Source organism: Sphingobacterium sp. PCS056, from assembly GCF_023273895.1.
GTDB lineage: Bacteria > Bacteroidota > Bacteroidia > Sphingobacteriales > Sphingobacteriaceae > Sphingobacterium.
Map to the genome: position 1 here is coordinate 4,556,044 of NZ_CP096883.1, position 57,671 is coordinate 4,613,714.

The following is a 57,671-nucleotide window of genomic DNA, read 5'->3' on the forward strand; positions in this document are numbered from 1 at the left end:
TCGTATTTCAGGTAACTCCAGCTGTAATAATTTCTTCGGGCCATTTGTCATAAGTAGTAATAAAATTTCATTTCCCAATCTGGGCACTACCATGCGTGCTTGTATGGGAGAAAATATCGAAGCAGACCTATATCAGGTACTTGAGAGCAAAGATCTGCACTATGATATTGCTGAACAAACTTTTAATCTCTATATTAAAAACAAGCACGTCGCTATTTTTGGACTTTCTGAAAAGTAAGCAAATGCTTTTACTGTTGTTTGACAAACAATTTCATAGGATGATATGTTTTACAATAAAAATAAAACGATATGTCATATTCGAAATTTACAAAACTACATCAACAGAATGATATTCTTATATTAGGAAATGTGTGGGATGCACAGAGCGCAAAAATTGCAGAGTCGTCGGGATTTCAAGCATTAGGAAGCTCTAGTCACGCGATAGCCAACTCACTTGGTTATGCCGATGGAGAGCAGATCCCTGTAGATGACTTACTATTTATGATCGAGAGAATTGTGAAATCAGTCAAATTACCTGTTTCTGTAGATTTTGAATCCGGTTATTCGGATGATCCTGATCAAGTAGCCAAGTATGTCAAGCAATTAACAGATCTGGGTGTTGTGGGAATTAATATTGAAGATGGAAAGGTTGTTAAATCGGTACGTAAACTGGGAAAATCAAACCTGCTCGCCGATAAAATTGCGGCAATTAAAGCAATGACTAAAAATGTATTTATTAATGCTAGAACAGATACCTACACGACCAAACACGAGAGTGCACTTGAAGAAACTATAAAGAGAGCACAAATATATAGTCAAGCGGGTGCAGATGGTCTATTTGTCCCCTTAGCAGAAAGTAAGGAAGATATTGAACAGATAGTCACTGCAACAACATTACCGCTCAATTTATTTTTAACGGACAAGCTTCCAAAAGCCGCAATTTTGGGAGAAATTGGTGTGAAGAGATTGAGCCACGGGGCGAAAATATATGAATATTTAGTTGCTAAAAACACCAAACTATTTCATGATTTTCTGATTAATCCAAATCTTCCAAAATAATATTTGATAACTCCGAAGGTTCTTAAAGGAGCAAGGTTCTTAATTCAACAATTTTTATTTATTAAATATATACTGCCTTCAGAAAGAGATAAACTTACTGAAGGCAGTTTAATATTGAATGATTGTAAAGCCGCAAGTAAGTTGACCAAGTGGTGTATCTTACAACGAAAATGACATCTTACAATTCTTCGCTTAACTGCTGTAAAGCTTCTTTAAACTTGATCGATTTAAAATTCATGGCTCCTACATGCTTATTCACCAAAAATCCTTTTTTATCTAATATAATTGTTGTTGGTATAGAACGGGTAGCTAGATCTTCGGGAATTGGTGAATTAATTTGATAGACTGGAATACTATATTTTCTTTTCTCCATAAAACGTATCGCTTTATTCATACTCCGGTCCATGTCTACTGCCATGAAAACAATATTTTTATTGCTTTTCAGCTCTACATATAATTGATTAAGTGCCTGCATTTCTGCTATGCATGGAGCACACCATCTCGCCCAATAATTGATCACTACTACCTTTCCTTTTAAATCTTGTAGATTGATCTCAATACCTGCATGATTTTGAAATAGTACATCATACATTCCTTTTGATGTGGGCAATGTATCTGCTATACCATCTGAGTCTATAAACGATGAGAAAAACAATCCAGCTGCCATGATAATCCAACTTAAATTTTTCTTATATACTCGCATATTACTTTAGATAATCTCGTACTAAAAATAGGAATTTTTAATCGCATTACCAGCATCAGCTGACGTCCATCGTCCTTGCGCACTAGGATCAAATGCAGCATGTTACAAAGTAGATTTAATTTTTATACCCTTTTCATTAAAGGATCATCTAATTTTATTATATATTCGCTATATTGAAATAAAAAAACTGTCTCAGGTAGCAAGAGTGGTCACTTTCAACTAACATATCAAATTTATATGGTTACAATAAACAATTACGAAGACTATAAATCCTATGAGGGTAAACTCTTGGGATTATCGCAATGGCATAAGATCGATCAGAAACAAATCAATAGTTTTGCTGATGCAACATTGGATCATCAATGGATCCATGTCGATAAAGAAAGGGCAGAATCTGAAGGACCTTTCAAATCGACTATCGCTCATGGATATTTGACACTTTCACTAATACCTTACCTCTGGAAACAGATTGCCGAGGTAAAAAATGTGAAGATGGAAATTAACTATGGTATCGAAAATTTAAAATTTGGTCAAGCCGTATTAGTTGATAGTGAAGTTCAGTTACAAGCAAAAGTAAAATCGGTTAACAACCTAAGAGGTGTCATCAAAGTTATTATAGAAGCAACATTATTGATCAAAGATCATGCGAAACCTGCCTATGTCGGTGATGTCGTGTTCCTTTATCATTTTATGTAATATTTAAAAACGCATTCATACTTTAGCATAGGTATGAATGCATTTTTATTATGCTGGTGAAACTATATTTTGTTTAAGTTTTTTATACATGTTTTTTAACGTTGGAGATAAAAAAATGATAATTAATATACAGATACTTATGAAGGACATCAATTCATAATAATCCATAGCATAACGAACGAAAGATTGATTCTTGACACGCTCCGTTACTAGCTTTACCGCAGTAGCCTGTTCACGAAATTGAAGACCATTTTCCAGTAGTTTAGTGGCTTCTTTATCAAAATAAGTTTGTAAAATAACATTGTTTCGTTGCAAATAATCTTGAAATATCTGTTGATGCTGATTACTTTCAAATAATTTGAAGAAATTTTGCAAGCCGATGCTACAGGTGTACCCGAAATACCGCGCTGCCAGACATATCGCTGCTGCCGAAACGGCAAAATGAGGCTTAACGCTTGCAATCGTAAATAATATAGTCGGTACCATGATTAGTCCTACGCCTATCCCATGTAGACAAAGGGGAATCCAGAAATAATAATCATTGCCTTTACTTTCAAATGAAAAGAACATGATCTGATGAAATGTTAGCAAAAAGCAATAACCAAGGATCCATATCCATTTCACAGATCGATGTGCAAGGATCCAGTACATAGCACATAAAACTCCTATAATAATTCCCAACATATTAAACCACTGCATATACGAAAGATGGATCGGATCCACCTTGAGTACCTGTAGAAAATATTGATTGGATACTGATAGGGAAAATCGTTCTATGTACATCATATAGAGAATCAGTAATCCTAGAAGAAATCGACGATTCGAAAAAATAGAAATTTTGATATAGACTCGTTTTAATGTCATTTGACGCAGAACAAAACATACTAAAAATGCGATTCCTATACCTAGTGCTAGTTGCATGTGCGCATCCCAGAACCAATATACTTCTTGACCATACACCATCATGTAACCAAAAGCAATAATGAGACCGCTGAAAAAGATACAACTTGGCCAATCCAATGAAAATAAAGGATAAGGTTTTACGTGGCGTATGGAGGTCATTGAGATGAATACCAACAGCAGACCTGGTAAAAAAGCCAAAGCGGCATAGAGGTATAATTCATCAAAATTAAATGAATCTATAAATTCTGCAGTTACAAAACTGTTAAAAGGGGAACTACAGAGTAGCATTCCAAAAAAAATGGAATAACTGACTTCTTTAGCCCGCTCGCTGTTTAAGCATGAAAATATCATCGATATGGAGAGATTAACAGCACTTGCAAACAGCATGCCTTGGATAAAACGTAAGCCATAGACCCACGTAATATCGGTAATACGATACATCAAATAACAATTCAAAATCTGCAATAGATTGAATATAATACAATACTGCTTAACAGGAAAAAAGAGAAAAAACCGACGTTCTAAGATGTAAAATCCAACAAATCCGGCATAAAACAGAATAATCAAAAATTGTACATCACTGGGTTGGGAACCATAGTACCCCGCTGTAACCTCCACATTGGCTCCTGGTAAAAAGAATAAAACCATACTCGGCATTAAACAGCTGAATAAAATTAATTTAATAAGCCATTCTGGAACCCATTGCTTAAATATTGATTTCACTATTTCTTATGTTTAGCAATAGATACATTGACATTCATTCCCGATCGTAAGACTTGTTCACCTTGTTTTTTATCTAATTCAATTCGTACAGGAATGCGCTGTACGATCTTTACAAAATTGCCGGTAGCATTATCTGGTGGTAGTAAAGAGAATGACGATCCAGTTGCAGGAGATATTGAAATAATTTTACCCTTAAACACTCGGTCTGGGTAAGCATCGGCGATGACTTCTACTTGATCATGAATATGTAGAAAACGCAACTGTGTTTCCTTAAAATTTGCTGTTACCCATGTCGGTGTTTCTGCGTTTACTATAAAACCCAATACTTCGCCTGAGCTAATCATTTGTCCTTCTTCAATACTTCGCTTACCGATCATACCGTCATATGGAGCACGGACTATTGTATATCCGACATCCAAATGTTTGCGTCCAGCAGCAGCTGATAATCTATTTTTCTCGGCATTCACTACTGTTTTCTGAACTTCGACATCATGCACCCGCTCTTGTGATGCTTGCAGTTTATGTTGCAAAGCTGCCAATTCACTTTTATAAACGTCCAAAGTCGCTTTTACGGCCTCCAGTTGCTGTGCAGTAGCAGATTTCTCTTCATAAAGAAATTCATACCGATCAAACTCCAACTGCTGCTTAGTGACACGGGCTTCGTTGGCTGCAATAGATTTTTTCAAAGATTCATGCTCCTCCATCAAAATGTGTTTTTGACTACTCAAAACATTCATTTCTGCATGTTCCTTATAAACCGAAGCATTCGCCTGATCTGCCTCATATTTATATTCGCGGTTATCAATAATTAGTAAAGTATCGCCACGTTTTACAATTTGATGGTCTTGGTAATGTACAGAGACTACATAGCCCCCTATTCTAGAAATAATGGGATTAATATATTGTGTTACCTGAGCATCATTGGTATAAGCATAATTGAGTCTTATCCATAAAGTACGTACTCCCCAAAATAATAGCGCACACAAAACAAAGACAGCGATCCAATTGGTAGCTGTTGTCAACTTAGCATCGGTCAATAACCAACGAGATTTAGGTTTCATTTAAATAGTACCTTTTAAAAATTCAATAAAATAATAGTGCTTTTGTATGGCGATTTTAGCAGTTTCTAGTTCAAACAGGGTTTTGAGATACTCCATATCTGCATCTAGCAAATCAGTTACCAAAGCAGATGACTTGAAGTACCTATTTTTGATAATACGTGCATTCTCTTTAGCGAGACCCACATTTTTGATACATACATCACGCTGCACACAAGCTAATTTGTAATCTAAATGTGCTTGCAGTAATTGATTTTGGATCTGCTCCTGTTCCAGGTGATGTCTTACCTCCTCGCGTTCCAAAGAAATCTTTGCCTCTTGTACGATATGTTTATTGCGATAAATGGATGAAATTGGAATTTTTAATTTAAGCCCAACAATTCCTAGATTGTACCAGCTATTATTGTAGGGATAAAGCATGATCTGGGGGTTCGCAAATGTAAAATTTCCTATCAAGGACAATTCAGGAAGGTAATTTGCTTGTGACTGTTTAATCGCAAGTTGTTTTAGCCTAATTTCTTGTTCTGACTTTTGAAGGCTAAAAGCGTGGTATTGAGCAAATGACCAGGCATCATCGTAACTTTCGACCGTAAGCTTAAAATCGTGAGGAATCGGAATAATCTCAGCGTCAACATCAATAATGAATTTTAACTTCTGATTTAATGCTTGGATATCGTGAGCAATTTGAACGAGCAAGAGTTCACGCTTAGAAAGTTCTAGCTCCATACGCAATACATCACTATGTAGTACCACACCTGAATGATACAGATTATTAATTTCTTGTAATTGTGCCTTTTGATCCCCGATATCAGATTCAATAAGTTTTTTATCCATATAAGATCTTTCCAGAGCTAAGAATAGGTTACAGACATCTAATTTGATACGTGCTTTATCATTTGCCCATTCAATTGAAGCTAGCAGCTCTTCTAATCTTCGAGATTCAATTTTCATTAAATCTTTATGTCCATTATATAGATTTAAATAAAAATCAACTCCTGTATCGTATAAATAATGGATTACATCGTGTTGACTAGGTTTATTAAAAATGCCTTGATCATATATCGGCATATTGGTTGCATAACTTGCAGACCCTCGTAATGAAATTTCAGGGAGTAACTCCATTCGTTGCTGTTTGACAGCTAAATCGCGTTCTTCAATTTGCAAACGAGATTGCTCTATTTGCTTGGAATTCAGTAATGCTTTACTGATGATGTCATCCAAAGAAGTTCTTAAAGTATCAGATGCCTTTGCACCTGAGATAGCAAATGATAACAACCCAATTGTTAAAATCCGCTTTACCATTCTGGTAATAAATATCACTTTTGTATCTATAAAAATTTTGCGTTGCAAACATAGAGACTATTTCGATAAATAATTTCTTCACAATTGCCAATATATTATGCATAAAAGACAAAATTAAATAAATACAAGTGCTTTAGATCGATTTAAGACAAACGAGAATGTGTAATATATTCTTTTAAAGAAAATATAATTCAATATTAGAAATAAATAAAGTTATATATGTGACTTGTTGATCATTATAATCGATAATAAATAAAATAAGGTTTGTTAAATTCAATAGAATTTTAACAAACCTTATTTTATAATTACTAATTAGGTGTAAATCGTTCAATTTGAACAATACTACTTTTTGGACATCGTTGCGACATTGTGTTTATATTTGACTCTGAAACAGTTGTACCGCAGCGTGCTTAACATTTAAACCTTAATCAAAATCAAAGAAATCAGAAAGAAAGGATTTCTTCTTTTTAGGATATTGTTGGTGTTTGTGCTGTGTATCGTGATGATCTCCACGATAATTTTCTCTATAATCGGATCTTTCGCTATGTTGCTGTGTGCGGAGAGGACGATCTTCATAACCAGTGGCAGAAACTTTATTTTGATCCGCAGCGTATGACATTAACTTATCCAGCTCTCCCTTGTCTAACCACACGCCTCTACAGATTGGGCAGTAATCTATTTCAACTTGATGACGCTCTGTCATCAATAGCGTTTCGTTACAATTTGGACATTTCATATTTTTCTTTTTCTAATTTTCCAATCAATTAAAGAGCAATTTAATCAAATTAATGGTCTACTTATCTACTCCTAACTAGTTTTCACATTATTTAACAAGAACCATGATGCGATCAGATTGTATTCAATTCAAAAACCTACAAAAATATGGTACATGTAGGATAAAAGTTAAAAAAAAGTGTATCAAGTAATGATTTACAACTGTTAGTATGTTAGCTTAAAGCTATATTAAAACAAATAACCCTGTCGCAAAGGATAAAAAATAAAATCCGTACAACAGGGTATATATGGGTAGTCATCGTGTCAACGATCTTTACTTTTGAGGATCCAACGTTATCTCGTAAACTTTAGGGTCATATTTCATCATTGCACCAGTAGCAGCGTCTACACCCCAACCAATTATCCCAATAAAATTTAAAACAGAAACTGGATTAAAAGTAGTTTCTGGCTGAAACATTTTAAATTCATATCCCTCTTTCTTTAAGGTTACTGTTTGGCCACTAAAACCTTTCTTAAGTCTAACCGCTACAGGTGTTATTCCTCTATCAAGTCCATCAACTTCGACTTTAGCCCCCTCTGGAAATGTTTTTATGGTCACTGTCTGTTTGGTACCTGTAAAAAGAGTCGCGCAAGAAGTGAGTGTAACAATTGACAATGATAATAGTAAAATTCTTTTCATAATATGCTTTTTAAAATAAAGCACAAAGATATAAAACGAAATTAATTATTGTTAAAATAATTAATAATTCATTCAAATAAATATCACAATATTTTAGTTATGTTATCCATGATAGGTGAAGACTAATCAACAACATGTTCTGATGAAGATCTTTACCTGAAATTTACAGGCTTATTTATCATGTCATTCATCTCAAATTCAGATGACCTTTACACATCTCAAAAACGAAATACAATATGAACAAAATAGAATAATATGAGTTCATGGATAATGACTTAAAATAGTCAGTTATCAGCCTCATAATAACATAATAGACAAACTCATTACTTTGTAATACCCATAAAAACGTAATAAAAATTATAGAAATAAACCTTATCTTTGCAGCATGATTAATGTATCAAATCTTTCTCTTCGTTATGGTAAACGTATACTATTCGAAGATGTCAATTTAAAATTCACACCTGGTAATTGTTACGGTATTATCGGTGCCAATGGAGCTGGAAAATCAACTTTTTTAAAAATTGTTTCTGGTGATATTGACCCTTCTACGGGTTCAGTTGCTTTCACACCTGGCGATAGAATGTCGGTCTTAAGCCAAGATCACTATGCTTTCGACGAATTTACGGTATTGGAAACGGTTATGATGGGAAACCAAGAACTGTACAAAATCATGAAAGAGAAAGATGCTATCTATATGAAAGAGGATTTCTCGGATGCTGATGGCGAACGTGCAGGTGAATTGGAAAGTTTATTTGCAGAAATGGATGGCTGGAATGCGGAATCCAATGCGGCAACACTATTGAGTAGTTTAGGTATTAAAGAAGAATTTCACTATAAATTAGTTTCAGAAATTGATGGTAATCAAAAGGTACGTGTTTTATTAGCACAAGCTTTATTTGGGAAACCAGATATTTTGATTCTCGATGAGCCTACCAACGACTTGGATATTAACACGATCGCTTGGCTGGAAGATTTCTTAGCTACTTATGAAGCAATTGTATTGGTCGTATCCCACGATCGTCACTTCTTAGATGCAGTCTGTACACATACAGTGGATATTGACTTTGGTAAAATGACGATCTATACAGGTAACTACTCTTTCTGGTACGAATCGTCACAGTTAGCGTTGAAACAGCGTACTGATCAAAATAAGAAAACTGAAGATAAAGTAAAGGAATTACAAGAATTTATCCGTCGATTCTCAGCCAATGCATCGAAATCTAAACAAGCGACTTCTCGTAAGAAAGCTTTAGATAAAATCAATATCGATGAGATCAAACCTTCTAACCGTAAATATCCTGCTATCATGTTCAATACCATGAACAGAGAGCCGGGAGATCAGACCTTACAAGTAGAGGGATTGGGTAAGACCATAAATGGTGAAGTTTTCTTCAAAGATATTACCTTCATGATCAACAAAGGTGATAAAATTGCGGTTTTGGGAGCCAATTCATTAATTACTTCAGCTTTTTACGATATCATATCGGGTCGCGATAAAGATTACGAAGGAGATATTAAATGGGGTATTACCATTACTCCGGCAGATATGCCAATGGACAATTCTCCTTTCTTTGAAGGTAGGACTGAAAACCTTGTCGATTGGTTAAGAGATTATACCACAAATCCTGATGCCGATGAGCAATTCATACGTGGATTCCTAGGTAAGATGTTATTCTCGGGAGAAGAAGTATTGAAAAAATGTTCTGTATTATCAGGTGGTGAGAAAATGCGTTGTATGTTCTCAAGAATGATGCTACAAGGTGCAAATTTCTTAATCTTTGATGAGCCAACCAATCACTTGGATTTAGAATCCATCACAGCTTTGAATAACGGTATGGTAGATTTCAAAGGTTCAATGTTGTTCACTTCTCGTGATCACGAATTAACTGAAACAGTAGCTAATCGTATCATTGAATTGACTCCAAAAGGTATCATCGACAAACTGATGACCTATGATGAATATATCAATAGTGAAGTCGTACAAGCACAACGTGCCGAAATGTATAAATAAGCATTTCATATTATTACAAAAGGGAGAGGTCTTGATCAAATAATCAAGACCTCTCCCTTTTTATGTCGCTCATACTAATTTGAATAAACTCCGAAATCAGCTAAATGAGAGTAAAAGAAATTTCCCCAAGAGCTCGTTGACTCAATCTTTAAATAGCGCGTACTCAATACAGAAGGAAGATCAACATTAATCCAGCTACCCGATACTTGTATCAATTGTGCCGTTTTCACTAATGTCCAAGTTGTACCATTCGTACTCGAATAGATATTGATATCTTTCATTGCGCCGTTGAGATTATCACGATTACGAAAAGCAAGACCTTTTACAGAACGATTTGCTCCCATATTAACAGAAAAATAATGGGGCTGCGGCGTTTGTGCAGAAGACCATGGAGTATGCCATATCGTACTTCTATTTTTATCCAAAACATTACTTGCAGGAGCACCATTTTCTTGACTATCAGCAGCTATGATCGACCAACCTGTAGTAGGCAATAGATCGTGAACCACAACCTTGGACAAATCAGGTATACTATTGACAAAATTATATAGGTAACTGTAAGTCGAACGGCTTCCATTTTCATGCATAAAGCCAATTCTCAATTGATACTCGTTAGTTAAATCGTAAAAATCAGCTAGTGGACATTCGAATCTAAAACTATCAACTCCAATAACCTTTGCTGCCCATTGTACCGCATCGTAGTCTTGATTGCCTCCGTAAGGAGTTCTATCATGCCAGATAACAACATCTTTTACAGGTTTAGTGGCTGTAAATTTACCTGAGACAACGATACTATTGTTGGTGTAAGATGATGACAATGAAGTAATATCGACAGATGCGGCTTGATACCAATCTGTACGTGTCACCGCACTAAATACTTGGCTATTGTTAAAGGTTGCAGCTGTCGCTTTTGTCAATGATGTCGTTGAAAGTCCATAAGTGGAGTTACCACTTCCCATTAAAGCGGTACCCAATGTAGGTGCTAGCGTTTTATTCATACGATTATGACTAGCATTTAGACCATGTCCCAACTCATGAATCATTCCCCCTATCCAAACTGTTGCTTTCCATCCGATATCTCCCCCTATTCCTAAGTTTTTCGCATCTAAATTGACATAGTCCAAAGCATAACAGGTGGTTCCTGTTCCGTAAAAAGGAGGACCCCCAGGATTTGCCGGATCTGTATTATAAGTTGGGATAATAATTAAGTTATGTTCACTCTTTTTTGCCGTAGGATTTAAGGCATAGTATGCGTCTACTTCAGCCTTTACAGCTCCAGATCCACCTTCATAGGGATAAGTAGCTTTACCAGAGTTACCTGCAATGTAAATAACATGAATAAGAGAATCATTGATCAAGTCTAAACCAAAAGATTTTCTTCCAAATCCCTCACGATCCATGTTGTCTGCAAACATGTTTTGGGCATCTAGTAATATTTTACTTAAACGCTTTCTGAAATTTGGAATAGAATCCACATCGTTTGGTACAAAGTAAATGACATTTAATTTGTAAGGATTATTGCGCCACTCATTGGTCAAACCAAGTGTTTGGCTTTTGTTTACAACATAAAGGGATTCATCATTATTAGCTAAATCTTGTGTAATATCCTTACAGGAAAAAACGGTTAGTAGTATCAAACTACATAAAAGGTAAAATGATTTATTCTTCATATTTAATGTTTAAATGGTATAAACCTAATTTAGAAAAGACAAATCATTTTATAAAAAATAATTTAAAAAATATAATATTTTACTTAACGCAAACGATTGTTTTTCATCTCAAATTAAGTATTATGTAACAATATTATTGTAACAATGATTCAGAATCAAAAAATTAATTAGTACTAAACAAAAATTGCAGTAGTGTTGATAAACAAAAAGATTACAAAATTTTACTTCACCCGGTGTGTATAATAATGATTCATCTAAGAAATCTAAATTCTACATTTTTATTTCTGGTCGATGAGAAGTAAAATTTCTGTAGTAACAATCTTTTACAACAGAATTTTACTTTTATAAAATAATAACAATAATATACTCCTATCTGTTCTACTATCTTCTATTTTAGTCCAGTTGAAATCAAAAATTTCAGTTCTAAAAGATAAATTATTTATTATATGAACAGATCAAAAAATCTTGCTTTAAAAGTCATAGAAGTACAATAAAACAAAATTATAAACCCTCTATTTCAGCTCATTAAAAAAATAAAAGGACTATTATTTGAAAATAAATTCTATAATATGAAAACAAAAAAATATATTTGTCTACCAAATCGATAGATTTAATATTAAATATGAAAAGAACTTTACTAACCTTTACCGTTGTAGCCATAATTGGACTTACGAAAACAACCCAATCATTTGCTCAGGGTTCTAACATCATTGAATTGACAGGGCATATCATTGATCAAAATACGAAGGAACCGCTACCTGGCATTACCGTTACGATTCAAGGAACCGTTAATGGTACTTCTACAAATAATCAGGGTGATTTCAAATTGAATACAAAAGCAAAATATCCTTTTACTTTAAAAGTATCAGGTGTTGGTTTTGAAACAAAAACCTATGAAGTCACTGGACCACAATCAAATCTCAATCTGTCCTTACTTACTCAAACTATATTAGGCAAGGAAGTAGTTGTTACGGCTTCGAGAACTCAGGAAAGTATCTTAAAGTCTCCTGTATCAATTGAAAAACTGGATATTAGAGCTATCCGAGAATCGCCAGCTCCTAGTTTTTACGATGCCCTTGAAAATGTTAAAGGGGTTCAAATGACCACATCAAGTATTACCTTCAAAATCCCTAATACCAGAGGTTTCAATATTCCCAACAACTTTAGGTTTGTGCAGCTCGCCGATGGTGTGGATATGCAAGCCGCTACCCTAGGCGTGCCTCTTGGAAATGCTATTGGCCCAACTGAATTGGATATTGCGAGTATTGAAATAACTCCTGGTGCTTCTTCTGCTCTATATGGTATGAATGCCATTAATGGAATGGCTAATCTATTGACAAAAAATCCGTTTTTGTACGAAGGATTAAGTGTATACTCGAAAAATGGACTAAATCATACCGGTGGTACTGGCCGCGAATTGAGTAATCTAACCGAAAATGCCGTACGTTTTGCTAAATCTTTCAATAATAAATTTGCATTTAAGGTCAATCTTAGCTACTTAAGAGGAACTGACTGGCTTTCTAATTCTTATCAGGATCAAAATCCAAACACACTAAACACAGCAAATCCTAGCTTCCCAGAACTTTCAGGAAGTAATAATCCCGCCTACGATGGCTGGAATATTTATGGTGATGAAAATAATAATGCTGTAACCCTTTCTGGTTTGAACATTAATGGTAAAGCAAACCAATCTCTTATTGTAAGACGTACAGGTTATAAAGAGGAAGATCTTTCAAAGCCTACAGTTGAAAATTTAAAATTTGACGCTGCACTACATTACCGTTTAAACGAAAATGCCGAATTATCATACAGTTATCGATTTGGTCAAATGGATGGTGTATTTCAACGGGGAAACAAAATTCAACTCGACAATGTGAAGGTCCAAAATCATAAATTAGAATTGAAAGGAAATGACTACTCCATCAAAACTTATATTTCTACAGAAAATACAGGTGACTCCTATAACATCAAACCATTGGCTGATAATCTCGATGTAACACATCTTTCGAACAATGCATGGCGTGACTTGTTTAAAAACTCATTACAGACACAATTAAATTCGGGTACTTCACTGACCGAGGCACTACAAAATGCGAGAAAAATTGCTGACAACGGCCGTGTAGAACCAGGAACAAAAGATTTTGCGGATTTAAAAAATACCATTACACAAATCAACAATTGGGATCATCTAAACGCTGGAGTTGCCACTGGAACGGCAACTGGTGGCGCTCAACTGAAGCAAATGAGTAGAACTTATCATGCTAATGCTCAGTGGGATTTAAGCAAGCACATCAATATCTTCAATTTGCTTGTCGGTGGAGATGCAACTATTTACGAAGTCATTCCAGATGGAAATAACTTTGTTGATTTTAAAAGACCAATTGCCGAACGTAGCCAACCGTTAGCGAATGGCTCTTTCGGTGATCAGGTTTATTATAAAAAATTTGGCGGCTTTGGTCAGATCACCAAATCATTATTAGATGAAAAATTAAAACTTTTTGGATCACTTCGAGTCGATTATAATCCCGAATTCACAGCTAAAATAAATCCTAGGCTCGCAGCAGTATATACCCTAAAAGAAAAACATAATCTTCGAGCATCATTCCAAAATGGATATCGCTTCCCCGCACTCTTCGAAGCATTATCATTTGTCAATAATGGGAATGTACGTCGCGTAGGAGGACTTTCCTATATTAATGAGGGTCTTGGATATTTAGACAATTCGTACACATTACAGTCTGTCAACGCATTTAATGCAGCAGTCAATAAAGATGTTGCAACTGGATTAACATCCAATGATGCAGCTCTCAAGAACCGAGGCCTACTGACGGTCACAAACCTGAAAGCGACAGAGCCAGAAAGTATTAAATCTTTTGAAATTGGTTATAAAGCAGTCCTTCTTCAAAATAAATTAGCAATAGATTGGGATCTCTATAGCAATGTGTACAATGGATTTTTGGGACAAGTAGAAGTTGCTGTTCCTGCTACCGATAAAATAAACACAGATGCATCTGTATTGGATATGCTAGCCAGCAATAGATCCAAACAAACGCGTTACCGTGTCTATACGAATGCAAAAAATAGTTATAACAATTACGGTAGTTCTTTAGGGATTACGTACAATTTCAGCGGAAATTATACAGTAGCTGGGAATATCAACTATAGTGACATCACAAAAAATAAAGATTCTGATCTTTTTGTTACCGGATTTAATACGCCAAAGTGGGCGACAAACCTTTCGTTTGGAAATAGACAGATACTGCCAAACTTTGGATTTAATGTCGTCTGGAAATGGCAAGATGCTTTTAATTGGGAAAGTCCACTTGTCAATGCACGTGTGTCTGCATATCATAATATTGATGCTCAGGTGAGTTACAAAATGTCAAAATCAACGATAAAACTTGGCGGAAGTAATATACTGAATAATCATTACATTCAATATGCAGGAGGCCCCACTCTTGGGGCTCTGTACTACATGGCTATTACTTTTGATAATATCTTAACAAAATAATATTCCCTCCCCTTCTATTATATTTGGTTTAATCCTCCTCATCTCTCGATGAAGGAGGATTTTTATTGTCGGATGGTTATTTTAAATAAAGTCCGAAATACCAAGTCCATGCAATTAAAATAAGTTGCATCGGAAGCCTTTGAGCATACAGGTAATTCATACCTGGCCCTGTGTAGTCGGCTTTAAAAATATTGATCATTTTTTTTGAAGAGTTCACATTAGCTATAAAAACTACAATAAAAAAGATGATTAACAATATTGCTGTTGTAGCTCTTAATGACGGTATCATCAAACCTACACCTGCAGCAATTTCGAGTACACCAGTTAGATATACAAAAAAAAGTTTTGCTGGAATAAATTCAGGGATCATCATCACCATACCCTTTTGGAATCTGAAATGTGAAAGGCCTGTAAAAATGATGAAAACAGCCATACCCAGGTTTCCGGCAAACAAAAAATCCCAAACACCATATACTAATTTTGTGCCTAGTAGAGCAATGAAAAAAGCGGTAAAAAGAATAAGTAATAATTTCATAAATCTTCCATTAGTTTGTTCTGATAGCAACTGCTGATAAACCTGGCAAAGTTGATAACAAGTTTTACAATAACAACAAATAACATCAGGAATTGTTACATCCGTTTTTTTAAATACAACTGTGAAATATTTTCGAAACAAGGTTTTCCGATGACGTTTATTCGTATTTCGCTCTGTAAGCGATCACCATTAATCTTCATTAACAAGCATAAAAAAGCAGCAGTAATCTACATTACTGCTGCTTATATGAAAAGTTTGCAATGACTTTAGTGTAAACTTGAAGTATCGACCTTATTTTTACCTTGTTTGATCATCAATACAAAGGGCACACAGACTATAAATAATAATCCGATATACAAAAATACATCCATATAAGATAAGACTGTTGCTTGTTTCATCACCGACCCCTCTAGTAATTGGTATGCCTTTGCCAAAGCTTCATTAGGAGTGAATCCTTTTGCCACAAAACTGGCCTGTAGCTGATTGATTCTTTGTTGCACTTCAAAATTAGTTGGATCAAGATGTGCAATTAGATTGACGCGGTGACTTTGTGTAAACCTGGAGATAAAAGTAGTAATCAATGCAATACCAAATGAACCACCCAACTGGCGCATCATACCTGTAAAAGCAGCACCTTCACCAATACTTTTCCCTGATAGGGTCGATAGTGATAAAGTCATCACGGGCACGAATAATAAACCGAGCCCCACTCCTCTAAAGATCAAAGGCCAAAACATATGTTCAGCACCTGTATCATTGGTCAAGCGACTGTACATTACGAATGAAAAACCAAAGAAAACACAAAGTCCTAGGGCCACCATGTATTTCTGGGGAACACCATTTTGAATCATCTTCCCTATGAAAGGCATCATAAACCCCGTCATGAGGGAGCTTGGGATCAGGAGTAATCCTGCATCCGTAGCCGTCCAACCTAAAATCGATTGGGTGTAAATGGGAATGACAAACGTCGATCCAAATAAGCCAAAGCCCAAAATGAAACTCATTACGACACCCACTTGCAAGTTTTTATCCTTTAAAACCCGGAGATTAACAATAGGCCTGTCATAAGTCAACTCCCGCCACACGAAAAAGAGCAATCCCAAAACAGAAGTAATGGATAAGACAACGATAGTCCTATTAGAAAACCAATCATCCTGCTGTCCATGTTCAAGTACATATTGTAGCGAACCGATAAACATGATAAGGAAAATCATACCCCACCAATCAACATCTTTAGCTGCCTGTTTTTCTCCATATTTTGGACTCTTAACAAATGAAAGCGTTAAAAGAACAGCAATAATACCTAAAGGTACATTGATGTAGAAAATATAAGGCCAAGAAAAATGATCTACGATGTAACCACCTAGCGGTGGACCTAAAGTGGGTCCCACGATAACTCCCATCCCGTAAATAGCTTGTGCCATACTCCTTTTAGCCGGCGGATAACTTTCTGTAATAATAGTCTGAGCGGTGACTAACAAAGCTCCTCCACCCATACCTTGTATAAATCTAAAAAATACAAGTTCCCAAATATTAGTCGAGTTACCACATAAAAAAGAAGCAACCGTAAAAATGATAATGGAAGCAGCAAAATAATTTTTGCGACCAAACTGTTGCGATAGCCAACTTGTCATGGGAATCACGATAACATTTGCGATCGCATATGCCGTTATCACCCAAGCGATATCCGTCAATGTGGCACCTAATGTTCCTTTCATATCATTGAGAGCAACATTGACAATCGTAGTATCTACAATCTCCAATAAAGCACATAAAACGGCTATAATGGTAATGATTACACGTCGATACCCATATTCAATGAGGCTATCTTGATCAAGTGTAGCTGTCATAATTTTATTTTAAATGAACGTCAACATCTGCATTCATCCCTGGACGCAATAAAGCAATATGATCTGCGGTGTTAGCTTTTGTAAGTAATATTTTCACAGGTAAACGTTGTACTGTTTTTACGAAATTGCCCGTTGCATTATCTGGAGGTAACAACGAAAACCGAGAACCTGTTGCTGGTGAAAATGAATTGACTTCACCCTCAAATTCAATATTGGGATAGGCATCAACGATGACTGATACTTTTTGCCCAATTCGAATATCATTCATTTGTGTTTCCTTAAAATTAGCAACGACCCAAGTTTCATGATTATCGACGATGTAAAATAAAGCAGCACCCGGATTAACCATTTGTCCTGGTCTAATTTTAACATTGGAAATCTGACCATCTGCAGAAGCAGTTACGACCGTATAAGAAAGATTCAACTTAGCGGCATCAACAGCAGCCCTCGCACGATCTATATTTGCTTGTGCTACGGCAGTTTGTTTACTTGCAACATTTGTTTTACTAAGTACCGCTTCACGCTGCGAATTAGAAGCATTACGTTGCTGCTTCAAAATCTCCACCTGCTTCTCCGCTTCCAACTTAGTTGTTAGCGCTTGTTCATATTGCTGTTTTGTGATCGAGTGATTGTTGTACAAGTTTGAATATCGGTTGAAATCATTTCGAGCTTGTTCTGCACGAATTTGAGCAACATCAATACTACCGATATTAGAGCGAACTGTGGCATCAGAGATTGCAACATTTGCAGAAGTAGCGTTTACATCTGCTTTTGATACCTCAAGCGAACCTTCTGCACCTAACAAAGCTGCTTCAGCCTCCTTTACTTTAATTAAATAATCTTGGGTATCTATTGTAAATAAAGTATCACCTTTTTTCACAATATCATTATCTTTCACATAGACCTGAGCAATATATCCCCCTACTTTTGGGATAATCGGATTCATATTCTTATCCACCTGTGCATCATCAGTAGTCTCATGCGATTGACTATGTATGTATTTATAACCTCCATACCCTCCTCCAACTAAGATAAGAGCAATAAGAATGAAGACAAATTTCTTATTTGATGGTTTCTTTTCTTCTTGATTTTCCATTGATATTTATAATTATTTTGTTGTTAATTGACCATTTACTAAAAGCAAATCATAATACTTTTCAACCGTATTAGCCTTTGAAATGGCTAAATTGATTTTTGATTGTAATTGCTGTACATCGGCTTCCAACAAATCATCGGTATCCGCTACCCCATTATCGTATTTATCTTTTACGATCCGATAGTTTTCATTTGCTTGATTGACGGCTTCTGTATATAACTGATTTTGAGAGATTGTTAAGTGATAATTTTCATTTGCTTGCTGTACTTGGACTCTAATTTTATCGTTCATCATCACAACATTTTCATCCACTTGATTTACTTGATTGCGCGCAATGTTGACATTTTTCTTATTTTTATAAAGTGATCCGATATCATAAGATATTCCAACCCCAACATTCACAGCATTTTTAACAGTAATCAAATTATGCACATCCAATGCAGCATACCCGCCTGTCAAAGCAATTTTTGGTAAAGCATTCGATTTTTCAATATTTACTCTATTCAAAGCAATATCATGTTGTGCTTGAAGCGCTTTCAATTCATTTCTATTGGTTAATGCGGTAGTGGCGTCTGAAATATCTGCTATTATTGGTGCTTCATCCAAATTGATAGCAGGGACTTTAGTTGCTTCATCCAATTTCAAGAAATTAACCAACTGATAATTTAAAACAGTAGCGTTCTTTTGCGCTTCCTGCAAAGCAACTTTGTAATTCGACAATTGCAATTCCGCTTTTAAAAGATCATTGCGCGGAATAATACCATTTGCTTCCATTGCCTTAAAATCGGCAACACGCTGTTCAGATCTTTTGATATTTTCTTCCATCAAAAGTGCTGTTTGCTGCGCCTTATATAAGTTGATATACAAATTGATGCCCTGCTCAGCCAATTGATCCTTCAAGGCTAGTGCAGAAAACTCCTCGGCTTTGACAGCATTGCTAGCCGCTGCAATACTATTTTTGATCTTACCCCCTGTATAGATCGGCATACTGACCGAAGCTTGACCAAGTAACAGTTGATTTGCCTTAATACTCATGGGATCTGAAGACGACGACATCGGAATCTGGAATTTGACATCCGGAGAAGTCATCGCTAAGTATTGTCCACTTAACTTAGCGTCTGGAAGTAAGGTATTCTTTGAAGCCTCCAATTCCAATTTTTTACCTGTGATTTTTGTTTCTGAAGCTTTTGCTTCTAAACTTTGTGTCTGCGCAAGATGAATAACCTCTTGCAAAGTAAGGGGAGTACTTTGCTGTGCAAATGCTACGCCTTGTAGACAGAAAAGTAAAAGTGTAAACTTTCCTATTTTAGTATTCATATGTTAATAAAGCTTTAATCGTTCTTTGTAAATGCGTTACTAAAGTAGATTCCATATATTCACTATACTCCTCATCTGTAGTAATATTTAATTCTGATTTTAAAAATGATCGATTCATCTGGAAATTCATAAAAGTACCCATCATCGTTGCATGTATCAGGATAGGATCATTACCTGAACGAAACTCACCTGTATCCACGCCTTTTTGAATAATACTCGAGATAACATGTAAATTATGAACCTTCAAATTCTTGTAAGAATCAGAAAGCATCAGTCTTTTCTTTACGCCCGCTTCTATAGCAATGATCTGATAAATCGCTAAACTGGAATTCATATATTTAATATATGAGCTCACCATTTCATCCAATATCTCCATGACAGGAATCGTCAACTGCAAAATACTTTCATCCATTTTGAATTTTTCAACCCGGTAATCAAAAAGATCATCTAGCAATTTGTCTTTAGATCCAAAGTAATAATTGATCATAGCAACATTAACCTGAGCTTCATGTGCAATATCACGGACAGAGGTACCATCAAAACCATTTATTGAAAAAAGCTTTTCTGCTACATGCAATATCTCTAACTGTTTCTCACTAAAATCCATTTTTTCTTTTTTTTAAACCGTGTGCAAATTTAAACAAGTGCTTAATTTAAACAAGCGTTTAATTTAAATATTACAAAAAGATAACATTACATGCAAATAACTGAAAACAAGGACACTAAACACACTTAACACTGCCATAATAACAAAAAAAACCTATCTCAAAATAATTGAGATAGGCTTTTTTACAGTTAATCTTTATATTTTTCTCTCTTTCGAAAGAAGTGATTATGTTAGTTAAGTATTGTAAATATCAATTCCGTCAATATATCCTTAGTATTCGTATTACTTCCGATATTCATTCCCTTAGATTTTAGATCAGCATCTTTCAAAGCTGCAATAATGGCAAATGTTTTCCTACGATTATAGTTGCGGGCAGCAAGTTCATATTCTTTCAGAAAAAATGGATGCACCCCAAGCTCCTTTGCTGCTGTACTTTTGTCAACAATATAATGATACTTTAATATCTTAGTAAAATACCCTGCAATAGTACCCAGGACTAAAACCAATGGATTGCTTTTAGGGTTTGCTGCGAAATAATCAACAATTTGATAAGCCTTGAATGCGTTTCTTTTGGCTAAGGCAGTATTCAGTTCAAAGACATTAAAATCTTTAGAAATACCAATATTTTGTTCAATATCAGAAACAACGATCTCCCTTTCTTTCGGGACATTGAGCATCAGTTTATTTAACTCATTGACAATTTTAGAAAGTTCTGTACCTAAATATTCCGAAAGCAATGCAGCAGCTTGGGGGTGGATATTCCATCCCTGTTCTTTGATAAAGGAAATAACCCAACTGGCTACCTTATCATCATAAAGTTTATTAGATTCAACAACAAGACCTTTTTTTTCAATGGCCTTATACAGTTTTTTACGTTTATCAAACTTCCCATATTTATAATCAAATACCAATACAGTAGATGCTGTACACTGTTCTACATACTTCAGCAAAAGTTCGTCATCTTTCCATTTCAGATCCTGCGCCTCTTTAATAATGATCAGTTGATGGTCACTCATCATGGGATAGCGCTTAGCTGCACTAACAATAGTTGAAAAATCAGTATCTTTTCCATATAATACGGTTTGATCAAAACCTTTTTGAGCATCATTAAGAACAGTATGCTCCAAAGCATCACTGATGACATCAATAAAATAACTTTCCTCACCGTGTAGTAGGTACACAGGTTGAAATTTACGTTTTTTAATGTCTGTTAAAATAGGGCTGATATTCATGATGCCCCTAAATTACAACTAAATTGATGAACAGTAAAATTTGTCATGTGGAATCCGCTTTTAACGTTATTAGGTGTAAAACAAAAATTAGTATATTTGCCATATGTTTAACCCCATTCCGTTAAATTTACCGCCATATCCAGCGAAGTTGACTAAAGAAAATGAAACGATTTTCATTTTTGATGACCTGCGGAAAAAGAAACTTGTTTTAACACCTGAGGAATGGGTGCGTCAACATTGGATTCATTATCTTCACCTTAATAAAAAGTATCCTAAATCCTTGATGAAAATTGAAGGTGGTTTAAAATTAAATGATCTTCAAAAACGGAGTGATCTATTGATCTACAATAATCGAGGTGAAAAAATAGTTTTAGCGGAATTTAAAGCTCCACACATTAAAATTACACAAGCGACCTTCGAACAGATCGCCAATTACAATTCTATCCATAAAATTCCGTTACTATTAGTAAGCAATGGATTAGAGCATTACTATTGTAAGATTGATTTTCAAAATAGCTCATTCCTATTTATAGAAGAGCTCCCTAGTTACGATCAACTTTTAATAGAATTGTAACTCAGATGTAAAACAAATCGTGCAGAGTATTTATTATTTAAAATATAGTTTTATATTAGTCTTATAAATTTGAATCACAAAGAATATGAATATAGATAAAAACGAATTCAGAAAATATGCCATTAAGCATCATAGAATTGGAAGTCAACATGTTGATGGTTTTATAGCACGCGCACAAGTAAATACACCTACAAATTTGACTCCATACATTGTAGAAGAGCGTCAATTAAATGTAGCTCAAATGGATGTGTTCTCACGTTTGATGATGGATCGTATTATTTTCTTAGGTGATGGTATTAACGATCAAGTAGCAAATATCATTCAGGCACAATTGTTGTTTTTACAATCAACAGATGCACAACGTGATATTCAGATCTACATCAATTCACCAGGTGGTAGTGTATACGCTGGTTTAGGGATTTATGATACGATGCAATATATTGCACCAGATGTAGCGACAATCTGTACAGGAATTGCTGCTTCTATGGGTGCTGTATTATTAGTTGCTGGTGCAAAAGGAAAGCGCGCTGCATTGAGACACTCACGTGTCATGATCCACCAACCTTCAGGCGGAGCTCAGGGTGTTGCTTCAGATATGGAAATCAATCTACGTGAAATGATGAAATTAAAAGAAGAGCTTTACACCATCATTGCTGATCACTCTGGACAGACTTATGAATGGGTAGAAAGATCTTCTGACCGCGATTATTGGATGAAAGCTTCTGAAGCAAAAGACTTTGGAATGATTGATGAGATTTTACTTCCTAAAAAGGAGATTATTAAATAGTAATGGCTAAAAATAATAACAGTGGTGTTCATTGTTCATTCTGCGGGATGAGTAAAAATGATGCCCAAATGCTTATCGCCGGAGATGGCGCTCACATCTGTGATCGTTGTATCAACCAAGCTGGCGAAATTCTAGCAGAAGAATTGAAACAGCGCAAGAGTAAAACATTACAAACTGCGTTAAAGTTAATTCGTCCGTTAGAAATAAAAGAACACTTAGATCAGTATGTGATCGGACAGGACGACGCTAAAAAAGTGATCTCTGTTGCTGTGTACAATCACTACAAACGGTTAAATCAAAAAGTTGATAAAGATGAAATCGAAATTGAAAAATCAAATTTGATTGTTGTAGGTGAAACGGGAACAGGTAAAACTTTATTGGCTAAAACGGTCGCTAAAATTTTAAATGTGCCTTTCAGCATCGTGGATGCGACAGTTTTGACAGAAGCTGGTTATGTAGGTGAGGATGTGGAAAGTATTTTGACCCGTTTACTCCAAGCTGCTGATTATGATGTTGCTGCTGCTGAACGTGGAATCATTTATATTGATGAGATCGATAAAGTTGCACGCAAAAGTGATAATCCGTCGATCACTAGAGATGTTTCTGGAGAAGGTGTACAACAAGCGTTGTTGAAAATCTTAGAAGGCACAGTTGTTAATGTTCCGCCTCAAGGTGGACGTAAACACCCTGATCAAAAAATGATTGCTGTCAACACCAGCAATATTTTATTTATTTGTGGTGGTGCATTTGACGGTATTCAAAAGAAAATCGCCAATCGCCTACGGACACAGACAGTGGGTTATCGCATGAATGAGGATGATGCAGAGATTGATTTAAAAAATCTATATAAATACATCACCCCTCAGGATTTGAAAAGTTTTGGATTAATTCCAGAATTAATTGGAAGATTACCTGTATTAACGTATTTAAATCCATTGGACAAAGAGACACTATTGAGTATCTTGACTGTACCTAAAAATGCGTTAATCAAACAGTACAGAAAATTATTTGAATACGAAGGAATTGAATTAATATTTGATGCTGAAGTTTACAACTTTATTGTAGATAAAGCAGATGAGTTTAAACTTGGAGCTCGTGGTTTAAGAAGTATATGCGAGGCTATTATGCTCGACGCAATGTTTGAAATTCCTACTTCAAAGGAAAAGACCAATCAAAAAGAATTGCATATCACCTTAGAATATGCCATGAAAAAATTTGAAAAGTCGGACATCAAAAAATTGCAAGTCGCTTAAAAAAATCCCTCGCTAATCGCGAGGGATTTTTTTTAACCATATGAATTATTCAGACCGCTCTTCCTTCAATTGAGGTTAAATTATTAAATAGATGAATTATGGCAAAAAGTAAAAAAAATGTTGATACCCCTATCACACCTGGTTTAAAATCTAAAGAAGAAATCGTTCACAACTGGTTGCCACGCTACACTGGAAGACCGCTGGAAGAATTTGGAGATTATATCTTATTAACCAATTTTTCAAAATATGTCACTATTTTTTCAGAGATGCATGACGATGCGCCAATCTATGGAGAAGATAAACCAATGCAGAGTGTGACAGCAGGTGGTATTACAATTATAAATTTTGGTATGGGAAGCCCCATGGCGGCAACTGTAATGGATCTATTATCAGCGATCTCACCAAAGGCAGTCCTATTTTTAGGAAAAACTGGCGGATTGAAAAAGAAAATCGGTGTTGGAGAACTCATTTTGCCGATTGCAGCCATCCGAGGTGAAGGCACATCAAACGATTATTTCCCCGCAGAAGTACCGTCATTGCCATCCTTTGCTTTACAAAAAGCAATCTCAACGACTATTCGTGATCATTCCCGTGATTATTGGACAGGTACAGTATACACGACCAACAGAAGAGTCTGGGAACACGATAAAGACTTTAAAAAATATCTAAAGGCAATACGTGCTATGGCTGTGGATATGGAAACGGCAACTATTTTCAGTGTCGGATTTGCTAACAAGATTCCCACAGGTGCATTATTACTAGTTTCCGATCAACCGATGATTCCTGAAGGTGTAAAAACAGCTAATAGTGATGTGAGTGTCACAGCTAAGTATGTGGATGCGCATATCAGTATTGGAATAGACGCACTTAAACAACTTAAAAATAATGGGTTGACTGTGAAACATTTGAAATTCTAAGAAACAGACTATTTTTGGTATTTTTGTACAAACAAACAGTAAATTTATGTGGTATAATAACATTTTAGAAACAATAGGCAACACCCCTCTTGTTAAACTAAACAAAATAACCAAAGATCTCAAAGGAACTATTCTAGCCAAGATCGAGACCACCAACCCAGGCAACTCGATCAAAGATAGGATGGCACTCAAAATGATTGAAGATGCAGAGCAGGCGGGTTTATTGAAACCAGGAGGAACAATCATTGAAGGAACTTCAGGAAACACGGGTATGGGATTGGCCATGGCAGCAGTTGTCAAAGGCTATAAATGTATTTTTACCACTACAGATAAACAATCGAAAGAGAAGGTCGATGCTTTACGCGCTTTTGGTGCCGAAGTGATCGTATGTCCTACAAATGTCGATCCCGAAGACCCACGGTCCTATTATTCGGTATCAAGCCGCTTAGAACGCGAAGTCCCTAATAGCTGGAAAGCTAATCAATACGATAATCCTTCTAATGCACAAGCACATTACGAACAAACTGGTCCCGAAATATGGGAACAGACAGAAGGAAAAATCACTCATTTGGTTGTTGGTGTCGGTACTGGCGGCACTATTTCAGGTGCAGCTCGATACCTAAAAGAACAAAACCCAAATATTAAAATATGGGGCATTGACACCTATGGTTCTGTATTCAAAAAATATAAAGAAACAGGTATTTTCGATAAAAATGAAATATACCCCTATATAACGGAAGGTATAGGTGAAGATTTTCTCCCAGAAAATGTTGATTTTAGTGTAATAGATCTTTTTGAAAAAGTTACCGATAAAGACGCGGCATTGATGACAAGAGAATTAGCGCGTAAGGAAGGTATCTTTGCCGGTAATTCTGCAGGATCAGCATTAGCAGGACTTATTCAACTAAAAGACAGTTTAAAAGAAGACGATCTCGTTGTCGTCATCTTTCACGATCACGGATCTCGATATATGGGCAAAATGTATAATGAAGATTGGTTGAGAGAACGTGGATTCTTAGAAGACGAGAAACTAAATGCAAAAAGTATCTTAAAAAGAAGAGGCGAACAGGCCATTGTTACTGCAGATGTACAACAAACCGTATTCGAAGCATTTAATTTCATGAAAACGCTCAATATTTCTCAGATCCCTGTCACGCAACAAGGTATGGTTGTTGGTAAAATAACAGAGTCGGATATTTTAAGTGCATTATTGGAAAATCCTGCTCTCAAATCATCTTCCGTGCAAGATGTTATGACAAAACCGTTTCCATTTGTTGACTTAAAAACATCGATTGATAAAATATCAGCACTGATCAATAAGGATACACAAGCTGTATTAGTAGAGGATGAGTTTGGCAAAATCAATATCATCACGCAATATGATATTATCAATGCAATATCGGAAGCGTAATTAAATAAAACTGCATAAAAATAGCCTTATTGTTTTATCAATAAGGCTATTTTTATGATAAGCAATTAAATTATGCTCCCATTGCATTCGCACTTTTGCGGAATGTGTATGAGTTGAAAATTTGTCTTCTACCAAATCTTGGACGAGACTCAGCATTAAGAAACTTTGTGTACACAGTTTTTGGAACACCAAAATACTCATATGTACTTTTATCCTGAAATGTAACTCTTAACGTCTGACCTTTAAATTCAAAATCCTCAATAAAAAAGTTATTGATCGTATTGTTATACTCTTCTAAATTGGCTTCGTGTGTTTCAGGAGCAATACTAACTAAGAAGTGGTAAGCCTCAATAATTTCTGTACTCTTTAACTCAGCCTCCTCTTTTTGCACTTCATCTTGAAATTTATCCGGATGCCAAGCTTTGATTAAGTCACGATATATCTTTTTTAACGTTGCTAAATCTTCATTTTTTGTAATACCAAAAATCTTTTTGGATTCACCTATTCTTTTCATAATATTTATTTTTCCCTATTCCAACCAAACCATATTGATTTTAGGATTTGCAAAAATACGTCAATTATATTTTAGAATGAACAATTGCATGTTAATTTTTTGTAATTTCATCTATTACATCAATTTAATTGATCAGTACTGCCTATAAATAAAGATCATCCCCGCTCCTATAGTACCTTGACAAGCTTTAATGTGTCACAAAAAGATTTCCATTGTGCATAAATGCGTGTACAGCAGACATCCTAGACACTGCTTCAGCAGAGCAGGTCGCATTTACAAAGACAAGCTGGGCATCATCATGGATACGTGGCCATTGTTGTTTTCCTTCATCATCCAACGGTAATATCTGCTGGGTAGCAAACTGCAACGTCCTAGAAAGCTGAAATTCTGTCACATAGCCATACAATTGGGCTATAAGATTTGCTTTCTGTAACATATTTCCAGTACCAAATGTACTCCAGTAATCTTGTACATTGTCATTTCCGATTAACACATCAACACCACATTTTCTTAATGCAGGAATAGGCATGGGCCTTCCTTTAAAAGGTACAGAAGAAGCAATACCAACTTGCGCAAAAGCCAATTTTTCTGCGATCTCTTCTACTTCATTTGCATCCAGATGAGCTAATGCGAAAGCATGGCTAATAAATGTTTTTCCTTGCAATTGTGGATTTTCAATAGCTTTATCAATAAGGTATTGTATCGCTTGTATTCCTGAGGGACCTGCTTCGTGCAAATGGATATCAATTCCTTTATTATGATCTAAAGCCAATTGGACCATAAATTCTAATGGTTTTTCGACACTTCCATCAATACTGTAGGGATCCAATCCTCCAATAAAATCAACCTGATCATACTTTGCCACTTCTTTCATCAAAGGAACCGAATCTGTATAATACAAACCATGCTGCGGAAAAGCAACAAGCTCTGCTTCAAATGATTCTTGTTTATGTTCCAATGCCCTCAAAAGATGTTCAAAAGACTGAAGTCCAGATGTAGGATCTACATTGAAATGAGTCCTCGCATAGGTTGTTCCATAGCCTTGCAGCAAACCAATCAGTTGCTCTGCACGTAGTGTCGAAGTTTTCAATAATTCGGGGATGATCTGCTGCTCATACGCAATCATATCAGCAACCGTTTTTCTTTTCGGAGATAGGGCTTGCCAAGGTAGGCCAAATAAGGTTTTGTCGATATGAACATGCATATCTTTGAACGCTGGCAACATCAGCTTTCCATCCATATCAATAGCGTCCTCATTCGGATCGTGGGCTCTAATCGCGTTTATTTTTCCATTAGCAATTTCAATACAAAATAAATCAGTAAGGGTACCCATAACTTCTTCATTTTCATATTCGAATCCAGTCTCTAAACGAACATTTTTGAGTGTATAATGCCCTTTGGCAAGTAATTGATGAGATGATAGCATATGATCCATGATTATATAACAAATATAAAAATCATGTATTGGACCACCTATGTACAGATCATGCTACCTGTTGTTCAAATTATCCTTGTTCTTTAAATTGAGAAGGAGTCATACCGGTCTGATTTTTAAAAAACTTAGAAAAACTAGCATGATCATAAAAACCTAATTCGTAAACAATATCTTTCACACTTCGATCAGAAACCTTAAGTAAGCGCTTTGCCTCCAACAAGATACGATCATGTATCAACGTTGAAGCTGCTATATTAAATCCTTTTTTACAGACTATGTTGAGATAATTAGCCGAGATATGAAGCTTTTCAGCATAAAAAGAAACAGACCGATCTGATTTAAAGTGCAGGTCGATAAGCTGTACAAATTTTGAAATAATAGGATTTGAATGGTATTTTTCAAAATCATTGAACGTGAGCTCAAAAGTTTTACGCAGCAATAGGCCTATTAATTTACTCCGTGTCTGAATAATTTCCCAAAGAACAGTGTTATCTTTCAATTCCTGTGCAATCGCAAGAAATTCATATCGTAATGCCTTGTACAATGAATCTGAAATCTGAAAAACAGGATGTTGTTGATAATATAAAGAAGAAAAACGAAGATCTGGCAAAAAGAGCTCGAACCATTCGCGATTGATCATCAATTGATAGCAAACAGTCCCCTCTTGAAATTGCCATTGATGCACTTGACCAGGAAAAAGTAAATGTACCTGTTGCTGTTCAACTGTATAACTTTTAAAGTCAATGGTATGCGATCCACTCCCTTGCTCAAATAACAAAATAATGAAGAAATCATGTTTATGAGGTTCTAAGATCTGACGTGAGCCACGTAGCTCATGAAATAGTAAATTACTAAGCTCCGAAGGTGCTTCAGTAAACTCTTGAATATTCAAAACAGGAAAATAATCGCGTTGGTTATCCATTCTCCTCAAATTTAGCAATTCAATTTACTAAATATGGTGGAGAATGAATTAAAGTTCATTGTATTTTTATTGGAAAAATTAAAATATGAAAATAGCAATATAACCTAATTTGTTACGCTTAGTAAACCAATTCTCCATTATGAACAAGAGAGCGGATATCTGAAATACGCGAAACGGCTTCAGCAGAACAACTTGCGTTAACCAGTACAAAGTCAGCTTTATCCCCTATTTTAGGCCATTGCTGTATTCCTTTATCATCTAAAGGAAGTAGCCCTGCAGTAGCCAATTTTAAACTTCTTGATAACAAAAACTCAGAAGAATAACCATAAAGCTGAGCCATCAAATTCGCTTTCTGTAAAACACTTCCTGTTCCAAAAGTATTCCAGTGATCCACAATACTGTCATTACCAGTCATAACGGTCACGTTATACTTGTATAAAGTCGGAATCGGCATAATTAAACCTCCAAATGGGATTGTTGACACGATACCGATTTGTGCAGCCCCTAATTTTTCCGCAACTTCTTCTTGCTTTATTTTATCGATCTTTCCCAGTACAAAACAATGGCTTAAAAATGTTTTACCTTTTAAAACCGGATTTTCATTGACCTTATCGATTAAGTATTCCACCGTTTTCAATCCCGACTCTCCGGACTCATGTAAGTGAATATCTATTCCTTTATGATGATCCAGGGCAAGTTGAACAGTAAAATCCATTGTTTTTTCAATCTGCCCATCAATGGAAAACGGATCCACACCACCTATAAAGTCGATATCCATTTGAGCCGCTTCCTTTAAGTAAGGAACACTATTTGTATAGTATACGCCATGTTGTGGAAAAGCAACCAATTCTGCTCCAAAGCCTTTACGCTTATTTTCAAGAGCGATCTGCAGATTTTTAAGTGATTGCAATTTAGATGTCGGCTCGATATTGACATGACTACGTGCAAATGCCGTACCTTTTGACTGCAAAAGTTCAATCAGTTTTTCTGCTTTAAAAGTTGAATTTTTCAATAAGTCTGGGAGCATCTTTTGTTCCAAAGCAATCATTCCTTTCACTCCACCTGCCCCACGTCTGATCGCTTGCCACTTATCTCCATAAAAAGTTTTGTCTAAGTGAATATGCATATCTTTAAAAGAGGGCAACATCAACAATCCCTGAGCATCGATAGCATCTGCATGAGGTTGGTTAGCACTTACTTTTACAATTTTCCCATGTTCAACTTCAACATAAAATAAATCTGTCGTCGTAGCAATCACATCAGCCTCATCAAATTTAAAACCTGTCTCCAAACGAATATTTTTGAATTGTAGTTTTGAACTTACGTTATTGGGTTGATTAGCATACATAGGATCAGCGATTAAAGTGCCCATCGGTAAAGATGCGCCAGCAACAGCTATAGCAGCACTTTGAATGAATTTTTTACGGGATAAATTGCTCAAATTATTCACGTTCTTTTTTTGTTATAAAATTACAAGTAAACTTGATCAAAATAAGGGTACATTTTATAACAATGCTTGTGCGATTTATTCCAATTGATCTCGCAAGATCTCCATCGTGAAGTAACCATTGGTTATCTCATCTTCATATGAAATAGCAGCAGGACATTGCTCAATCCTGACATAGTATTGCTCCTTAAAGAAGGACGGCAACAGCTCCTCGATTTCATACACATCATCGACATCGATCCCATATTTATCATCAATATGTGGAGATAGATGATGCTTAAAAAAAACCGTCTTTTTCGCCAAATCTTTAGCTTCCTCTAACGCTCGAGCGACGACGAGCTCTTTATAATGGTACTCTTCCATATCATTGGGCTTGTACCCCCCTAGATTGACAAAATATAATTTCAACTCTTTATTATCTACAGGTTCAGTCGAGATGGAAATTTGATAGTTCCCAACTTTCGTCACTCTCCGCCAAGAATCAACATGAATATCATCTTTAGCCTCTGGCCAATAATTTTCAATCGATGGAACTAATTCACCCAATTGTTTTGCGATACCAAAGTAAATATCATGCTGTTCAATATGTCTGTCTGATGGTTTACATCCCAGTAGTAACATAAAAAGATTCATATTTTTTCTCGATTAATTATAGTTTAATTATCATTACTTTTATAAGATACAACTTAAATCTAATGAGAACAAAATTTTTATTAATCCTATTATCAACGATATGCTTAGTTCCATATACGCTATTTGCTCAAAAAATTGACATAAAACTAGAACGGAAATTAAGGGTACTCACGCAAAACTTTCAAGGAGATATTGGTATCTATGTAAAAAACCTAAAAACGCAAAAATCAGTTTTGATACAAGCAGATTCTATCTTTCCAACAGCCAGTATTGTCAAAGTTCCGATACTTGTTGGGGTTTTTGACAAAATAGAAAAGGGAGAATTAAATCTCGATCAAAAATTCACTTATCGTTCATCTCAGCAATATGGCGGTTCTGGCTTAATGCAATTCTTCAAAGATAGCACCGAAACAGATCTATCTACCCTAGTTGGATTGATGATAAGCTATAGTGACAATGTTACCTCTATCTGGAATCAACAACTTGCAGGCGGAGGTTTAGTCATTAATGAACTGATGGATAAATTAGGGTTAGTCAATACTAAAGTTAATTCCCGTACAGCTGGACGTGACGACATTTGGAAAAAATACGGTTGGGGACAAACCACTCCAAGAGAAATGGCAACTTTACTTGAGATGATCTATCAAGGCAAAGTTGTCAGTTTGAAATCTTCAGATCAGATGTATCGCTATTTGGGCAATATTTTTTACAACGAACGCTCGCTATCACAAATACCGCCATATGTTAAAACTGTCTCAAAAACAGGATCTGTCGATGAAGCTCGAGGCGAAGTTGTCCTGGTAAATGCACCTAGCGGTGATTATGTTTTCTGTGTACTGACCAATAATATTAAGGATCAAAGTTGGACCAAGCATAATGAAGCAGAAGAATTGACTAGAAAAATATCTCATTTATTATGGAACTACTTTGAACCAAAACGACCATATACACCATAAAAGAATACCCAATCACCTTTGGTCAAACTGAACAAAATAACTATTATATCATCTTGCTGTCGTTATTTTCATTTTTCTGCGCATGTTAAAAATATTCTATTAAATTTACTTTATGAGTATCTTAACACAACATTTTGAGACGGTTCACAATACCGCACCATTTTCTAAAATAAAAAACGAAGACTATATACCTGCATTTGATCTCGCCATAACCAATACCAGGGCAGAAATCGATGCTATAGCGCAAGCAACTGACCCTGCTACTTTCGAAAACACCATTGAAGCATTTGCATTTTCAGGAATGGCACTGGATCGTCTATCCAGTATTTTTTTCAATTTGCATTCTGCAGAAACCAATGAGCAATTGGAACAAATAGCCCAAGATATTGCGCCTAAGCTTTCGGAGTTAGGTAATGATATAACGCTTAACTTTGACCTTTTCAAAAGAATTAAACAAGTCTATGATCAAAAAGAAGAATTAGACCTCACGGCAGAACAGATGACGCTTTTAGAAAAAAATTATAAAGATTTTGTTCGAAATGGAGCGCTACTAGCCGACAATAAAAAAGATCAGTTACGCGCTATTGACAGCGAACTATCGCTACTCAAATTAAAATATGGCGAACATATACTAGCCGATACAAATGCTTATGAATTACATCTTACAGACGAAGCCGATTTAGCAGGCTTGCCCGATGGAGTGAAAGAAGCAGCAGCAGGATTAGCAAAATCTAAAGACCAATCTGGCTGGATCTTTACTTTGGACTATCCGAGTTACATTCCATTTGTCACTTATGCCGATAACCGTGAATTACGTCAAACGATCAGTATTGCAGCAGGAAAAAAGGGTTTTCAAAATAATGAGAATAACAATGAAGAAATTGTTTTAAAAATCAGTAAGCTACGCTTCCAGCGTGCACAGCTTTTAGGATATGAAACACATGCTCATTTTGTATTAGAAGAACGCATGGCCCAAAATCCAGCTAAAGTAAGAGAATTTTTAACTGATTTACTGACTAAAGCAAAACCAGCGGCAAAAAATGAATTTGATGAATTAGCTGCTTTTGCAAAAGAAACGGACGGTATTGACAAACTGGAGAAATGGGACGGAGCTTATTATGCTGAGAAACTAAAACAAAAGAAATTTCAACTTGATGATGAGCAATTAAAACCCTATTTCAAATTGGAAAACGTACTACAGGGTGCATTCGAAATCGCAGAAAAACTATTTGGATTGCATTTCAGTGAAGTGCAACACATAGATAAATATCACCCTTCGATACAAACCTTTGAAGTAACGAATAAGGATGGAGACTTTATTGCTATTTTTTATGCCGACTTTTTCCCCAGAAAAGGCAAGCGCAATGGAGCCTGGATGACCTCTTTTAAACCCCAATATAAAAAAGAAGGACAAAACGAACGCCCGCATGTTTCCATTGTGTGCAATTTTACACCAGCTACAGCAACCAAGCCTTCGCTACTGAGCTTTAATGAAGTTACTACCCTATTTCATGAATTTGGTCACGCTTTACATGGCATGCTAGCCGACACCGTATATCCCACTCTTTCTGGAACTTCTGTATTTTGGGATTTTGTCGAATTGCCAAGTCAGATCATGGAAAACTGGTGTTACGAGCAAGAAGCATTGACGCTATTTGCTAAACATTACAACACTGGAGTGCCAATTCCTATGGAAATGGTGGAAAAAATACGCGAAAGTGCCTCTTTTCTAGAAGGCATGGCTACACTTCGTCAACTTAGCTTTGGAATGCTAGATATGGGGTGGCATGGTCAAGATCCTACAGCGATAGATGATGTAAAGCAATTTGAAAAAGAGCAATTTAAATCAACACAGCTTTATCCTGATGTTGCTGAAAATGCAATGAGCACTTCCTTTTCACATATTTTTGATGGCGGTTATTCATCGGGATATTATAGTTATAAATGGGCAGAAGTACTGGATGCTGATGCATTTGACTACTTTAAACAAAATGGAATTTTTAACAAAGAGATAGCAGCAAAATTTAAAGATACCGTTTTATCCAAAGGTGGGACAGTTCATCCCATGAACTTATATAAACAATTTAGAGGTCAAGAACCAACTGTAGAAGCCTTACTGAAACGGGCGGGATTGCTTAAATAATTTGGAATTTTCCCAATAAAAAAAAGGAATGTTTTACCTGAGTAAAACATTCCTTTTTTTTATTGTATTCGTAAAAGCAGATGCTATTTTGAATTGATATCTTTTTCTTCCGTCTGCGTTATTTTAGCAGCAGCATCCTTATCTGGAGTTGCCACTTTTTTAATACTATCTTGAGCCAAACTTGGATGAGGAGCTGGAGCTGCTTTCGATTCTGTAGTCGATTTTGTTTCCCCTTTTGTGTCGTCTGATTTTGTTAAATCAGTCGTTAATTTTGACGGAACAACAGGTTTCGGAGCTTCAGCTGCCTTTGACGCTGCCTTCGCAGGAGCAGGTTTAGCTGCAGGCTTTGATGCCGTTGTTGCAGGCTTACTTGCAGCAATAGGTTTAGGAGCTTCAGCTGCCTTTGGCGCTGCCTTCGCAGGAGCAGGTTTAGCCGCAGGCTTTGATGAAGCTGTTGCAGATTTACTTGCCGCGACCGGTTTGGGAGCTTCAGCTGCCTTTGGCGCTGCCTTCGCAGGAGCAGGTTTAGCTGCAGGCTTTGATGCCGTTGTTGCAGGCTTACTTGCAGCAACAGGTTTAGGAGCTTCAGCTGCCTTTGGCGCTGCCTTCGCAGGAGCAGGTTTAGCCGCAGGCTTTGATACCGTTGTTGCAGGCTTACTTACCGAGACAGGTTTGGGAGCTTCAGCTGCCTTTGATGCTGCCTTCGCAGGAGCAGGTTTAGCTGCAGGCTTTGATGCCGTTGTTGCAGGCTTACTTGCCACTACGGGTTTGGGAGCTTCAACAGCCTTTGGTGCTACCTTCGCAGGAGCAGGTTTAGCCGCAGGCTTTGATGCCGTTGTTGCAGGCTTACTTACCGAGACAGGTTTTGAAGTCTCTTCCGCAGTTGTAGATCCTGGCAAAAGTTGTGGGTTATCAGCAGCTTCAGCAGCAGACTGTGCAGAATCAGGTTTACTATCAGAGGCTTGCTTTTTCTTGTTTGATTTTTTTAATTTACCCGCAGGCTTAATTTCAGCATTCACCTTTTTTTCAGAGACGGATTTAATTTTATTACTTTTATCAGTAGATGCATCAGGTATTGTTCCTGATTTTTTCTTCTTTTTATTTTTCAGAGAATCATCACTTTTTAAAGCTATTTTATTATCAGCTGCAGTTCCCGAAAGCTGACCATCTTTTGATTTCTTATTTTTAGGCTTGTCTTTTACTTTTTTATCTTTATTTGAACTAGTCCGTTGAATCGTTTCATCTACATGAAAAAAGGGCAATTTTTCCTGTATATCTGAAAGCGTTTCTTTCACTTTCTTATTCAGTTTTTTATAAGCCTTCATTAACTTAGAATCCTCATTTGAAATCTCTTTTTTAGACGCTTTCTTTAATTTTCGAGGCTTTTTCGATTTTTCCGCAACTATATGAGCTTTGGTAATTTCATCAGCAGGTTTCTTTTTAGCAACTGGCGTTGACAAATTTTTACTGATCTTTTTCGATTTTTTGGGTTTTATTTCTTTAGCCATGTAGATTTATTTTTTGATTCAATGAATATTTCATCTTTATAACAATTCTGATTAACAATTGTTTGTAGATCAATAAATGTAAGTTAGTAAATATATTGCATTCCACCCTTGTATATTACTTCATTATTGGAATAATATTTGTATTTTTGTGTCCTACATAATTGGGGTCGACCGGAATTGACAGGATGGAGACGGTTATGTAAGCATGCAGTGCGTTGTTAGTAGAGCACTTTAATCGGAACTTTCACAATTACAACTGGCGAAGAAAACTACGCCTTAGCTGCTTAAGTTAGACTTAACATAGCTATTTGTCCCGTTAGATCCTGTTCTTTGGTTTAACATCAGGGGCATCGAACAATAGAACTGGCAGGTGTGATTTTGCTAATCACTTGTAAGACTCAGCAAATACGGCGTACGGTATAGGTCAGCAACTCACCTTCCCTCGCCCGACAATTAAAGAGAAGCTAAGCATGTAGAAAGCGTATACAGTACCATGACTGGACGAGAGTTCGAATCTCTCCGGCTCCACAAAAAGAAAAGCTCAACTTAGGTTGGGCTTTTCTTTTTTAGTGGATTAGAGCACTCGAATAGAGGATTTTGTATTTCTATACGATTAGAGCTAACAATTGGATTTAGCTGAATATCTTATTTTGAATTCAATTTATATTCCCTGAAATACAAAAGGTTTAGCATCTAAAAACTTGACCGATGTTTCACCCGCATAGATTTGGTTCTGATCCAGTGCCAATTTCTTTACTTTTGCATTATTACTGAAATCCAGTTTCTTTAAATCTACCCAGATCGCATTTGGACTGAGCGCATCTTCAAAATAGTACACAAGATTTTTTTGGTCTGAAACTGTTCTCCATCTTGTTGTAGATAGATTGGGAAAACCTTCGGTAGATATACCATAAGGTACAGAACATTGTCTGATGACACTAAATGCCCCAGCTAAAGCTATTCGAATGTCGTCCGTTTGTGGAATGGCTTTAATATAATAAGATGCCCTTACATAACGATCAGCAGCCCTATTTGTACCAGGAAGAAATATATTGCCCGGAATTCCTTTCCAATATTCATTGATTGCCAATTGTTCTTCAAATATAGGATCATTGGTCATTACGGTATATGAAGGATCATGATGGATAACTAATTTTCCATTTATATATTCCAAAATAGCATTGTCCCCAGTCGCATCTGACATGGAAAGATGTACAGTCGTAAACTTATCAGTCCCTGGAATAAAATCTGTAACGACAACAAATTCTTCTTTACTAAAATGAGCTACAGCCTCTGCTACGGTAGCAAAATTATCTAATGCATATTGAGCCCACAATGAAACTGACAATCCTTTTTTACCTGTACCCTCTTTCGAAAATTCAGGATACTTTGAACTTACTAGCCAAAGTAAATTCGCAACCAACCCTTTTTCATTCATACCGTCAGATACGGCAATATCCCACGAACTTGTCGTCATACTACCATATTTAGAAGTCCATTTTACTGTATTTTTTCCAGTACTCCCATCACGTTCCATATTTCTCGGAAATAGCCACAAATTAGAGGGAATTGGAATTGAAAAATCCATACTGCGAGCTGTGAGGATTGTGTTATTTGGGCCTTTATAAACAACTCTCGTACAAGCGTCTGCTTGATTAAATGAAGACAATCCTACCGCAACTAGCAGTAAAGTCCTTCCAATTTGTTTGATACATTTTTTCATTCTTACTTATATTATTTGATGAAGTTTTTTAGTTTTTAGACGATAAATGAAAAATAAATACAACAGATCCTATTCAAAACGAAGTACCAAAGCAATTTAAGAATAATTTTTTCTATTAAAAAGAAACTAAACATAGATATTGAAAAAACAATTGAAGAAAAGTTATTTTTAAGCAATTCCATTGACAATAAGATTAATAGGGTTTCACAAGATTATTGAAAATCGCCATTAATTCAATCATCCACTAACTATGTGTAAACCAACTATAACGTCGCTCCACTTTATTTAATCAGTTAATTTGATATAACCCCACTTGGATATCACACAAATGAACAAATTTATCTAAGTTTGAACAATGGTGACATATAAAACATAATATGAAAATAATGTATTCGCTTATCACAGCAATGATGATGCTATTTCAAGCAGCCGCTATCGGTCAGACGATAGATACACTGGTAGATGTAGGTCGTCACAAACTACATTTTAATATCAAAACCGGCGCAGGAATACCTATTATATTCGAATCTGGAGCTGGTAATGATGGCTCTGTCTGGACAGAAATATGTAAAAGGCTAAGTCAACGAATCGAGGTACCGCTCATAACCTACGATCGTGCCGGATTTGGAAAAAGCGAAATTGACACAAACAACATCAATATTACAACTGAGGTCAAAGATCTAGATTTAGCGCTCAATAAATTGAAGTTTACGGGAAATTATTTCTTTGTAGCCCACTCATTAGGAGGAAATTATGTTATGAAATTCATCTCTAATAACCCGAATAAAGTTAAAGGCGCAGTGTTTATTGACATCGTAAGTCCTTATTTTATGACTTCGCAACGAGCCACCTATACGAAAAATCTATTCATAGATAGCATTGCAGCAATTAAAAAGGAAAGTATAGGATTTTATCATCTTGTTCTAAACTATGAAAATACTAGTGAAGTAATGCGCAAAGTTGCACCTGCTATCGAAACACCGCTTACCATCATCGCCTCTGGAATCACTCCATTTGAGGGAGAAGATAGACAACACTTTAAAAATGGAGTAAAAAGATTTGCATTGGATAAAAAAAATCGTACCTATATTTTAGCCGAAAATGCCGAACATTATGTTTTCTATGACGATCCGGAATTAGTGACTCAAGAAATTATAAAACTTTATCAACTGGTCAAATAAAAACAAATCAGATCAATATTGATGCCTTTAATGCCCATCCAAACATAAAAAACGCTCAAAATATGCATATGCAATAAATCCGATAGAAAGTAGTGGTTTCGATAATTTCATTGTTTAAAGAGGTTTCCCTGTTGAAACATAAAAGCAGTTATTAGAAAATGTTTAACTTTATAACATGCACACTGAATTTGAAAAGCTAATTATAGACTCACTCCTTAAAGGAAAGACACAACAAGAAATTTCAATTGAGTTAAAAAACAAAGGGGTAGTTCCTTACAGCCTATCTTCCATTGAAAAAACGATGAATGATCTTAAACGTAAACATCAAGCAACGACTTTATTTCAATTAGGAGCTATAATCACCCTAAAAAGATATATTCATAAAAAAGAGTAGGTATGATCCTACTCTTTTTTATAAATATAAGCTCCTTTCTTCACATCCAAAAATTAAGATAAAGAAATTTGAGATACTGCTGTTTTATGATTCTTTTTTCATTATACCACATTTTACACAAAACCAAACCGGGTATTTATTATCTACTTCGCGTGCTTCCCACTTATGGTAACATTTGAAGTATACTTTGTATAAAAAAACAATTATTAATATAAGAATAATGAAGGCTAGCAGGTACAGAAGGTTGAACATGATTAAAATAGTTAAATGCATGATGTGATTATCTAAAAAAGTAACGCACATATTTCATTTATGTTTTATGTATCTGAGGATAAATTTTAAACATCCCCATTTAGTATATTATGTTGATACTAAAAACTTACTATTTACAATTACCATTAAACCTGCCCCATCAATTGTCCATTGCGTATTTTTTTATCGATATAAAACAATAATTGAAGCAGCATCATTCTTTGTAAAGAGAGCTACTTAATTTTCTCTAACCTATTCACGGTTGACGACCTGTAACATAGATATAATCCGTCAATCATAATAATAGCATCAATTAATTCATTTTTTAGCGAAAACCCTTTTACCAACAGTCATCAGCAAAACCGCCAATAAACCCGCTACTACCCCATAACCTACCTGTTTTACCATAGATGGGACAGTAGGAAGAAAATGATGTAAATAATCAATATTATGATCAAAAATACCACCGGATACTAATATCAATGCGATAGTTCCAACCACTGCCAATAATTTAATGACAATGGGTAAAGAATTTACTAACAGATATCCAAATTTTGAAACAACCCCCTGATTGTCTGACCTTTTAATTAATCTATATCCGGCATCATCCATACGGACTATCAAAGCTACGATACCGTAAACACCGATTGTCGCAAATATAGCGACCACAGATACCGTTAAAATCTGAATGGTTAAACTTTCATTCAATACTGTCCCTAGAGCTATAATAACGATCTCAACCGATAATATAAAATCAGTTGTAATCGCAGATTTAACTTTTACTTTTTCTAGTTCCGTATTATTTTCTTCATTTTCAACAACCACTTCATGTCCAGTTTTTTGCCTATGAAACAGGTATTCTATGATTTTTTCAACACCTTCATAGGCTAAATAGATACCGCCTATAATCAGAATAAATTTAATTGCAATAGGAAAAAAAACATTAAGCAACAAGGCTATCGGTACAATTATAACTTTATTAATTAATGAACCTTTTGTAATGGCCCATAATACTGGAATTTCACGAGAAGAGAGGAATCCAGTTGCTTTCTCCGCATTTACGGCCAAATCATCACCTAGAATTCCTGCGGTCTTACTCGCAGCAATTTTACTTGTAACCGCAACATCATCCATTAAAGCAGCAATATCGTCCAATATTGCAAATATACCTGAAGCCATATGTATTTAAATATTTAAGAGGGCAAAATATAAAATGATTTCGAATTTCATTTATATTTTCTAATTTTTATTTGAAGTGGAAAAAAAACGATGGCTTTAATGGCTATTGTTAGCCCTATGAGCGTTCAAAAAAGTGCTATATTAAAAGTTAAAAATAACTACAAACAGCTATTAAATCTGTAAAAAACACCATAAATACTTGATCTATTACGTTACTTTTATTACCTCTAAATGATAAGATGATACAGATAGCGATTTTTAGCGATATACACGGCAATCTACCAGCATTGAAAGCCGTATTAGAAGATATTGACGCAAGAAAAATTGGGTACATATATTGTCTCGGTGATCTGGTGGATTTTGCTCCCTGGGGTAATGAAGTAATCGAATGTATCCGAGCAGAAAAGATCCCATGTATCATGGGAAATCACGATGAACGTATTGCATTTGACTATCCGGTAATACCTTTGGAAAAGCATGATGAAAAAGAAACAGCTTGCCGCATACAAGCCATTAATCACTCTAAAAAGATCATAAATGAAGAAAACAAGCTATATTTAAGTCAGCTTCCATATTCAATGCAATTCGATTTTAAAGTAAAAACCAAAAATTGGCGTATCCAGTTGGTGCATGGTAGCTTAAAAAGCAATGAACAATACCTCTACGAATCAGAGCCAGACATCACTTTTAAACAGATATTCGACGAAACAAATGCTGACATATTGATTATGGGCCACACGCATATTTCTTATATCAAACCTATTGCTAACAAATGGGCCATGAACACCGGTTCGGTCGGCCGTTCAAAGGAAGAAATTAGAGATGCCACTTATCTCTTGTTGCAACTATTAGAAGATAAGATACAAGCTAAAATCATCCGTATCCCTTATGATATTTCAGCGGTAACGAATGCAATAAAAGGCAGTGGAATACCTGATTTTTATGCCGACTTTTTACGATCACCACAGATCAATACAACGATATAGCGCCATCCATTTATAGAAGAATGGGCGAGGTATCAAAATCTTAATCTTTAATTTCTGATAGTTCAAAGCGAACTTGCTGCAACGGATAATCTTGAGAGTCTGTTTTCACTTTACTGATTTTTAAAATCACATCCAAACCTTCGTAAATTTCTCCAAACACGGTGAAATCATGATCTAATCGAGGCTGCCCCCCAATTTTTAAATAAGTTGAACGCTGATCAGCTGTATACTTAATATTCTTTTTCAATTCCAAAGCATCAAGTTCACTTGCTGTTATCTTTTTACCAACTACAAAATAGATTTGATTCAGGAAAGATGCCTTTTCTGAATTACCATCTCTTCCTGCCCCCAAAGCTCCAACTTTGTGAAATGCGCTTTCGTTAAATTCTGGAACAAGACGTGGTTTTTGCTTTGTTGGATCTGCAGCCTCACGCTTTTCAATATCAATATCATGCTCTCCCCCCTGCACCACAAAATCCGAAATAATGCGATTGAACAAAGCATCTTTATAAACTTTTGCCTCAATAGATTTTAAGATAAGATCACGATGTTCGGGGGTATAATCATATAAAAGAACTTTAAAGTTTCCGTAATCCGTTTGAAATAATAAACGATGTGTTTGACTTTTTCCAACTAATACAACGAACAAACATAAAAGTAAGAGTATGAATTTTTTCATAAAATAAAATTTGAATGAAGGTAATTCATTTTTTAATAAATATAAAACAACACTCCAAATATTAAAGGCAACTTCATCAATCCTACTATTTAGATACCTTATTTGAAATCATCGTATCATTACAAAAGCCAAGAACTGCCACCTTCATTCACTTTTTATACCCGCATGAGATATTACCATTTATGACATCAAAATTTTAAGATAATTATGATTGAAAAAAGCATAATTATGCGTTAACTAAATAGTTGATAAACCGAAATAAGTTATCCATTTTTTTATGAAAAATATGTAAACAATAACTTTACATAAGATAATATAAAAATTTGAAAAACAAATTTATTGTATTTATAATTATGAAATTCGCAATGCTATTTTTAATTAAATTACGCTAACTTATATGACCCATGTATTTTTTATAAATCTTTTGCTCTCCAATATGAGAAATACTAAAAATAATAGCAATAAAAATAACGTTGCAATTATAGATACAGATATATGCAAAAACAACTTTAAATAACTGACAATGAATACATAAAAACATTAACACCCACATCAATACTCATTAGCCTTAGTATGATATAAATTAAAGTAGAGCTTTTAAGTTTGTGACAGGACTATTAAGGACACAAATCAGGCATATAGCTGGTTCATCTTTCAAAAAAAACATCTTCAACTAAATATTAGAATCAAATTTGATTCCGATATTCCAGAAGTATATTGTTGCAACAGATGGAATAAAATTTACATTATAAAACACTACAAACCAGATTTAAAGCATAAAATATATAAACCTTTAGTTTTATCATAAAATTTATCATTTAACTTATTTTTTTCAAAAACTGTAAATAATCATCCTTTCTAGTCTTGCATGGCTCATTAAAGAAACGATATAATTTAATGACCTAAGTATGCGGCCTATCACCTACAAAAGTCCAAGCTACATGTCACGTGATCTCAGCAATTCAACTCAACAATTTTAATGCCCTATGTAAGCTTATCTTTTCACTTCGAACACCAGGGTAAGCCTTTAGGTAAATAATACGATATATCGCCTTATATACACCTTAATTCAAAAAAGATAAATAGAAGAGTTGACTTAAGATATTATTAAGCTCACATTACGAATAACTTCTATTTTAGATTTTGATTTCAATTAACCTACATTGATGGACATTTCGAATGATAAAAAATTGTAAAATTAAACTGAAATATCCTTCAAAAAAATGTTCATGATCACTGAGCTCAAACTATCCAAAACATCGTAAATACAAATAAAATACTCAATTACAAACACATGCAATCAACATATAAACTAAAAGATGATATAAGACAACCATTAATCAATAACATTGAAAAATAAATCCTATCTGCCTACTGCTAACCTATGATATATTGAGGCAACAGCTACCTCTTCAAAAAATATGTGATAAACAATAATTATAAATTGTTCTCACTACCTAGATCCCTCCCCCCCTTCCTTGCTGACATCAAACATAAAAGATAGGACACAAAAAAAGACAAGACCTAATCTAGACCTTATCTTTGATGATGTGTTGAACCATGCCTACTATACCAATATCCGTCATCTTCTTAAAAACAGACGAGACTGTTTGTTTAAAGAGATATCACTTTCATTGATGATCTTTGTACGCTTTATCAGCAAGATGAGCTACAGTAACGAACGGCAACTTTTGAATGAGCAGAATCACCACCAAAAGGGGGATTCAATTTTTTAATAGATACATCGATTGTTTTCGCAAAAGAAAATTTTGCATGGATAGCTTTCAAAATTTCATGAGCCGCCGACTCCAAAAGTTTACGTTTAGGTTTCATCACCTGATGGATGATTTGATATAAGATCTCGTAATTAACAGTCTTATCTAAATTTTCATGATCATCGATTCCTGCATCAAAACTTACTACAGCATGTACCAAAAATTCATTTCCTAAGATCTGCTCTTCCTCGTAAAATCCTATGGGAGCAAATACACGAACATCTTCCAAAGAAACGGTTTGCAATATTTTCATACTACAAACCTATATTTTTATTCTGAATAATGCGAGATATGAACGCATTAAAAAAGCTTAAAGATTAATTATGATGGCAAGTAACCTTGTTGAGCATGCTCATTGAAAGATTTTATAGCAAAACCAGAGCACCGTGTGTCATCACTTATTCTAATGAACAGAAACCAATTCTACTTCAAATATTAATACTGCATTTCCACCAATTTCTTTTGAAACACTCAATTCACCATACCCTAGCGAAGCTGGAATAAACAACCGCCATTTACTACCTTCCTTCATCAATTGCAAGGCTTCGGTCCAACCAGCGATGACCTCGTTAACAGGAAACGAAGCAGGCTTTTTACGTTTCTCTGTAGAATCAAAGATAGTACCGTTGATGAGCCGGCCTTCGTAAAAGCATTTGACACTATTGGTCAATTTTGGGCTTTTACCTGTTCCTTCCACAATGATTTCATACTGCAAACCCGACGGTAAACTAATAACTGTATCCCGCAGCGCATTTTCCTTAAGAAACACTTCGCCCTCAATTAAATTTTTTTTAGCCTCTAAGCGTAACTTTTTCAAATATCCTGTTGCGTTAGCCATATATTTTTCTTTCAAAATTATAGAATTTGTTTTATACACAATAATATTTTAAAGCTATATAACACAGATTCATTCTTTATCATAATTTTACACTAGTTCAGATGATCTCCTCCCCCATTCCTATACCTTCTCCGTTCTTGAGCATTTATATCTAAACTCAAAAAAATAGCAAGTATCCGCTACTCATTTATCATCCAATCGAAAACAACAGAAACCGGCCAATGATCCGATAACGGTTCTCCCAATTTATCTACAAACTTTTCGCGTTCCACTTCATATTTTTTTGGCATCAAAGTGATCTGTTCATTGCTTCTAAACATGATTTTATCAATCGATTCGGATTCATTATCGATATCCATAATATCCATACATAAAAATAAAGGATCTATCGTAGGCATCACATCATCACGCTCGAGCATTATCCAGCTATCTTGCAAATGCGTCTTAACCATAAATTCTTCTAGATTGTCTTCTGAAAAAGCAAAATGGGAATTGAAATCTCCGGCGACTATGATAGCTTTTCCAACGGAATGTTTATTGATATAATTTGCCAACTGAAGATAATTTGCTCTTCTAGCTTTTGCAGCCCTAGGGTGATCCTGTGAATTGGCATGAATATTATAAAAATCAACCGCAACGCCCAAAGCAAGATGCATCGTACAATGACTAAAGCCCTTTGGAGTCAATCGATCAGAACCGGTCCTATTCTGCCATTCGACCCGCTTAAAATTGGTGATCGGATATTTAGACAAACTATCCAGTCCATCACCAAATATAGCTAATCCCATACTGATCGTACGATAAGGATGCAAATTACCGCTTTGGTACAAATAATAGTTATAATTAAAGTCCTCTTGAATATGGGCGACATCAAAATCATTCACGAGCGACCCAATATGTGCAATACTAGAAGACCGATCTGTTTTAGCAGATGAGATTACTTGAGGAAGTCCCGCGATATTATAGGTAATAACAGAAAAATTGCCCGATTTAGCATCGAGCAATTCATATTCTTTTTCTTCGATAAAAACACGGACTCTTCTTCTTGTCAAAGATTTCCATACTTCTAGTATGTATTGAAAAAACATAAGTGCTTATAACTAGTCTATTGATCTATGACAAATATAGAATGCTTATATTAAATTACAATAATCCTATAATTAAACTTCCATCAATCATTTATAACGCCGAATCAATCGCATCCCACAATTTAATTCTCTTTTCTAAGGCTAATTTAGAAACTTCTTCAACTTGCTTCCACTTCGAAGCATCATCACCACAGAGTTCCATAATCATCTTCATCGCCAGCGGCCCATGTTCATCACCATCCAACTCGATATGTCTCTCAAAGTAGTACAATAGTTTTTCTAAATTAGAGTCTGGAAAATTGAGCTGGATCTCTTTCAGTATCGATGAAAACATATCGGGAATCAAATCTTCGCGACCAAATGTGAATGCTGCAGCGATCTCATGTGCGCTACCATTTTCGATAACATCAAAAGTAAATGCCAAAAACTCTTTTATATTGGGGTGCAAAGCACTATCTTCGATCACCTGCAATACTGCGGAACCTGCATATACCTGTTCCAAAAATTGATTAATTTCATGGCTATCCCCTCCCAGCGCATGCAACGCATCCAGATACATCTCAAAGTGACTTAATCTTCTACCGTCGATATACTCATCCGATTCCTCAGCAACAACAATTTCATTAATTAAATATCTCGTGTTGGGAAATTTTGAAGGATACCATGGAGTAGTTGTACAGGTTAGTTTTTGTTGCAATGCCTTTAATAGCGACATAAAATCCCAAACTGCATAGATATGTCCCTGCATAAAAACCTGCAGATCTTCAATAGTTTTTATTTTAGAATAAAGAGGATGGACAAGGAGTTGATTTCTTTCGACCGCAATATAGGCATTAACGTTTTTAATGTGTTCCATTTCTAATGATTTGAACGCAAAAATAGGTTCTCAAAATGAGAACTCCTCAGTTTAAAAAAAAATTGACTTCCTATTTACATACGTTACTTAAAAATAGAAAAGCTTGAAGTGGGGAACCTCAAGCTTATCGTTAGCCATATATTAACCTATTTTATGAAAAGTATTTGTAATTAAAACGACCGCATTTTTGAATTATTGTGCTTCGTTATATTTTTTTTAAAAAAATTATTTTTTAAATCTCATTTTAAAAATAATTTATGCTCTTACAGATCCCTTTGCGAGCACATGCTTTTATTATATAACGTGATATGTGACCGTTTATTATTTGTTTAAAATAAATAATGCAATATGCAAGTTACTTTAAACTTCTCCCGTATATTTATTGTTATAGCATTGTCACATACATTAAAGCACCATCAATATGGCAGATTTCAATTTAGAAGATTTCGTAAACATTTTAAACAACAAAGAGGTTTTTCAATACTTAATCGATCAAAAGGTAATTAAGGAAAAAAAGTTTTTAGAAACATATGAATATGAAAAAGAATTACATGAGTTACAAATTGAGCTCACGTCAATTCAAAATAAAGTCATTAAAGAAAACAAACGTGTCCTGATTATTTTCGAAGGAAGGGATGCGGCAGGCAAAGGTGGTACTATAGAAAGGTTAGTTGAATATTTAAATCCTAAAAAACTACGTGTAGTGAGTCTACCCAAGCCTACAGCAGAAGAATCCACCCAATGGTATTTTCAACGTTACTTCAAGCAGCTGCCCAATGCCGGCGAGATCGTATTCTTCGACAGAAGCTGGTACAATCGAGCAGTAGTCGAGCCCGTTTTTGAATTTTGCACCCAAGAACAGCACAACCTGTTTTTAAAACAAGTCAATGAAGTCGAAGAGCTGTTGATACAAGACGGTATTATCTTAATCAAATTTTTCTTAACCATCTCTAAAGAAGAGCAAGCTAAAAGATTGGAGGAAAGAAAAACTGATGTCCTTAAACAATGGAAAATTGGACCGCTAGACCAACAAGCTCAGGAAAAATGGAATGATTACACCAGCTATATCAAAACATTATTTAAATCTACTGGAACAAAGCTGTCACCATGGATTGAAATTGAAACGGATAATAAGAAAAAAGCCCGTCTAGAAGCCTTTAAGATTATTATCAACCAAATCTCAGATCAAAAAGGAGAAAAATTAGAAGATTTTGTTAAAATCCACAACTAAGATCCGTTCATGGAAAAGAGCATTTTATTGCTGCTCTTTTCCACTAATTGACCCTTCCACACCGATTACTTTAATCACCTTATCACCTAATCCTGTTATATCAGACTTTAGTCCAACCATGACAGTCATAATATTGATGGGTGTTTCTTGAATTTTATTAAAAGAATGCAGATAGCCGATTTCCAAACCGAGGAAAAAACCATTGAAACGATAGTCAGCACCAACACCTAATTTACCAGAAAAAGAAAATTTCTTCTGGTTTTCAATTTTAGCAATATTATTCATCGCATCCACCTTTACCCTAGGTTCGGTCAGCAAACCCACGCCGGGACCTGCATAAGCATAAGCATTCAATTTTTTCAGTTGCTTACGAATGCCTCCTGCCAATGAAAAAGTGTAAAAATTAGCATTTGCATCCTCGATCTTAAAAGGATATTGATTATCCTGAATTTTTTGATCATAATCAAAAGACAATGTATATAAAGCAGGATAAAGATAATATTTAGGATTTTTTAAAGAAATGTCCAATCCTAAACTACCAGAGAATTTTGGTGATAAAACCTCTTTAGTCTTACCCAACGGAAAGCCCATACCTGTCCCTCCAAAATAGTAAACCTTACGATAATGTAAAGTATCGACACCAGATTGAGCAAAAACAGAGCAACACAAAAACAGACAAAAAATAGTCGTTAAAATTCTCTTCATAAAAAATGAATCTATTATTGCAAAACAATAATAGCATCGAAAAGTTTTGTACAAGCTTAAATATATTAAAAATAATTTTTTGATTGCGGACCCTGGCTAAACAATAAATCCACAATACTTAAGTCTGGATAAAAGCCATTCTTCTCTTCAAAAACCTGATAATAAGGTTTAGGATTTAATAGAAGGCTTTCTTTCTTAGGATGAATACGATCTCTAAAATCCAACGCATCGGGCACTGCTCTAAAATACTCATCTGTAAAAGACAATTCACGTTTCAATTTTAATGACTTTAATAAAAGTTCTAATTGAGCAATATTGAAATCAAATAAAAAGTCAAACTTTTTCGTATAAAATTGAGCAAAATCATCCTCGTAATATTCAAAATAGGCAGAATTTCGATAGGCCGCCTGCAGACTTAACCAATGCAACCTTTGCCAATCAAATTCATAAGAAATTCGTTTTTCAGACATTGGAGAACGTTCTCTTTTACTATGCTGAATAGGTACAATCAATTCCTGTATACCATTCGCAGTCGCAATACGTGCTCTTGATCGATAGGTTTGTTTTTGGAAATTATCGAACTTCTCAATCAAAATAGGCAACGCATTTTGTTGAATACAATGAAAATAAGAAACTGGGGGTAAGTAGCAAGTCGTTAATAATAAATGAGTTGACATAAAAATCGTTGAATTTTACTTTATCTAGGGCAAAAATAACTTAAATTAGGGATATTTGCAGTTAAGATTTACAATAGTTACAAAGTATACATGAAACAAAAAGCACTATCAGCACTTTTATATCTCTTCGCTTTGCTGCCGTTTTGGTTCATCTATCTTTTATCTGATATTTTATACTATATCTTATATTATATTATTCAATATCGTAAAGATGTCGTATTTGAAAACCTTAAAAACTCTTTTCCAGAAAAAAGTAAAAGTGAAATCGTCACGATAGCCAAGAAATTTTACCGTTTTTTTCCAGATCTGCTTTTAGAATGTCTAAAATTTAAGACCATCAGCCGTGCAGAAGTTAACCGGAGAATTACACTTGAAGATGAACACGAATTAAAAAGACATCTCGAACAAAATAAAACAGTCATCGCCGTTACCGCCCATTATTGCAATTGGGAATATGGAATCCATCGCTTAGGTGCTATCACAGAAGCACCCACCCTCATCGTATACAAACCACTCAATAATAAAATCATTGATCAGGTCTACAATGAAGTTCGTGCTCGATTTGGAGCTATTATGGTACCCATGAAACAAATCGTGAGACATTTGGTTAAACTAAGAGGTCAGCCAAGTGTGAGTGTTTTTGTTGCAGATCAAGCCCCATTATATTCGGACGCTGATTATTTTTTGCAATTCCTAAATCAAGAAACTCTTGTCTACACGGGTGTCGAGCGCATTTCTAAAATGACTAATGGACCTGTTGTATTTTGCCATATTGGAAGAAAAGAAAAAAGAGGATATTATTTTTGTAAATTCACAACATTAATTGAAGATCCATCTTCATATTCAGATAAGGAAATTACTCATATTCACAATGCTTTTACGGAAAAAATAATCCGCAAAGAACCCGAGTATTGGCTTTGGACCCACAGAAGATGGAAAAGAAAACGTAGAAAATGAAAAATTACCCTAAAGTAGCTGTAGTTATTTTAAATTGGAACGGGAGATTTTTCTTAGAAAAATTTTTACCTTCCGTATATAACAGCAGTTATCCAAATATTGAATTTATAATCGGAGACAATGCATCTACAGATGACTCATTATCATTTGTTCGTGCTTCATACCCAAAAATTACCATACTAGAAAACACCGAAAACTATGGTTTTGCAGGTGGATATAACCACATTCTATCACGTGTTGACGCAGATTATTTTGTTCTGCTCAATTCTGATGTAGAGGTGACCACAAATTGGATCGAACCTGTTATTGACATGTTGGAACGAGATGACAAGTTGGTTGCGGCACAACCTAAAATACTTGCCTTCCATAATAAAGCAAAATTTGAACATGCAGGAGCTGCAGGAGGATATCTCGATCGTTTTGGATTCCCTTTTTGCTGCGGTCGTATCATGGATAAGGTAGAATATGATTTGGGTCAATATGATGAAGCCAAAGAAATATTCTGGGCATCAGGAGCGGCTTTATTCATAAAGAGCCATGCCTGGAAAGAAGCAAAGGGACTAGATGAAGATTTTTTTGCGCATATGGAAGAAATAGATCTGTGCTGGCGCTTGAAAAAAATGGGGTATCGTATCGGATATTGCCCAGAATCAACAGTTTACCACGTCGGTGGCGGAACCTTAAATGCGAGCAACCCTCAAAAAACGTATTTAAATTTCAGAAATAATCTATATATGCTCCAAAAAAACCTACCTATCGGTCAGGTATTTACAACCATATTTATAAGAATCTGGTTTGATTTTATTGCATTATTAAAATTTCTTTTTGACAGAAAGTTTAAAGATGCTTGGGCAGTGAGCCGGGCTCATCAATCTTTCTTCCTTAATTTTTTCAAAAACGCTAAAAAAAGAAACAACCATACCGGAATAGAAAATAAGACCGGTCAATATAAAAAATCAATAATCACTGATTATTATTTAGATAAGAAGCAAAAATTTTCAGACTTAGATCAAGATTGCTTTTTTTAAACGTCTTTATTTACAGCAAATAAAAACGCATAAAAATGCAGCTCTTATTCATAGCTGCATTTTTTATTAATTTCTATTCGCAAATTGATTAAACGTACTTTTTATTTGTAAATTCGCAACATGTCATCCATGGATATTGAACAAAAAATAACTGCACTAACGCAGGAGCTCAACCACTATAACTATCAGTATTATGTGTTGGCACAAAGCCTGATTTCAGATTATGATTTCGATCAAAAATTAAAGGAGCTTCAAACATTAGAATTACAATACCCTGAATTTGCTGATCCCAACTCACCTACGCAACGAGTAGGTGGAGATGTAACTTCTAAATTTGAAACAGTCAGACATCGTTGGCCGATGCTGTCACTAGGTAATACCTATAACCAAGATGATCTTCGTGATTTTGATCAAAGAGTACGCAAGATAATAGGTGACAACTTTGAATACATCTGTGAGTTAAAATTTGATGGCCTATCTATAAGCCTTACTTATCAACAAGGTAAACTTGTTAAAGCTGTAACTCGTGGAGATGGTACACAAGGAGACTTAGTGACCAACAACATCAAAACAATTAGAAGTATCCCTATCCACTTAAAAAAAGGTCACTATCCCGAAGAGTTCGAAATCAGGGGTGAAATCTTTATGCATAAAAATGCCTTTTTAAGATTAAATGCCGAAAGAGAAGAAAACGAAGAACAAACCTATGCCAATCCGCGTAATTTTGCTGCAGGAACAATTAAATTACAAGACTCAGCAGAAGTAGCTAGAAGACCTTTAGACTGTTTCTTATACTTTTTGTACTGTGACAATAGAAACAAGCTATTTCACAACCATTGGGAAAGCCTTCAAGCTGTAAAAGAATGGGGATTTCACGTTTGTGAACATACACTAAAATGTCAATCGTTAGATGATGTTTTTGGTTTTATTGATTATTGGGATGAAAAAAGACACGATCTAAGTTATGAAATCGATGGTATTGTAATTAAGGTAAATGACTATGGCGCACAAGAAGAATTAGGTTTTACCGCTAAAAATCCACGTTGGGCAATTTCATATAAATTCAAAGCAGAGCGTGTAGAAACACAGTTGACATCCATCAGTTACCAAGTCGGACGTACTGGAGCAGTTACTCCCGTTGCCAATTTAAAACCTGTAAGTTTAGCTGGTACCACAGTTAAAAGAGCTTCTTTGCATAATGCCAATGAAATCGCAAGACTTGATCTCCATGAGGGCGATACTGTTTTTGTCGAAAAAGGAGGTGAAATTATCCCCAAGATCATTGCGGCAAATGAAGACAAAAGACTTCCAAATGCTCCAGCGTATGTTTATCCAACACATTGTCCAGAATGTCACACAGAACTCATCCGCCAAGAAGGCGAAGCTGTTCATTATTGCCCCAATGAAGATGGATGCCCCCCTCAGATTATTGGAAAAATGCAACATTTTATCGGTCGCAAAATGATGGATATAGAAGGACTTGGTGATGAAACAATAGAAACGTTTTATAAAAAAGGAATTCTCAAAAATGTTGTTGATATCTATGGGCTAAAAGACCATGTAGATCAATTACAGCAATTAGATCGTTTCGGACAGAAGTCCATTGACAATATGCTGAAAGGGATCGAGAAATCCAAAGAGAAACCATTTGAAAAATTACTTTTTGCATTAGGGATTCGACACGTCGGAGAAACAATAGCTAAAAAATTAGCACAACATTTCAAGACCATCGATGCCATTAAAGCAGCCTCAGTTGAAGAAATCGCGATGGTGCAAGATATAGGGATCCGAATTGCAGCAAGTATACATGAATACTTACACATCCCAGCGCATGAAGAGTTAATCGCAAAACTAAAATCTTATGGTTTACAGTTTGAAATTGAAGAGAAAGAAGTAATTTTGGATAGTGAAACTTTGGTCGGCCAAACATTTCTCATATCTGGCGTATTTATAAATCACACGAGAGAACAACTCACCGAGCTTATTGAAAGCAATGGTGGCAAAATGGTATCGAGCATTTCAGCAAAATTAAGTTATCTCGTAGCAGGCGACAAAATGGGTCCCTCAAAATTAGCAAAAGCAGAAAAACTAAATATTAAGATGATCAATGAAGATGAATTATTAGCTTTGATCAACAATACAACAAGTATATAAATTAAATATTAATCTTTACAAACAATACAATGAACGAGCTTCATGGAGCTGGTGTAGCATTAGTTACACCTTTCAACGCAGATGGAACAGTTGATTTTGATTCTTTAGCACAGCTAATTGATTATCAGATCGACTCAGGTATGAATTATTTAGTCTCTTTAGGTACTACTGGCGAAGTAGCCACTCTTACCAAAGAAGAACGAAAGCGTATCTGGGATTTCACTGTCAAACAGGTGAATGCGCGCGTGCCATTGGTTGCGGGTATTGGTGGAAATAATACAGCTGAAATAGTAGAGCAGATCAAAAACTTTGATCCAGCTGGATTTTGTGCTATTTTATCAGTTTCTCCTTATTATAACAAACCCGTACAAGAAGGGATCTATCAGCACTACAAAGCGATAGCTGAGGCATCTCCTCTACCCATCATCTTATATAATGTACCAGGACGTACAGGAAGCAATATGACTCCAGCGACAACAATACGTCTGGCAAAAGATTTTAAAAATATAGTAGCAACAAAAGAAGCTTCTGGCAATTTTGCTCAATTTAACGAGATCTTGAGAGACAAGCCTGAAGACTTCTTATTAATATCTGGTGACGATCCTGCCACCTTGCCAATGATGGCTTTAGGAGCGGTAGGTATTATTTCCGTTGTTGGAAATGCTTATCCTGCGCAAGTATCAAAATTAGCAGCTTTATGTACAGCTGGCAACTATGCAGAAGCAAGAGCGATTCACAATTCCCTTTTGGAAATAACAGATTTATGTTTTGTAGAAGGAAATCCTTGTGGAGTTAAATATATTTTACAAGAAATAGGCATCGGTCAAGATCACGTACGTTTACCTTTAATACCAGTATCTGCCAATACGCAAGCTGCTATACAGGTAGAAATGCAAAAATTGAAATAAAATAGAAAAGTAATCATTGTATATTTAAAATCTATTAATTATCTTTGCACTTCCGTAAGTACGGAGAAAAAAATTAATAAACATAATTATTTAACAAAATGCAACAGTACGAATCTGTAATCGTTCTTACCCCGTTGCTTTCTGAAGATGCTGCGAAAGAAGTAATCGCAAAATTCAAAAACATCTTAGCAGAAGGCGGAGCCGAAATTGTCGCTGAAGACAATTGGGGTTTGAAAAAATTAGCGTATCCAATCCAGAAAAAAACAACTGGGTTTTATCACTTAACTGAATTCAAGGCTCCAGGAGAATTAATCAATAAATTAGAGGTTGAATACAAACGTGATGAGCGTATTATGCGTTTCTTAACTATTGCTTTAGACAAACATGCTAAAGCGTATAGCGAGAAAAAACGTAGCGGTGCATTCAACAAAAAAGCGGAAACTAAAACTGAGGAGGGATCAAACTAATGGCTAACGAAAATATCCAATACGTAACTGCCCCTAAAGTAGAGGACAATCGTAAAAAATATTGCCGTTTCAAAAAGAATGGTATCAAATACATCGATTATAAAGATGCTAATTTCTTGATGAAATTCGTAAATGATCAAGGTAAAATCTTACCTCGTCGTTTAACTGGTACATCGTTGAAATTCCAACGTAAAGTAGCTCAAGCTGTAAAACGTGCTCGTCACATCGGTTTGTTGCCTTACTTAGCTGATTCATTAAAATAAGGAGGACTAGAGAACATGGAAGTTATTTTAAAACAAGATATCAAAGGCTTAGGTGAGCAAAATGATGTCGTAAATGTAAAGCCAGGTTACGGTCGTAATTATTTAATCCCACAAGGATTTGCTATTCAAGCGACTGTATCAGCAAAGAAAGTTTTAGCTGAAAACATTAAACAAGCTCAGTTCAAACAAGATAAAATTAAAAAAGACGCTACTGAATTAGCTGCTAAATTGGAAACTATCAAGTTATCAATCGGTGCTAAAGCTGGTGAAACTGGTAAAATCTTTGGTAAAGTAAACAGCATTCAAATTGCTGATGCTTTAAAAGCTAAAGGTTTTGATGTTGACCGTCGTCGTATTACTTTCGAAGTAGAACCTAAAGAAATTGGTGAATACTTGGCAAACTTAAACTTACACAAAGAAGTGAAAGTTCAAGTTCCTTTCGAAGTAGTTGCTGAATAATAGATATTCGGTATAACATATACAAAAGGAGATAATTTCGATTATCTCCTTTTTTTATGACATCATATGCACACGGGCATATAGAAGGATATGATATGAAAGAGGGTAAATCAAGACTAGTTGATTTACCCTCTTTCTTAATTATCTACAACTGCATGTCCCTATTTTATATATCCATACCATTCAATACATACAATTTCACCTATTTCAGTCTCAGATCGATTGACTTATACGCAGTGTGCATCGATATCCCATTATTTTCATATAACCTATCCAACCACGACCATGTATTGACATGCTATCACTTATTTCCAATATCTACCATAACCGATTTCTTGCAGAAATTCAAACAGCATGATAATATCGTGTTAAAATCCTAGATGTTATCCCTAAAACAGCGATGAGATCATGTCATTACAATTTTAACATAATTCCTGCTGCACCGCCACCAAACAATTTAGAGTTGTTTTTATCCCCACCCCAAATCTTCCATAATGATTTACCAGCCTGCGTTACCGGACTGTCTTCTTTGCTAAGGTAATTAAAACTAGGTGCTACAAATAAAGATAAGTTTTTACTTAAACGTAGCTCTGGAATCATTCTAAAACTAGAATGACTATTGGACAAAAGCTTAAAATTATGAGTAAGCTGATTACGATTTGAAATTTCAGCACGCAACATAAATTTATTGCCATGTAAAAGAACTGCACCAATACCCGCTTCAAAACCATATTTCGCAATATGATCGTCAGCTAAAGCTACATTTACTCCCAAGACACTATATAATATACGCCCTCCTGATCTAAACTGTACTGCCAGATATTCATCTTGATCGATAGATAAGGAAAGACTCTTATCTCCATTTTTGATGAAGTTTAATAAGCCAATTGGATAATCACTACTATCTGCCATATTGACCACAGCAGCCAATTGGATTCCTTTGACTTTTTTTGCACGATTGGCAATCCCTGCAACTTGATTCGTGACCACACCTTTGCTGTAATTAAATCCGGCAGTCAACTGTGTTGCGCCAGCACCTTCTTTGATCAGATTACCAATTCCACCTATCTGTACTCCTTTCACTGTATCCGCTTTATTCACCCCTCCTGCTAGTTGGACTCCTTGAACGTCACCAAACACTTGATTAGATAATCCAGCGATCTGCACCCCTTTTACTCGGCCTCCGACCACATTAAAACCTCCCGCCACCTGCAATCCCTCCATGTCGTATTGATTGAGATTGAAAACCCCACCTATCTCCATTCCCTTTACGCCAGCAGTTGATCCTCCAAGTATATTCATCGAAAATTTATTGACAATCTGCGAACGAATAAAACCATGTGAACTTAATCCGGGTGTCATCGAAATCTGATAAGGACTATATAGGAAGAGCCCCCCGAGATTCATATTTTGAATACTTTGCGCAGGAGATAAAAATACTCTTCCAAAAAAAGATTGATAAAGCCCCTTGTGCTCTTCATATCCTGAAAAGTAACCATATCGACGCTTTTTATGATCGACCTTTGCATCGATCGGAAAAATAACCATCACACTTGTATCACGAAACATTTCTTTACTCACGTTGACAGCGATCAAACTACTTTTTTTCTTAATATCCAGTTCAAAATAACCATTGTGATCTGTTAAAGTAGAAAGTAGAGCATCTCGGTCAAAAATACTTGCA

General features: G+C 35.4%; 52 protein-coding genes and 1 other RNA gene (2 of these 53 only partly in view). 24 read left to right on the top strand and 29 right to left on the bottom strand.

The features are described 5' to 3' along the window. Both MUB18_RS19115 and MUB18_RS19120 read left to right on the top strand, forming a co-directional pair. Positions 1 to 238 carry the 3' portion of a DUF4377 domain-containing protein gene (locus MUB18_RS19115; protein WP_052627451.1) on the top strand. 686 nt of this gene lie to the left of the window's left edge, so only the last 238 of its 924 coding nucleotides appear in the window; the start codon falls outside the window, past its left edge; the stop codon is at positions 236 to 238. A 71-nt stretch (positions 239 to 309) separates the two neighbouring features. After that, on the top strand, positions 310 to 1,059 hold the full coding sequence (locus MUB18_RS19120; protein WP_248754262.1) for an isocitrate lyase/phosphoenolpyruvate mutase family protein: 750 nt from the start codon (positions 310 to 312) through the stop codon (positions 1,057 to 1,059). A gap of 178 nt (positions 1,060 to 1,237) precedes the next feature. Here the strand turns inward: MUB18_RS19120 and MUB18_RS19125 are convergent, their stop codons facing one another. After that, positions 1,238 to 1,762: a TlpA family protein disulfide reductase gene (locus tag MUB18_RS19125; protein WP_248754263.1), complete on the bottom strand. Its 525-nt coding sequence runs from the start codon at positions 1,760 to 1,762 to the stop codon at positions 1,238 to 1,240. Positions 1,763 to 1,999: 237 nt separating this feature from the next. On the opposite strand from MUB18_RS19125, the gene MUB18_RS19130 reads away from it, so the two are divergent. After that, a complete protein-coding gene (locus tag MUB18_RS19130; protein ID WP_045752336.1) occupies positions 2,000 to 2,458 on the top strand; it encodes a MaoC family dehydratase in 459 nt (152 codons plus the stop codon). A gap of 48 nt (positions 2,459 to 2,506) precedes the next feature. Here MUB18_RS19130 and MUB18_RS19135 read toward each other — a convergent pair whose 3' ends face one another. The 5 genes from MUB18_RS19135 to MUB18_RS19155 all read right to left on the bottom strand — a co-directional run bounded on the left by MUB18_RS19135 (position 2,507) and on the right by MUB18_RS19155 (position 7,858). Next, the gene (locus MUB18_RS19135) at positions 2,507 to 4,084 is read right to left on the bottom strand and encodes a hypothetical protein (RefSeq protein ID WP_248754264.1); all 1,578 of its coding nucleotides are present in this window, start codon (positions 4,082 to 4,084) and stop codon (positions 2,507 to 2,509) included. Then, entirely contained in the window at positions 4,084 to 5,145 is a 1,062-nt protein-coding gene (locus MUB18_RS19140; protein WP_248754265.1) for an HlyD family secretion protein, read from the bottom strand. Before MUB18_RS19140 ends, MUB18_RS19135 begins: the two co-directional genes overlap by 1 nt. Continuing rightward, positions 5,146 to 6,444: a TolC family protein gene (locus MUB18_RS19145; RefSeq protein WP_248754266.1), complete on the bottom strand. Its 1,299-nt coding sequence runs from the start codon at positions 6,442 to 6,444 to the stop codon at positions 5,146 to 5,148. A 424-nt stretch (positions 6,445 to 6,868) separates the two neighbouring features. Then, entirely contained in the window at positions 6,869 to 7,180 is a 312-nt protein-coding gene (locus tag MUB18_RS19150) for a zf-TFIIB domain-containing protein (protein WP_248754267.1), read from the bottom strand. A gap of 312 nt (positions 7,181 to 7,492) precedes the next feature. After that, positions 7,493 to 7,858 carry a PEGA domain-containing protein gene (locus tag MUB18_RS19155; RefSeq protein WP_045752340.1) on the bottom strand — a complete coding sequence of 122 codons (366 nt, stop codon included), beginning with the start codon at positions 7,856 to 7,858 and terminating at the stop codon, positions 7,493 to 7,495. A gap of 385 nt (positions 7,859 to 8,243) precedes the next feature. Here MUB18_RS19155 and MUB18_RS19160 point away from each other — a divergent pair, with 385 nt between their 5' ends. Beyond that, complete coding sequence (locus MUB18_RS19160; protein WP_045753903.1) at positions 8,244 to 9,869, top strand: ABC-F family ATP-binding cassette domain-containing protein; 1,626 nt, start codon at positions 8,244 to 8,246, stop codon at positions 9,867 to 9,869. 74 nt (positions 9,870 to 9,943) lie between these two features. Here the strand turns inward: MUB18_RS19160 and MUB18_RS19165 are convergent, their stop codons facing one another. Next, on the bottom strand, positions 9,944 to 11,539 hold the full coding sequence (locus MUB18_RS19165; RefSeq protein WP_248754268.1) for a discoidin domain-containing protein: 1,596 nt from the start codon (positions 11,537 to 11,539) through the stop codon (positions 9,944 to 9,946). A gap of 622 nt (positions 11,540 to 12,161) precedes the next feature. Between MUB18_RS19165 and MUB18_RS19170 the strand changes: the two genes are divergently transcribed. After that, the gene (locus tag MUB18_RS19170) at positions 12,162 to 15,050 is read left to right on the top strand and encodes a TonB-dependent receptor (protein ID WP_248754269.1); all 2,889 of its coding nucleotides are present in this window, start codon (positions 12,162 to 12,164) and stop codon (positions 15,048 to 15,050) included. 76 nt (positions 15,051 to 15,126) lie between these two features. Here MUB18_RS19170 and MUB18_RS19175 read toward each other — a convergent pair whose 3' ends face one another. The 6 genes from MUB18_RS19175 to holA form a co-directional block, all read right to left on the bottom strand. Further along, positions 15,127 to 15,726 carry a hypothetical protein gene (locus MUB18_RS19175; RefSeq protein WP_248754270.1) on the bottom strand — a complete coding sequence of 200 codons (600 nt, stop codon included), beginning with the start codon at positions 15,724 to 15,726 and terminating at the stop codon, positions 15,127 to 15,129. A gap of 125 nt (positions 15,727 to 15,851) precedes the next feature. Next, entirely contained in the window at positions 15,852 to 17,435 is a 1,584-nt protein-coding gene (locus tag MUB18_RS19180; RefSeq protein ID WP_045753899.1) for a DHA2 family efflux MFS transporter permease subunit, read from the bottom strand. 4 nt (positions 17,436 to 17,439) lie between these two features. Next, positions 17,440 to 18,531, bottom strand: a complete 1,092-nt coding sequence (locus MUB18_RS19185; protein ID WP_248754271.1) for an HlyD family secretion protein — start codon at positions 18,529 to 18,531, stop codon at positions 17,440 to 17,442. Between the two features lie 12 nt (positions 18,532 to 18,543). Next, positions 18,544 to 19,848: a TolC family protein gene (locus tag MUB18_RS19190; RefSeq protein ID WP_248754272.1), complete on the bottom strand. Its 1,305-nt coding sequence runs from the start codon at positions 19,846 to 19,848 to the stop codon at positions 18,544 to 18,546. Further along, positions 19,838 to 20,455: a TetR family transcriptional regulator gene (locus MUB18_RS19195; protein WP_045753896.1), complete on the bottom strand. Its 618-nt coding sequence runs from the start codon at positions 20,453 to 20,455 to the stop codon at positions 19,838 to 19,840. Before MUB18_RS19195 ends, MUB18_RS19190 begins: the two co-directional genes overlap by 11 nt. A 230-nt stretch (positions 20,456 to 20,685) precedes the next feature. Next, complete coding sequence (gene holA / locus MUB18_RS19200; RefSeq protein WP_045753895.1) at positions 20,686 to 21,687, bottom strand: DNA polymerase III subunit delta; 1,002 nt, start codon at positions 21,685 to 21,687, stop codon at positions 20,686 to 20,688. Positions 21,688 to 21,790: 103 nt separating this feature from the next. Between holA and MUB18_RS19205 the strand changes: the two genes are divergently transcribed. From MUB18_RS19205 to MUB18_RS19225, 5 genes are all read left to right on the top strand, one after another. Further along, positions 21,791 to 22,261 (top strand): type I restriction enzyme HsdR N-terminal domain-containing protein, encoded by a 471-nt coding sequence (locus tag MUB18_RS19205; RefSeq protein ID WP_045753894.1) that lies wholly within the window; start codon positions 21,791 to 21,793, stop codon positions 22,259 to 22,261. An 85-nt stretch (positions 22,262 to 22,346) separates the two neighbouring features. Continuing rightward, on the top strand, positions 22,347 to 23,048 hold the full coding sequence (locus tag MUB18_RS19210) for an ATP-dependent Clp protease proteolytic subunit (protein ID WP_045753893.1): 702 nt from the start codon (positions 22,347 to 22,349) through the stop codon (positions 23,046 to 23,048). Positions 23,049 to 23,050: 2 nt separating this feature from the next. Beyond that, positions 23,051 to 24,301, top strand: coding sequence for an ATP-dependent Clp protease ATP-binding subunit ClpX (gene clpX / locus MUB18_RS19215; protein WP_045753892.1), 1,251 nt, complete (start codon positions 23,051 to 23,053; stop codon positions 24,299 to 24,301). Positions 24,302 to 24,399: 98 nt separating this feature from the next. Further along, positions 24,400 to 25,218: an AMP nucleosidase gene (locus tag MUB18_RS19220; protein ID WP_045753891.1), complete on the top strand. Its 819-nt coding sequence runs from the start codon at positions 24,400 to 24,402 to the stop codon at positions 25,216 to 25,218. 46 nt (positions 25,219 to 25,264) lie between these two features. Continuing rightward, a complete protein-coding gene (locus MUB18_RS19225; protein ID WP_045753890.1) occupies positions 25,265 to 26,629 on the top strand; it encodes a pyridoxal-phosphate dependent enzyme in 1,365 nt (454 codons plus the stop codon). A 70-nt stretch (positions 26,630 to 26,699) separates the two neighbouring features. Here MUB18_RS19225 and MUB18_RS19230 read toward each other — a convergent pair whose 3' ends face one another. The 5 genes from MUB18_RS19230 to MUB18_RS19250 all read right to left on the bottom strand — a co-directional run bounded on the left by MUB18_RS19230 (position 26,700) and on the right by MUB18_RS19250 (position 31,580). Next, positions 26,700 to 27,143, bottom strand: coding sequence for a KTSC domain-containing protein (locus tag MUB18_RS19230; protein WP_045753889.1), 444 nt, complete (start codon positions 27,141 to 27,143; stop codon positions 26,700 to 26,702). Between the two features lie 187 nt (positions 27,144 to 27,330). Beyond that, on the bottom strand, positions 27,331 to 28,578 hold the full coding sequence (locus MUB18_RS19235; protein WP_248754273.1) for an amidohydrolase: 1,248 nt from the start codon (positions 28,576 to 28,578) through the stop codon (positions 27,331 to 27,333). Between the two features lie 70 nt (positions 28,579 to 28,648). After that, entirely contained in the window at positions 28,649 to 29,500 is an 852-nt protein-coding gene (locus MUB18_RS19240) for a helix-turn-helix domain-containing protein (protein ID WP_045753888.1), read from the bottom strand. A 118-nt stretch (positions 29,501 to 29,618) separates the two neighbouring features. Continuing rightward, positions 29,619 to 30,941: an amidohydrolase gene (locus MUB18_RS19245; RefSeq protein ID WP_411028108.1), complete on the bottom strand. Its 1,323-nt coding sequence runs from the start codon at positions 30,939 to 30,941 to the stop codon at positions 29,619 to 29,621. 84 nt (positions 30,942 to 31,025) lie between these two features. Continuing rightward, positions 31,026 to 31,580 carry a DUF1543 domain-containing protein gene (locus MUB18_RS19250; protein ID WP_045753887.1) on the bottom strand — a complete coding sequence of 185 codons (555 nt, stop codon included), beginning with the start codon at positions 31,578 to 31,580 and terminating at the stop codon, positions 31,026 to 31,028. A 62-nt stretch (positions 31,581 to 31,642) separates the two neighbouring features. On the opposite strand from MUB18_RS19250, the gene MUB18_RS19255 reads away from it, so the two are divergent. Together MUB18_RS19255 and MUB18_RS19260 are read left to right on the top strand one after the other, a co-directional pair. Beyond that, positions 31,643 to 32,536 carry a serine hydrolase gene (locus MUB18_RS19255; protein WP_248754275.1) on the top strand — a complete coding sequence of 298 codons (894 nt, stop codon included), beginning with the start codon at positions 31,643 to 31,645 and terminating at the stop codon, positions 32,534 to 32,536. Positions 32,537 to 32,648: 112 nt separating this feature from the next. Continuing rightward, on the top strand, positions 32,649 to 34,679 hold the full coding sequence (locus MUB18_RS19260; protein ID WP_248754276.1) for a M3 family metallopeptidase: 2,031 nt from the start codon (positions 32,649 to 32,651) through the stop codon (positions 34,677 to 34,679). An 83-nt stretch (positions 34,680 to 34,762) separates the two neighbouring features. Here MUB18_RS19260 and MUB18_RS21925 read toward each other — a convergent pair whose 3' ends face one another. Beyond that, positions 34,763 to 36,187: a hypothetical protein gene (locus tag MUB18_RS21925; protein ID WP_317233169.1), complete on the bottom strand. Its 1,425-nt coding sequence runs from the start codon at positions 36,185 to 36,187 to the stop codon at positions 34,763 to 34,765. A 163-nt stretch (positions 36,188 to 36,350) separates the two neighbouring features. Between MUB18_RS21925 and ssrA the strand changes: the two genes are divergently transcribed. Then, positions 36,351 to 36,718: a transfer-messenger RNA gene (gene ssrA, locus MUB18_RS19270) on the top strand. A 130-nt stretch (positions 36,719 to 36,848) separates the two neighbouring features. On the opposite strand, the gene MUB18_RS19275 is transcribed toward ssrA, so the two are convergent. Next, a complete protein-coding gene (locus MUB18_RS19275) occupies positions 36,849 to 37,910 on the bottom strand; it encodes a linear amide C-N hydrolase (RefSeq protein WP_248754277.1) in 1,062 nt (353 codons plus the stop codon). A 377-nt stretch (positions 37,911 to 38,287) separates the two neighbouring features. Here MUB18_RS19275 and MUB18_RS19280 point away from each other — a divergent pair, with 377 nt between their 5' ends. Both MUB18_RS19280 and MUB18_RS19285 read left to right on the top strand, forming a co-directional pair. Then, positions 38,288 to 39,091 (top strand): alpha/beta fold hydrolase, encoded by an 804-nt coding sequence (locus MUB18_RS19280; RefSeq protein ID WP_248754278.1) that lies wholly within the window; start codon positions 38,288 to 38,290, stop codon positions 39,089 to 39,091. Between the two features lie 175 nt (positions 39,092 to 39,266). Continuing rightward, on the top strand, positions 39,267 to 39,485 hold the full coding sequence (locus tag MUB18_RS19285; RefSeq protein WP_045756062.1) for a hypothetical protein: 219 nt from the start codon (positions 39,267 to 39,269) through the stop codon (positions 39,483 to 39,485). A 570-nt stretch (positions 39,486 to 40,055) separates the two neighbouring features. Here MUB18_RS19285 and MUB18_RS19290 read toward each other — a convergent pair. Continuing rightward, positions 40,056 to 40,916, bottom strand: coding sequence for a DUF808 domain-containing protein (locus MUB18_RS19290; protein ID WP_094773554.1), 861 nt, complete (start codon positions 40,914 to 40,916; stop codon positions 40,056 to 40,058). 239 nt (positions 40,917 to 41,155) lie between these two features. Between MUB18_RS19290 and MUB18_RS19295 the strand changes: the two genes are divergently transcribed. After that, complete coding sequence (locus tag MUB18_RS19295; RefSeq protein ID WP_045752224.1) at positions 41,156 to 41,902, top strand: metallophosphoesterase family protein; 747 nt, start codon at positions 41,156 to 41,158, stop codon at positions 41,900 to 41,902. A 40-nt stretch (positions 41,903 to 41,942) separates the two neighbouring features. On the opposite strand, the gene MUB18_RS19300 is transcribed toward MUB18_RS19295, so the two are convergent. From MUB18_RS19300 to MUB18_RS19320, 5 genes are all read right to left on the bottom strand, one after another. Beyond that, a complete protein-coding gene (locus tag MUB18_RS19300) occupies positions 41,943 to 42,581 on the bottom strand; it encodes a peptidylprolyl isomerase (protein ID WP_248754279.1) in 639 nt (212 codons plus the stop codon). Positions 42,582 to 44,237: 1,656 nt separating this feature from the next. Further along, positions 44,238 to 44,609: a dihydroneopterin aldolase gene (gene folB / locus MUB18_RS19305; RefSeq protein WP_248754280.1), complete on the bottom strand. Its 372-nt coding sequence runs from the start codon at positions 44,607 to 44,609 to the stop codon at positions 44,238 to 44,240. A gap of 150 nt (positions 44,610 to 44,759) precedes the next feature. Then, positions 44,760 to 45,194 (bottom strand): FKBP-type peptidyl-prolyl cis-trans isomerase, encoded by a 435-nt coding sequence (locus MUB18_RS19310; protein WP_248754281.1) that lies wholly within the window; start codon positions 45,192 to 45,194, stop codon positions 44,760 to 44,762. 179 nt (positions 45,195 to 45,373) lie between these two features. Continuing rightward, entirely contained in the window at positions 45,374 to 46,282 is a 909-nt protein-coding gene (locus MUB18_RS19315) for an endonuclease/exonuclease/phosphatase family protein (protein WP_248754282.1), read from the bottom strand. A gap of 91 nt (positions 46,283 to 46,373) precedes the next feature. After that, positions 46,374 to 47,138 (bottom strand): DUF3050 domain-containing protein, encoded by a 765-nt coding sequence (locus tag MUB18_RS19320; protein ID WP_248754283.1) that lies wholly within the window; start codon positions 47,136 to 47,138, stop codon positions 46,374 to 46,376. A 421-nt stretch (positions 47,139 to 47,559) separates the two neighbouring features. Between MUB18_RS19320 and ppk2 the strand changes: the two genes are divergently transcribed. Further along, entirely contained in the window at positions 47,560 to 48,369 is an 810-nt protein-coding gene (gene ppk2, locus MUB18_RS19325) for a polyphosphate kinase 2 (protein WP_094773551.1), read from the top strand. Positions 48,370 to 48,393: 24 nt separating this feature from the next. On the opposite strand, the gene MUB18_RS19330 is transcribed toward ppk2, so the two are convergent. Both MUB18_RS19330 and MUB18_RS19335 read right to left on the bottom strand, forming a co-directional pair. Next, entirely contained in the window at positions 48,394 to 49,074 is a 681-nt protein-coding gene (locus MUB18_RS19330; protein ID WP_045756176.1) for an outer membrane beta-barrel protein, read from the bottom strand. Between the two features lie 65 nt (positions 49,075 to 49,139). Further along, positions 49,140 to 49,751 (bottom strand): WbqC family protein, encoded by a 612-nt coding sequence (locus MUB18_RS19335; RefSeq protein ID WP_045756175.1) that lies wholly within the window; start codon positions 49,749 to 49,751, stop codon positions 49,140 to 49,142. Between the two features lie 90 nt (positions 49,752 to 49,841). Here MUB18_RS19335 and MUB18_RS19340 point away from each other — a divergent pair, with 90 nt between their 5' ends. The 7 genes from MUB18_RS19340 (at position 49,842) to rplI (ending at position 55,987) form a co-directional block, all read left to right on the top strand. Then, positions 49,842 to 50,708 carry a lysophospholipid acyltransferase family protein gene (locus MUB18_RS19340; RefSeq protein WP_094773550.1) on the top strand — a complete coding sequence of 289 codons (867 nt, stop codon included), beginning with the start codon at positions 49,842 to 49,844 and terminating at the stop codon, positions 50,706 to 50,708. Then, a complete protein-coding gene (locus MUB18_RS19345) occupies positions 50,705 to 51,736 on the top strand; it encodes a glycosyltransferase family 2 protein (RefSeq protein WP_045756173.1) in 1,032 nt (343 codons plus the stop codon). Before MUB18_RS19340 ends, MUB18_RS19345 begins: the two co-directional genes overlap by 4 nt. A gap of 120 nt (positions 51,737 to 51,856) precedes the next feature. After that, positions 51,857 to 53,890: an NAD-dependent DNA ligase LigA gene (ligA, locus tag MUB18_RS19350; RefSeq protein WP_094773549.1), complete on the top strand. Its 2,034-nt coding sequence runs from the start codon at positions 51,857 to 51,859 to the stop codon at positions 53,888 to 53,890. Between the two features lie 29 nt (positions 53,891 to 53,919). Next, positions 53,920 to 54,798: a 4-hydroxy-tetrahydrodipicolinate synthase gene (gene dapA, locus MUB18_RS19355; protein ID WP_248754284.1), complete on the top strand. Its 879-nt coding sequence runs from the start codon at positions 53,920 to 53,922 to the stop codon at positions 54,796 to 54,798. A 98-nt stretch (positions 54,799 to 54,896) separates the two neighbouring features. Further along, positions 54,897 to 55,265: a 30S ribosomal protein S6 gene (rpsF, locus tag MUB18_RS19360; protein ID WP_045754298.1), complete on the top strand. Its 369-nt coding sequence runs from the start codon at positions 54,897 to 54,899 to the stop codon at positions 55,263 to 55,265. Next, positions 55,265 to 55,528, top strand: coding sequence for a 30S ribosomal protein S18 (rpsR, locus tag MUB18_RS19365; protein WP_021191490.1), 264 nt, complete (start codon positions 55,265 to 55,267; stop codon positions 55,526 to 55,528). The genes rpsF and rpsR overlap by 1 nt, the downstream gene beginning before the upstream one ends. 15 nt (positions 55,529 to 55,543) lie before the next feature. Further along, positions 55,544 to 55,987, top strand: coding sequence for a 50S ribosomal protein L9 (rplI, locus tag MUB18_RS19370; RefSeq protein ID WP_045754297.1), 444 nt, complete (start codon positions 55,544 to 55,546; stop codon positions 55,985 to 55,987). Between the two features lie 414 nt (positions 55,988 to 56,401). Here the strand turns inward: rplI and MUB18_RS19375 are convergent, their stop codons facing one another. Further along, positions 56,402 to 57,671 carry the 3' portion of a hypothetical protein gene (locus tag MUB18_RS19375; RefSeq protein WP_248754285.1) on the bottom strand. The gene runs 455 nt beyond the window's last position, so the window shows 1,270 of its 1,725 coding nt (coding positions 456-1,725); its start codon lies beyond the right edge, outside the window; its stop codon occupies positions 56,402 to 56,404.

What these genes read in the sequence shown, in the direction of transcription:
- MUB18_RS19285 (WP_045756062.1), top strand. Translation starts at nt 39,267, where the DNA reads ATGCACACTGAATTTGAAAAGCTAATTATAGACTCACTCCTTAAAGGA.
- MUB18_RS19340 (WP_094773550.1), top strand. Translation starts at nt 49,842, where the DNA reads ATGAAACAAAAAGCACTATCAGCACTTTTATATCTCTTCGCTTTGCTG.
- MUB18_RS19205 (WP_045753894.1), top strand. Translation starts at nt 21,791, where the DNA reads ATGTTTAACCCCATTCCGTTAAATTTACCGCCATATCCAGCGAAGTTG.
- MUB18_RS19315 (WP_248754282.1), bottom strand. Translation starts at nt 46,282, where the DNA reads ATGTTTTTTCAATACATACTAGAAGTATGGAAATCTTTGACAAGAAGA.
- MUB18_RS19225 (WP_045753890.1), top strand. Translation starts at nt 25,265, where the DNA reads ATGTGGTATAATAACATTTTAGAAACAATAGGCAACACCCCTCTTGTT.
- MUB18_RS19320 (WP_248754283.1), bottom strand. Translation starts at nt 47,138, where the DNA reads ATGGAACACATTAAAAACGTTAATGCCTATATTGCGGTCGAAAGAAAT.
- MUB18_RS19120 (WP_248754262.1), top strand. Translation starts at nt 310, where the DNA reads ATGTCATATTCGAAATTTACAAAACTACATCAACAGAATGATATTCTT.
- ppk2 (WP_094773551.1), top strand. Translation starts at nt 47,560, where the DNA reads ATGGCAGATTTCAATTTAGAAGATTTCGTAAACATTTTAAACAACAAA.
- MUB18_RS19230 (WP_045753889.1), bottom strand. Translation starts at nt 27,143, where the DNA reads ATGAAAAGAATAGGTGAATCCAAAAAGATTTTTGGTATTACAAAAAAT.
- MUB18_RS19250 (WP_045753887.1), bottom strand. Translation starts at nt 31,580, where the DNA reads ATGAATCTTTTTATGTTACTACTGGGATGTAAACCATCAGACAGACAT.
- MUB18_RS19295 (WP_045752224.1), top strand. Translation starts at nt 41,156, where the DNA reads ATGATACAGATAGCGATTTTTAGCGATATACACGGCAATCTACCAGCA.
- MUB18_RS19130 (WP_045752336.1), top strand. Translation starts at nt 2,000, where the DNA reads ATGGTTACAATAAACAATTACGAAGACTATAAATCCTATGAGGGTAAA.
- MUB18_RS19255 (WP_248754275.1), top strand. Translation starts at nt 31,643, where the DNA reads ATGAGAACAAAATTTTTATTAATCCTATTATCAACGATATGCTTAGTT.
- clpX (WP_045753892.1), top strand. Translation starts at nt 23,051, where the DNA reads ATGGCTAAAAATAATAACAGTGGTGTTCATTGTTCATTCTGCGGGATG.
- MUB18_RS19240 (WP_045753888.1), bottom strand. Translation starts at nt 29,500, where the DNA reads ATGGATAACCAACGCGATTATTTTCCTGTTTTGAATATTCAAGAGTTT.
- MUB18_RS19170 (WP_248754269.1), top strand. Translation starts at nt 12,162, where the DNA reads ATGAAAAGAACTTTACTAACCTTTACCGTTGTAGCCATAATTGGACTT.
- MUB18_RS19185 (WP_248754271.1), bottom strand. Translation starts at nt 18,531, where the DNA reads ATGGAAAATCAAGAAGAAAAGAAACCATCAAATAAGAAATTTGTCTTC.
- MUB18_RS19165 (WP_248754268.1), bottom strand. Translation starts at nt 11,539, where the DNA reads ATGAAGAATAAATCATTTTACCTTTTATGTAGTTTGATACTACTAACC.
- MUB18_RS19330 (WP_045756176.1), bottom strand. Translation starts at nt 49,074, where the DNA reads ATGAAGAGAATTTTAACGACTATTTTTTGTCTGTTTTTGTGTTGCTCT.
- MUB18_RS19220 (WP_045753891.1), top strand. Translation starts at nt 24,400, where the DNA reads ATGGCAAAAAGTAAAAAAAATGTTGATACCCCTATCACACCTGGTTTA.
- MUB18_RS19210 (WP_045753893.1), top strand. Translation starts at nt 22,347, where the DNA reads ATGAATATAGATAAAAACGAATTCAGAAAATATGCCATTAAGCATCAT.
- rplI (WP_045754297.1), top strand. Translation starts at nt 55,544, where the DNA reads ATGGAAGTTATTTTAAAACAAGATATCAAAGGCTTAGGTGAGCAAAAT.
- MUB18_RS19280 (WP_248754278.1), top strand. Translation starts at nt 38,288, where the DNA reads ATGAAAATAATGTATTCGCTTATCACAGCAATGATGATGCTATTTCAA.
- MUB18_RS19140 (WP_248754265.1), bottom strand. Translation starts at nt 5,145, where the DNA reads ATGAAACCTAAATCTCGTTGGTTATTGACCGATGCTAAGTTGACAACA.
- MUB18_RS19345 (WP_045756173.1), top strand. Translation starts at nt 50,705, where the DNA reads ATGAAAAATTACCCTAAAGTAGCTGTAGTTATTTTAAATTGGAACGGG.
- rpsF (WP_045754298.1), top strand. Translation starts at nt 54,897, where the DNA reads ATGCAACAGTACGAATCTGTAATCGTTCTTACCCCGTTGCTTTCTGAA.
- MUB18_RS19195 (WP_045753896.1), bottom strand. Translation starts at nt 20,455, where the DNA reads ATGGATTTTAGTGAGAAACAGTTAGAGATATTGCATGTAGCAGAAAAG.
- MUB18_RS19275 (WP_248754277.1), bottom strand. Translation starts at nt 37,910, where the DNA reads ATGAAAAAATGTATCAAACAAATTGGAAGGACTTTACTGCTAGTTGCG.
- MUB18_RS19335 (WP_045756175.1), bottom strand. Translation starts at nt 49,751, where the DNA reads ATGTCAACTCATTTATTATTAACGACTTGCTACTTACCCCCAGTTTCT.
- MUB18_RS19300 (WP_248754279.1), bottom strand. Translation starts at nt 42,581, where the DNA reads ATGAAAAAATTCATACTCTTACTTTTATGTTTGTTCGTTGTATTAGTT.
- MUB18_RS19290 (WP_094773554.1), bottom strand. Translation starts at nt 40,916, where the DNA reads ATGGCTTCAGGTATATTTGCAATATTGGACGATATTGCTGCTTTAATG.
- MUB18_RS19145 (WP_248754266.1), bottom strand. Translation starts at nt 6,444, where the DNA reads ATGGTAAAGCGGATTTTAACAATTGGGTTGTTATCATTTGCTATCTCA.
- dapA (WP_248754284.1), top strand. Translation starts at nt 53,920, where the DNA reads ATGAACGAGCTTCATGGAGCTGGTGTAGCATTAGTTACACCTTTCAAC.
- MUB18_RS19155 (WP_045752340.1), bottom strand. Translation starts at nt 7,858, where the DNA reads ATGAAAAGAATTTTACTATTATCATTGTCAATTGTTACACTCACTTCT.
- MUB18_RS19160 (WP_045753903.1), top strand. Translation starts at nt 8,244, where the DNA reads ATGATTAATGTATCAAATCTTTCTCTTCGTTATGGTAAACGTATACTA.
- MUB18_RS19235 (WP_248754273.1), bottom strand. Translation starts at nt 28,578, where the DNA reads ATGGATCATATGCTATCATCTCATCAATTACTTGCCAAAGGGCATTAT.
- MUB18_RS19310 (WP_248754281.1), bottom strand. Translation starts at nt 45,194, where the DNA reads ATGGCTAACGCAACAGGATATTTGAAAAAGTTACGCTTAGAGGCTAAA.
- MUB18_RS19180 (WP_045753899.1), bottom strand. Translation starts at nt 17,435, where the DNA reads ATGACAGCTACACTTGATCAAGATAGCCTCATTGAATATGGGTATCGA.
- MUB18_RS19260 (WP_248754276.1), top strand. Translation starts at nt 32,649, where the DNA reads ATGAGTATCTTAACACAACATTTTGAGACGGTTCACAATACCGCACCA.
- MUB18_RS19125 (WP_248754263.1), bottom strand. Translation starts at nt 1,762, where the DNA reads ATGCGAGTATATAAGAAAAATTTAAGTTGGATTATCATGGCAGCTGGA.
- ligA (WP_094773549.1), top strand. Translation starts at nt 51,857, where the DNA reads ATGTCATCCATGGATATTGAACAAAAAATAACTGCACTAACGCAGGAG.
- MUB18_RS19150 (WP_248754267.1), bottom strand. Translation starts at nt 7,180, where the DNA reads ATGAAATGTCCAAATTGTAACGAAACGCTATTGATGACAGAGCGTCAT.
- rpsR (WP_021191490.1), top strand. Translation starts at nt 55,265, where the DNA reads ATGGCTAACGAAAATATCCAATACGTAACTGCCCCTAAAGTAGAGGAC.
- holA (WP_045753895.1), bottom strand. Translation starts at nt 21,687, where the DNA reads ATGAATATCAGCCCTATTTTAACAGACATTAAAAAACGTAAATTTCAA.
- folB (WP_248754280.1), bottom strand. Translation starts at nt 44,609, where the DNA reads ATGAAAATATTGCAAACCGTTTCTTTGGAAGATGTTCGTGTATTTGCT.
- MUB18_RS21925 (WP_317233169.1), bottom strand. Translation starts at nt 36,187, where the DNA reads ATGGCTAAAGAAATAAAACCCAAAAAATCGAAAAAGATCAGTAAAAAT.
- MUB18_RS19190 (WP_248754272.1), bottom strand. Translation starts at nt 19,848, where the DNA reads ATGAATACTAAAATAGGAAAGTTTACACTTTTACTTTTCTGTCTACAA.